This window comes from Mesorhizobium sp. ISC15, assembly GCF_037162615.1.
Lineage (GTDB): Bacteria > Pseudomonadota > Alphaproteobacteria > Rhizobiales > Rhizobiaceae > Mesorhizobium > Mesorhizobium mediterraneum.
Genome location: NZ_JAVSPX010000001.1, coordinates 4,726,144 through 4,782,447 on the forward strand (window position 1 = coordinate 4,726,144; position 56,304 = coordinate 4,782,447).

Annotated in this window: 53 protein-coding genes and 2 tRNA genes (2 of these 55 cut by a window edge); 18 read left to right on the forward strand and 37 right to left on the reverse strand. The window is 62.0% G+C overall.

The window, feature by feature from the left end:
- On the forward strand, positions 1-430 hold the end of the coding sequence (locus tag RPG13_RS22745; RefSeq protein WP_095485463.1) for an ATP-binding protein. 446 nt of this gene lie to the left of the window's left edge; only the last 430 of its 876 coding nucleotides appear in the window; the start codon falls outside the window, past its left edge; its stop codon occupies positions 428-430.
- Between the two features lie 356 nt (positions 431-786).
- Here the strand turns inward: RPG13_RS22745 and RPG13_RS22750 are convergent, their stop codons facing one another.
- From RPG13_RS22750 to RPG13_RS22810, 13 genes are all read right to left on the reverse strand, one after another.
- Entirely contained in the window at positions 787-2,286 is a 1,500-nt protein-coding gene (locus tag RPG13_RS22750) for a peptidoglycan DD-metalloendopeptidase family protein (protein WP_095485464.1), read from the reverse strand.
- A 408-nt stretch (positions 2,287-2,694) separates the two neighbouring features.
- Entirely contained in the window at positions 2,695-3,360 is a 666-nt protein-coding gene (locus tag RPG13_RS22755; RefSeq protein WP_292626568.1) for a protein-L-isoaspartate(D-aspartate) O-methyltransferase, read from the reverse strand.
- On the reverse strand, positions 3,357-4,115 hold the full coding sequence (surE, locus tag RPG13_RS22760) for a 5'/3'-nucleotidase SurE (RefSeq protein ID WP_126106222.1): 759 nt from the start codon (positions 4,113-4,115) through the stop codon (positions 3,357-3,359). Before surE ends, RPG13_RS22755 begins: the two co-directional genes overlap by 4 nt.
- Complete coding sequence (gene serS, locus RPG13_RS22765; RefSeq protein ID WP_292626571.1) at positions 4,115-5,419, reverse strand: serine--tRNA ligase; 1,305 nt, start codon at positions 5,417-5,419, stop codon at positions 4,115-4,117. The genes surE and serS overlap by 1 nt, the downstream gene beginning before the upstream one ends.
- A gap of 281 nt (positions 5,420-5,700) precedes the next feature.
- Complete coding sequence (gene tatC, locus RPG13_RS22770) at positions 5,701-6,510, reverse strand: twin-arginine translocase subunit TatC (RefSeq protein WP_292626591.1); 810 nt, start codon at positions 6,508-6,510, stop codon at positions 5,701-5,703.
- A gap of 44 nt (positions 6,511-6,554) precedes the next feature.
- A complete protein-coding gene (gene tatB, locus RPG13_RS22775) occupies positions 6,555-7,238 on the reverse strand; it encodes a Sec-independent protein translocase protein TatB (protein ID WP_337126048.1) in 684 nt (227 codons plus the stop codon).
- A gap of 29 nt (positions 7,239-7,267) precedes the next feature.
- Positions 7,268-7,489 carry a twin-arginine translocase TatA/TatE family subunit gene (locus RPG13_RS22780; protein WP_013895102.1) on the reverse strand — a complete coding sequence of 74 codons (222 nt, stop codon included), beginning with the start codon at positions 7,487-7,489 and terminating at the stop codon, positions 7,268-7,270.
- Between the two features lie 178 nt (positions 7,490-7,667).
- Complete coding sequence (scpB, locus tag RPG13_RS22785; RefSeq protein WP_095485468.1) at positions 7,668-8,447, reverse strand: SMC-Scp complex subunit ScpB; 780 nt, start codon at positions 8,445-8,447, stop codon at positions 7,668-7,670.
- Positions 8,444-9,244, reverse strand: coding sequence for a segregation and condensation protein A (locus tag RPG13_RS22790; protein WP_337127045.1), 801 nt, complete (start codon positions 9,242-9,244; stop codon positions 8,444-8,446). Before RPG13_RS22790 ends, scpB begins: the two co-directional genes overlap by 4 nt.
- A gap of 127 nt (positions 9,245-9,371) precedes the next feature.
- A complete protein-coding gene (gene nagZ, locus RPG13_RS22795) occupies positions 9,372-10,391 on the reverse strand; it encodes a beta-N-acetylhexosaminidase (protein WP_337126049.1) in 1,020 nt (339 codons plus the stop codon).
- Between the two features lie 180 nt (positions 10,392-10,571).
- Entirely contained in the window at positions 10,572-14,261 is a 3,690-nt protein-coding gene (locus tag RPG13_RS22800) for an SPOR domain-containing protein (protein WP_337126050.1), read from the reverse strand.
- Positions 14,262-14,364: 103 nt separating this feature from the next.
- On the reverse strand, positions 14,365-16,122 hold the full coding sequence (argS, locus tag RPG13_RS22805; RefSeq protein WP_292500150.1) for an arginine--tRNA ligase: 1,758 nt from the start codon (positions 16,120-16,122) through the stop codon (positions 14,365-14,367).
- 61 nt (positions 16,123-16,183) lie between these two features.
- A complete protein-coding gene (locus RPG13_RS22810) occupies positions 16,184-17,398 on the reverse strand; it encodes a deoxyguanosinetriphosphate triphosphohydrolase (RefSeq protein WP_337127046.1) in 1,215 nt (404 codons plus the stop codon).
- A 73-nt stretch (positions 17,399-17,471) separates the two neighbouring features.
- Between RPG13_RS22810 and erpA the strand changes: the two genes are divergently transcribed.
- The 4 genes from erpA (at position 17,472) to RPG13_RS22830 (ending at position 19,409) form a co-directional block, all read left to right on the forward strand.
- Positions 17,472-17,819, forward strand: a complete 348-nt coding sequence (gene erpA, locus RPG13_RS22815; RefSeq protein WP_337126051.1) for an iron-sulfur cluster insertion protein ErpA — start codon at positions 17,472-17,474, stop codon at positions 17,817-17,819.
- A 2-nt stretch (positions 17,820-17,821) separates the two neighbouring features.
- Positions 17,822-18,214, forward strand: coding sequence for a VOC family protein (locus RPG13_RS22820; protein ID WP_337126052.1), 393 nt, complete (start codon positions 17,822-17,824; stop codon positions 18,212-18,214).
- A 7-nt stretch (positions 18,215-18,221) separates the two neighbouring features.
- Positions 18,222-19,016, forward strand: a complete 795-nt coding sequence (xth, locus tag RPG13_RS22825) for an exodeoxyribonuclease III (protein WP_337126053.1) — start codon at positions 18,222-18,224, stop codon at positions 19,014-19,016.
- Between the two features lie 99 nt (positions 19,017-19,115).
- Complete coding sequence (locus RPG13_RS22830; protein ID WP_126106212.1) at positions 19,116-19,409, forward strand: hypothetical protein; 294 nt, start codon at positions 19,116-19,118, stop codon at positions 19,407-19,409.
- Positions 19,410-19,669: 260 nt separating this feature from the next.
- Here the strand turns inward: RPG13_RS22830 and RPG13_RS22835 are convergent, their stop codons facing one another.
- From RPG13_RS22835 to RPG13_RS22850, 4 genes are all read right to left on the reverse strand, one after another.
- Complete coding sequence (locus tag RPG13_RS22835) at positions 19,670-20,506, reverse strand: tetratricopeptide repeat protein (protein WP_126106211.1); 837 nt, start codon at positions 20,504-20,506, stop codon at positions 19,670-19,672.
- On the reverse strand, positions 20,493-22,217 hold the full coding sequence (gene ilvD, locus RPG13_RS22840; protein ID WP_337126054.1) for a dihydroxy-acid dehydratase: 1,725 nt from the start codon (positions 22,215-22,217) through the stop codon (positions 20,493-20,495). The genes RPG13_RS22835 and ilvD overlap by 14 nt, the downstream gene beginning before the upstream one ends.
- A gap of 282 nt (positions 22,218-22,499) precedes the next feature.
- Positions 22,500-23,720, reverse strand: a complete 1,221-nt coding sequence (locus RPG13_RS22845) for an OmpP1/FadL family transporter (protein WP_337126055.1) — start codon at positions 23,718-23,720, stop codon at positions 22,500-22,502.
- Between the two features lie 467 nt (positions 23,721-24,187).
- Positions 24,188-26,971, reverse strand: a complete 2,784-nt coding sequence (locus RPG13_RS22850; protein ID WP_128242599.1) for a valine--tRNA ligase — start codon at positions 26,969-26,971, stop codon at positions 24,188-24,190.
- A 277-nt stretch (positions 26,972-27,248) separates the two neighbouring features.
- Here RPG13_RS22850 and RPG13_RS22855 point away from each other — a divergent pair, with 277 nt between their 5' ends.
- Entirely contained in the window at positions 27,249-27,893 is a 645-nt protein-coding gene (locus RPG13_RS22855) for a bleomycin resistance protein (protein WP_337126056.1), read from the forward strand.
- 60 nt (positions 27,894-27,953) lie between these two features.
- Here RPG13_RS22855 and RPG13_RS22860 read toward each other — a convergent pair whose 3' ends face one another.
- The 5 genes from RPG13_RS22860 to RPG13_RS22880 form a co-directional block, all read right to left on the reverse strand.
- Positions 27,954-28,790, reverse strand: coding sequence for a PopZ family protein (locus tag RPG13_RS22860; protein WP_292723324.1), 837 nt, complete (start codon positions 28,788-28,790; stop codon positions 27,954-27,956).
- A 212-nt stretch (positions 28,791-29,002) separates the two neighbouring features.
- Complete coding sequence (locus RPG13_RS22865; RefSeq protein ID WP_127204445.1) at positions 29,003-30,415, reverse strand: TolC family outer membrane protein; 1,413 nt, start codon at positions 30,413-30,415, stop codon at positions 29,003-29,005.
- Between the two features lie 184 nt (positions 30,416-30,599).
- Positions 30,600-31,268 (reverse strand): protein-L-isoaspartate O-methyltransferase family protein, encoded by a 669-nt coding sequence (locus RPG13_RS22870; RefSeq protein ID WP_337126057.1) that lies wholly within the window; start codon positions 31,266-31,268, stop codon positions 30,600-30,602.
- Positions 31,269-31,375: 107 nt separating this feature from the next.
- Positions 31,376-31,449, reverse strand: a tRNA-Cys gene (locus RPG13_RS22875).
- A gap of 321 nt (positions 31,450-31,770) precedes the next feature.
- A complete protein-coding gene (locus RPG13_RS22880) occupies positions 31,771-32,031 on the reverse strand; it encodes a hypothetical protein (protein WP_029353198.1) in 261 nt (86 codons plus the stop codon).
- 221 nt (positions 32,032-32,252) lie between these two features.
- Here RPG13_RS22880 and RPG13_RS22885 point away from each other — a divergent pair.
- A tRNA-Asn gene (locus RPG13_RS22885) sits at positions 32,253-32,327 on the forward strand.
- Positions 32,328-32,464: 137 nt separating this feature from the next.
- Here the strand turns inward: RPG13_RS22885 and RPG13_RS22890 are convergent.
- Positions 32,465-32,920, reverse strand: coding sequence for a BA14K family protein (locus RPG13_RS22890; protein WP_292500135.1), 456 nt, complete (start codon positions 32,918-32,920; stop codon positions 32,465-32,467).
- Positions 32,921-33,841: 921 nt separating this feature from the next.
- Between RPG13_RS22890 and RPG13_RS22895 the strand changes: the two genes are divergently transcribed.
- A complete protein-coding gene (locus tag RPG13_RS22895; RefSeq protein ID WP_337126058.1) occupies positions 33,842-34,633 on the forward strand; it encodes a DUF1236 domain-containing protein in 792 nt (263 codons plus the stop codon).
- Between the two features lie 676 nt (positions 34,634-35,309).
- The gene (locus RPG13_RS22900; RefSeq protein ID WP_128285880.1) at positions 35,310-35,888 is read left to right on the forward strand and encodes a hypothetical protein; all 579 of its coding nucleotides are present in this window, start codon (positions 35,310-35,312) and stop codon (positions 35,886-35,888) included.
- A 34-nt stretch (positions 35,889-35,922) separates the two neighbouring features.
- Here the strand turns inward: RPG13_RS22900 and RPG13_RS22905 are convergent, their stop codons facing one another.
- The 3 genes from RPG13_RS22905 to RPG13_RS22915 all read right to left on the reverse strand — a co-directional run bounded on the left by RPG13_RS22905 (position 35,923) and on the right by RPG13_RS22915 (position 38,501).
- Positions 35,923-36,597 (reverse strand): LuxR C-terminal-related transcriptional regulator, encoded by a 675-nt coding sequence (locus tag RPG13_RS22905; RefSeq protein ID WP_095485519.1) that lies wholly within the window; start codon positions 36,595-36,597, stop codon positions 35,923-35,925.
- Positions 36,597-38,006 (reverse strand): sensor histidine kinase, encoded by a 1,410-nt coding sequence (locus RPG13_RS22910; protein WP_095485599.1) that lies wholly within the window; start codon positions 38,004-38,006, stop codon positions 36,597-36,599. The genes RPG13_RS22905 and RPG13_RS22910 overlap by 1 nt, the downstream gene beginning before the upstream one ends.
- Before the next feature lie 303 nt (positions 38,007-38,309).
- Positions 38,310-38,501 (reverse strand): DUF3606 domain-containing protein, encoded by a 192-nt coding sequence (locus tag RPG13_RS22915; protein WP_095485520.1) that lies wholly within the window; start codon positions 38,499-38,501, stop codon positions 38,310-38,312.
- Positions 38,502-38,808: 307 nt separating this feature from the next.
- Here RPG13_RS22915 and RPG13_RS22920 point away from each other — a divergent pair, with 307 nt between their 5' ends.
- Together RPG13_RS22920 and RPG13_RS22925 are read left to right on the forward strand one after the other, a co-directional pair.
- A complete protein-coding gene (locus RPG13_RS22920) occupies positions 38,809-39,108 on the forward strand; it encodes a DUF1236 domain-containing protein (RefSeq protein WP_337126059.1) in 300 nt (99 codons plus the stop codon).
- 72 nt (positions 39,109-39,180) lie between these two features.
- Complete coding sequence (locus RPG13_RS22925) at positions 39,181-39,615, forward strand: hypothetical protein (RefSeq protein ID WP_126106200.1); 435 nt, start codon at positions 39,181-39,183, stop codon at positions 39,613-39,615.
- Positions 39,616-39,696: 81 nt separating this feature from the next.
- Here RPG13_RS22925 and RPG13_RS22930 read toward each other — a convergent pair whose 3' ends face one another.
- The gene (locus RPG13_RS22930) at positions 39,697-40,869 is read right to left on the reverse strand and encodes an amidohydrolase (RefSeq protein ID WP_126106199.1); all 1,173 of its coding nucleotides are present in this window, start codon (positions 40,867-40,869) and stop codon (positions 39,697-39,699) included.
- 104 nt (positions 40,870-40,973) lie between these two features.
- Here RPG13_RS22930 and RPG13_RS22935 point away from each other — a divergent pair, with 104 nt between their 5' ends.
- Entirely contained in the window at positions 40,974-41,792 is an 819-nt protein-coding gene (locus RPG13_RS22935) for an AraC family transcriptional regulator (RefSeq protein ID WP_095485600.1), read from the forward strand.
- A 70-nt stretch (positions 41,793-41,862) separates the two neighbouring features.
- Positions 41,863-42,297, forward strand: coding sequence for a cupin domain-containing protein (locus tag RPG13_RS22940; RefSeq protein WP_126106197.1), 435 nt, complete (start codon positions 41,863-41,865; stop codon positions 42,295-42,297).
- Between the two features lie 55 nt (positions 42,298-42,352).
- On the opposite strand, the gene RPG13_RS22945 is transcribed toward RPG13_RS22940, so the two are convergent.
- The 4 genes from RPG13_RS22945 to RPG13_RS22960 form a co-directional block, all read right to left on the reverse strand.
- Positions 42,353-42,799 carry a nuclear transport factor 2 family protein gene (locus RPG13_RS22945; RefSeq protein ID WP_337126060.1) on the reverse strand — a complete coding sequence of 149 codons (447 nt, stop codon included), beginning with the start codon at positions 42,797-42,799 and terminating at the stop codon, positions 42,353-42,355.
- Positions 42,800-42,907: 108 nt separating this feature from the next.
- Complete coding sequence (locus tag RPG13_RS22950; RefSeq protein WP_337126061.1) at positions 42,908-43,468, reverse strand: nuclear transport factor 2 family protein; 561 nt, start codon at positions 43,466-43,468, stop codon at positions 42,908-42,910.
- Positions 43,465-44,451, reverse strand: a complete 987-nt coding sequence (locus tag RPG13_RS22955) for an alpha/beta hydrolase (protein WP_337126062.1) — start codon at positions 44,449-44,451, stop codon at positions 43,465-43,467. The genes RPG13_RS22950 and RPG13_RS22955 overlap by 4 nt, the downstream gene beginning before the upstream one ends.
- A gap of 57 nt (positions 44,452-44,508) precedes the next feature.
- Positions 44,509-45,012 (reverse strand): nuclear transport factor 2 family protein, encoded by a 504-nt coding sequence (locus RPG13_RS22960; protein WP_292672742.1) that lies wholly within the window; start codon positions 45,010-45,012, stop codon positions 44,509-44,511.
- A gap of 100 nt (positions 45,013-45,112) precedes the next feature.
- Between RPG13_RS22960 and RPG13_RS22965 the strand changes: the two genes are divergently transcribed.
- Complete coding sequence (locus tag RPG13_RS22965) at positions 45,113-46,021, forward strand: LysR family transcriptional regulator (RefSeq protein ID WP_337126063.1); 909 nt, start codon at positions 45,113-45,115, stop codon at positions 46,019-46,021.
- Positions 46,022-46,070: 49 nt separating this feature from the next.
- Here RPG13_RS22965 and RPG13_RS22970 read toward each other — a convergent pair whose 3' ends face one another.
- Positions 46,071-46,526, reverse strand: coding sequence for a carboxymuconolactone decarboxylase family protein (locus RPG13_RS22970; RefSeq protein WP_337126064.1), 456 nt, complete (start codon positions 46,524-46,526; stop codon positions 46,071-46,073).
- Positions 46,527-46,773: 247 nt separating this feature from the next.
- On the opposite strand from RPG13_RS22970, the gene RPG13_RS22975 reads away from it, so the two are divergent.
- The gene (locus RPG13_RS22975) at positions 46,774-47,538 is read left to right on the forward strand and encodes a copper homeostasis protein CutC (RefSeq protein ID WP_337126065.1); all 765 of its coding nucleotides are present in this window, start codon (positions 46,774-46,776) and stop codon (positions 47,536-47,538) included.
- A gap of 20 nt (positions 47,539-47,558) precedes the next feature.
- Positions 47,559-48,056 (forward strand): GNAT family N-acetyltransferase, encoded by a 498-nt coding sequence (locus RPG13_RS22980; RefSeq protein ID WP_337126066.1) that lies wholly within the window; start codon positions 47,559-47,561, stop codon positions 48,054-48,056.
- A gap of 10 nt (positions 48,057-48,066) precedes the next feature.
- On the opposite strand, the gene RPG13_RS22985 is transcribed toward RPG13_RS22980, so the two are convergent.
- From RPG13_RS22985 to RPG13_RS23005, 5 genes are all read right to left on the reverse strand, one after another.
- Positions 48,067-49,089 (reverse strand): acyltransferase family protein, encoded by a 1,023-nt coding sequence (locus RPG13_RS22985; RefSeq protein ID WP_337126067.1) that lies wholly within the window; start codon positions 49,087-49,089, stop codon positions 48,067-48,069.
- 229 nt (positions 49,090-49,318) lie between these two features.
- The gene (locus RPG13_RS22990; protein WP_337126068.1) at positions 49,319-50,116 is read right to left on the reverse strand and encodes an FAD binding domain-containing protein; all 798 of its coding nucleotides are present in this window, start codon (positions 50,114-50,116) and stop codon (positions 49,319-49,321) included.
- A 112-nt stretch (positions 50,117-50,228) separates the two neighbouring features.
- Complete coding sequence (locus RPG13_RS22995; RefSeq protein ID WP_337126069.1) at positions 50,229-52,577, reverse strand: xanthine dehydrogenase family protein molybdopterin-binding subunit; 2,349 nt, start codon at positions 52,575-52,577, stop codon at positions 50,229-50,231.
- A gap of 114 nt (positions 52,578-52,691) precedes the next feature.
- Entirely contained in the window at positions 52,692-53,186 is a 495-nt protein-coding gene (locus RPG13_RS23000; protein WP_127294174.1) for a (2Fe-2S)-binding protein, read from the reverse strand.
- A gap of 258 nt (positions 53,187-53,444) precedes the next feature.
- Entirely contained in the window at positions 53,445-53,876 is a 432-nt protein-coding gene (locus RPG13_RS23005; protein ID WP_337126070.1) for a DUF6841 family protein, read from the reverse strand.
- Between the two features lie 139 nt (positions 53,877-54,015).
- Here RPG13_RS23005 and RPG13_RS23010 point away from each other — a divergent pair, with 139 nt between their 5' ends.
- Both RPG13_RS23010 and RPG13_RS23015 read left to right on the forward strand, forming a co-directional pair.
- Positions 54,016-55,251, forward strand: a complete 1,236-nt coding sequence (locus RPG13_RS23010) for an FIST signal transduction protein (protein ID WP_101954494.1) — start codon at positions 54,016-54,018, stop codon at positions 55,249-55,251.
- A 9-nt stretch (positions 55,252-55,260) separates the two neighbouring features.
- Positions 55,261-56,304 carry the 5' portion of an ATP-binding response regulator gene (locus RPG13_RS23015; RefSeq protein ID WP_337126071.1) on the forward strand. Its footprint extends 297 nt past the window's final position, so the window shows 1,044 of its 1,341 coding nt (coding positions 1-1,044); it begins with the start codon at positions 55,261-55,263; its stop codon lies off the right edge, out of view.

The following is a 56,304-nucleotide window of genomic DNA, read 5'->3' on the forward strand; positions in this document are numbered from 1 at the left end:
TTGCGACGACCTGTCCTTCGACCATGATGACACGTCCTACAAATCGCTGAAAGCGGCGCTCGAAGGCGGCGTCGAGGGCCGCCCGGCCAATGTGATCTTCTATGCCACCTCGAACCGGCGACATCTATTGCCGCGCGACATGATCGACAATGAACGCTCGACCGCGATCAATCCGTCGGAGGCGGTCGAGGAAAAAGTTTCGCTGTCCGATCGCTTCGGCCTCTGGCTCGGCTTCCACAAATGCTCGCAGGACGAGTATCTCGACATGATCGACGGCTATATCAGCCATCACGGCCTTGCCATCGATCCCGAGACGCTGCGCGCCGAGGCGCTGGAATGGGCGACGACGCGCGGTAGCCGTTCAGGCCGCGTCGCCTGGCAGTTCACCCAGGATCTGGCAGGCCGGCTCGGCAAATCGCTCAAGGATTAATTTAGTTCCTCGGCGCAGAATTTTGACAGGTCGGACGCGCTTGCGTTGACGGACCGCCGCCAACAGGCATCCAACCCGTCAAATTCCCTGTGCCGCGTTACTAGAGCAATTCCAGGAAAAGTGCGCAGCGGTTTTCCGTCCGGAATTGCGTAAAAACAAATACTTAGAGCGGTTCGGCGATTCTATCAAAAGCTGAACCGGTCTAGCGTTCATCCAGAAAACTGAAAAAGCCCGCCCCTTGCGGAGCGGGCTGAGCCGGCGGGCCGGACTGGAGGTCAGGCGGCTCGCAATCGCTTTTCTTTTTCTATTCGAGATACGTCGAATTCTATTCGAGATAGGTCGAAGGATCGACTTCTTTATTCAAGATAGGTCGAAGGATCGACCGGTGCCGAGTTCTTGCGGACTTCGAAATGCAGTTTCGGCGAGTCGGTGGTGCCGCTCATGCCGGACTGCGCGATTTCCTGGCCGCGCTTGACCTTCTGGCCGCGCTGGACCTCGATCGAACGGGCGTGGCCATAGACCGTGACCAATCCGTTCTCGTGGCGCACCAGCACCGTATTGCCGAATTCCTTGAGACCATCGCCGGCATAGATGACGACGCCGTTCTCGGCCGCCTTGACCGGGGTTCCTTCCGGCACGGCGATGTCGACACCGTCCTTGCCGCCGCCAAAGCTGGAGATCACGCGGCCGCGCACCGGCCACCGCATCTTGCCGATGCCGGTGGCGTTGGGCGCCACCGCGTCATCGTCCTCGGCCTGCTGGATGACCTTCGCATCCTTCTTCGGCGGCGTGTAGGCGGCGAGCGTCTCCGAAGGCGTGGTCTTTGCCGCAGGCGGAGTGGTGGCTGTCGTTACCGGATCGACCTTTGCCGGCTTGGCGCTGGCAACCGTCGCGGTTCCGCCGGCCGGCACCTTCAGGGTCTGGCCGATTTTGAGCAGCCCGTCCTGCATGCCGTTCGCCTGCTTCAACGCAGCCACGCCGACGCCGGTTTTCCTGGCGATCGCCGACAGCGTATCGCCCTGCTGGACCGTGTAGCTGCCATCGGCACCAGCTGCCTTGGGCGCGGTTTTTCCGTCCTTCGGCTGGTTTGCTGCGGCCGATGCATCCATCTGCGCGGCGGACTTGCCCTCCTTGAGCTTCGGCTGCTGCGGCAGCACGGCCACCATCTCCGGCGCCTTGGCCGGCAAATCGCGCTTGGTGTCGTTCGCAGGCTTGGCGTCGGCAAGCTTCGGCGCCGGTTTCTTGCCCGAATAGGCATAGGCCGGGATGACGAGCTTCTGGCCGGTCTTCAGCCCGTTGGTCGCGCTCAGCCCATTGACCTTCATAAGGGCATCGGCGGGCACGCCGTAGCGCCGCGACAGGCCGGAAATAGTCTCGCCATCCCTGACGATGATCTCGGTGGCGCGCGCTTCGCCGCCTGCCGTCGCCATGCGCGGAGCGTCAGGCTGTGCGTCCTTGAACGGCTTTGCCACGGTCCCGGTTGAAGTCCGGTCAACCGGGACGGCGGCTGGCGCCAAAGCGGTGCGGGCCGGCGCCAACGCGGGGGCTGGCTGCGCCTGGCTGACCGGCGGCAATTGCTGTGTCGTAACCGGTTCGAGGCTTGAGCGGCTGACCGACTGGGTATGGCTGCCGTCGAGCGGCGCGGCCGAGACCGGGGCATCGCCGGGATAAGGCTGGGCGGCATCCTGCTTGTCGATGATGGTGCGCTGGTTGTTGGTCGAGGACGTGAAGACGTCATCGACGCTGTTGAACCGCGAGACCTGGGAACTGCATCCCGCCGCGGTGCCCGCAACCATAAGGACGGCGAAACCGCGCGCCAGGTTGCGTCCGTTTGCCTTCAAAATACTGAATTGCATCACATTTACCCGCAGATACCCGGTACAGACTGACCGTGATTAAAGCGCGTTAATGTTACCGGTCGGTTAAACCTCTAGAATCAGACGCAAATTTTCTTAAAATATTTAAGGCTGAACCTGGTCGGGTTGAGATTTCAGGTCAGCCGAGTCGGAGACGAAGAATTGGCCGAAGGCCCTCAGCTTCGTCATCCTAGGGCGGAGCAGGAGCGAAGCTCCGTCGCGGAGACCCTAGGATCCATTCCGTGACCTTAGCCGAATAATGCGGAGCAGCATTCTGCACTGTTGCAACGCCTTCATGGCGCGGCATGGATCCTAGGGTCTGCGCTGCGTCGCTTCGCTCCTTGCTGCGCCCGAGGATGGCGAAACACCAGGCTTTGGCTGCCCCAAGCGCGCGATGCTTCGGGATAATCAGATGACTGCGGCTACGCTGCGCAGGATCGGCTGCAGGCGGACGAGGCCAATGTCCTCGCGTTCGAAGCGGCTGCCGACCTTGGTCAGCTTGGCGAGCACCTGCTCGCCCTCCTCGGGTCCGATCGGGGCGATGACGATGCCGCCGCTCGACAATTGATCGAGCAGGAAGCGTGGCAGGCTGTCGAAAGCCGTCCATGCAACGATGCGGTCGAACGGCGCTTCATTGGCCAGTCCGTTGGAGCCGTCCGCCTGGCGCACGATGACATTGCCGATGCCGAGCGCCTCGAAGCGCTGTTTGGCCTGCTCGGCCAGCGTCTTGTAGCGGTCGATGGTGACGACCCGCGCGGCAAGCCGCGACATCACTGCCGCCGAGTAGCCCGACCCGGTGCCGATCTCGAGCACGCGGTTGCCCGGCTCGATCGCAAGTGCTGCGATCACCGCGGCTTGCAGGTCGGCGCCTTCGATCGCCTCGCCGCATTCGATCGGCAGCATGCGGTCCGACCAGGCGATCGGATGGAACTGCGCGGAAAGGAAGCCGCGCCGCGGCGTCGCCTCAAAAGCGGCGATCAGCGCCTTCGGCACGACGCCCTTGCCACGCAAGCGGAGCAGGAACGCAGCGAAGCCTTCCCGGTCGTCGAGCGTCGGACCGTGGTTCAGGTTCATGCGAGCGCCTTGGTCAGTTGATCTCGGATTTCATGAGCGGTGAGATCGAGCTGCAGCGGCGTCACCGACACCAGCCGGTTGCGCAAGGCATAGAGGTCGGTGCCTTGCTTGCCCTCGACCGGCTCGCGGCCGAAGCGCAGCCAATAATAGGGAAGTCCGCGGCCGTCGCGGCGCTCGTCGACCCACAGGCTGTGGACGAGCTTGCCTTGCGAGGTGACCACCGTGCCGGCGACCTCTTCTGGCGCGCAATTCGGAAAATTGACGTTGAGCAGCACGCCGTCCGGCAGCGGCATGGCGACAAGCTTTTTGAGCAGCGCCGGCGCCAGCGCCTCGGTTGTCTCGTAGGGAACGACGCGATCCTCACCGACATAGGAATAGGCCTGGCTGAGCGCGATCGAACGCACGCCGAGCAGCGCGCCTTCCATGGCGCCGGCGACGGTGCCCGAATAGGTGACGTCGTCGGCGATGTTGGCGCCGGAATTGACGCCGGACAGGATCAGGTCAGGTGCTGCGGGCAGGATCTTCTTCACGCCCATGATGACGCAATCGGTCGGCGTACCGCGCACGGCAAAGTGTTTTTCGCCGATCTTGCGCAGGCGCAGCGGCTCCGAGATCGACAGCGAATGCGCGTAGCCGGACTGGTCCTGCTCCGGCGCCACCACCCAGACATCATCCGACAGCGTGCGGGCGACGCGTTCAAGCGATGCAAGGCCTTCGGCATGGATGCCGTCATCATTGGTCAGGAGGATACGCATTATTTCGATTCGATCTTTTCCAGACCGCCCATGTAAGGCCGAAGCGCTTCAGGAATGGTTACGCTGCCATCCTCATTCTGATAGTTTTCGATGACAGCAATGAGAGCGCGACCGACGGCGGTGCCGGAACCGTTCAGCGTGTGGACGAAACGGTTGCCCTTGCCGTCCTTGTCCTTGTAGCGGGCGTCCATGCGCCGCGCCTGGAAATCGCCGCAGACCGAGCAGGACGAAATCTCGCGATAGGCGTTCTGGCCCGGCAGCCAGACTTCGATGTCGTAGGTCTTGCGCGCGCCAAAGCCCATGTCGCCGGTGCACAGCGTCATGGTGCGGAACGGCAGGCCGAGCCGCTTCAGCACTTCCTCGGCGCATTCGGTCATCCGCTCGTGCTCGGCGCTCGACGATTCCTGGTCGGTGATCGACACCAACTCGACCTTGTAGAACTGGTGCTGGCGCAGCATGCCGCGCGTGTCGCGCCCGGCCGAGCCCGCTTCCGAACGAAAGCAAGGCGTCAGCGCCGTATAGCGCAGCGGCAGTTTTTCATGCGCTGTGATTTCTTCGCGCACGAGGTTTGTCAGCGGCACTTCGGCGGTGGGGATGAGGCCAAGCCTGCCGTCTCCACGCGGGGCGAAGAACAGATCCTCTTCGAACTTCGGCAGTTGCCCCGTACCGAAAAGAACCTCGTCTTTCACCATCAGCGGCGGCTGGATCTCCTCATAGCCATGCTCGGTCGTGTGCAGATCCAGCATGAATTGGCCGAGCGCGCGTTCCATTCGCGCCAGCCCACCCTTCAGCACCGTGAAGCGCGAGCCGGACAGCTTCGCCGCCCGCTCGAAATCCATCATGCCGAGCGCTTCGCCGATCTCGAAATGCTCCTTCACCCAGTTCGGACGCGTTGGCACCTTGCCGACGATGCGCTTGACGACATTCTCGTCCTCGTTCTTGCCGACCGGCACGTCGTCGAGCGGCACATTGGGCAGCTCGGCCAATGCGTCATTCAGCGCCTTGTCGAGTTCGCGTTCGCGCGCCTCGCCGTTCTGGATGAAAGCCTTGATCTCGCCGACTTCGGCTTTGAGTTTTTCGGCAAGGGCGGCGTCGCCCGAACGCATGGCATTGCCGATCTCCTTCGAGGCGGCGTTGCGGCGCTCCTGCCTGGTCTGCAGCTCGGTGAGATGCTCGCGCCGCGCCTCGTCCCTGGCGATCAGATCATCGACCGTGGACTGCGCGTCATCGCTGGACCACGAGCGCTTCTTGAGCGCCTCGACGAGGACCTTCGGGTTGTCGCGAATCCATTTGATGTCGAGCATGGTTTGTTCGTCCTGAGTAAGGTCAGAGGGCGTAAACCGCATCCTTGATCGATGCAAGACGTCAAGGCCGAGTTCCTTCACGCCCCCCTCTGTCCTGCCGGACATCTCCCCCACGGGTGGGGAGATCGGCCGTCACTGCTGCTTTCGCCAATCTCTAGCGTTGAGAAAGTGAGCCGTCGGCGAAGCTGCCAATCTCCCTCCTTGTGGGGGAGATGTCCGGCAGGACAGAGGGGGCGCTGTCCCGCAAATTTTGAAGATAATGCTGACCCGCCTAAAGCAGCCTATGTCGAAGGTGCGTCCGCGGGCTTTTCGGCCACCTCTTCCGCGGCCTCCTGCTTCTCGCGCGCCAGACGTTCCCGTTCCTTGCTACGCTCGATCAGCCGGGCCGACCAGATTGAGACCTCGTAGAGAATGATCGTTGGGATGGCGAGGCCGATCTGGCTTATCGGGTCGGGCGGTGTCAGCACAGCCGCGACGACGAAGGCGATGACGATCGCCCATTTGCGCTTTTCGACCAGCGCCTGCGACGACAGCATGCCGACCCGCGCCATGAGGCTGGTCACCACCGGCAACTGGAACACCAGGCCGAAGGAAAAGATCAGCGTCATGATCAGGCTGAGATATTCCGACACTTTCGGCAGCAACGAAATCTGCACTTGGTCGTCAGTGCCGGCCTGCTGCATGGCGAGGAAGAACCACATCACCATCGGCGTGAAGAAGAAATAGACCAGCGACGCGCCCATCAGGAACAGGATCGGCGAAGCGATCAGGAACGGCAGGAAAGCGTTGCGTTCGTTCTTGTAGAGGCCGGGCGCGATGAATTTGTAGATCTGCGTGGCGATCAGCGGAAAGGCGATCACCATGCCGCCGAACATTGCCAGCTTCACCTGGGTGAAGAAGAATTCCTGCGGCGCCGTGTAGATCAGCTCAACCTTGTGCGGGTCGAGCCCTGCCCATTGGGTCGCCCATTTGAACGGCACGACCAACAGGTTGAACAGTTGCTTGGCGAAAAAGAAGCAGAACAGGAAGGCGACGAAGAACCCGCCGATCGACCACATCAGCCGCCGGCGCAATTCGATCAGATGCTCCATCAGCGGAGCGGCCGATTTATCGATCTCGTCCTTTTCCGAAACGCTCACTTGCTGGCTCCCGCCGTCTTTTTGGCGGCTGCAGTCGGCTTCTTCACCGGTGCAGGCTTCGGCTCGGCCTTTTTAGCTGCGGTCTTTTTCACGGCAGGTTTTGCTCCTGCCGCTGGCTTGGCTGCGGCCTTGGAGGCCGGCATCGTTTTCGCTGGCTCAGGCTTCTTCTTCGCTGGCGAGGCCTTTTGCGGTGCAGCCGGCGTCGCCGTCCCGACAGGCGACGGCACCACCGACTCATCGGTCATCACCGGAAAGATCGGCGCCGCCGGCGTCGCTTCCGGGGCACTGACGCCCGGCAGCACCGTCGCGCCATTCTTCAGCTCGGTATCCTGCTGCGTCGAAGCACTTGGCGTGACCGGGTCGACGGCCGGCTTCGGCTTCATCACCGCGTCGACGCCTGAACGGACATCGGCTGCCGCCTGCTCGAACGGATTGAGCTGCTTCCTGATCTCGGCGGCCGGATTGAGGCTTCTGAGTGAGTCGACCGACTTCTTGACGTCGTCGAGCTCGGCTTCCTTCAACGCATCGTTGAACTGTCTCTGGAAGTCGGCTGCCATGCCGCGCAGCTTTGTCGTCGTGCGCCCGAAGGTGCGCAGCATGTTGGGCAAATCCTTGGGCCCGACGACCACGATCATGACGATCGCGATCACCAGCATCTCGGTCCAGCCGATGTCGAACATGGCGATACGTTCCGACTAAGGTTTTGGGCTCAGCTCTTGCTGGCCTTTTCCTTCACCGCCGAAACGGTTTCGTCGGCACGATGTTCGACGGTGCGCTTGTCCTCGGCAACATCGTCGTCGGCCATGCCCTTCTTGAAGCTCTTGATGCCCTTGGCCATGTCACCCATCAGCTCGGGTATCTTGCCACGGCCAAACACCAGCAGCACGATCACCAGCACGATCATCCAGTGCCAAATCGAAAATGAACCCATAACAATCTCTCTCGAATGTTTTCTCTGACGATGATCTATGCGCTTTCGCGCCGGGATTCAAACACAACCGCGACAGAGTTTATAAATGAGTGGCCGAAGTCACGCACTTTCGGCGCCGTAGCCCGCTACCAATCGGCGCAGCCCCGAAAACCAACGGCTTTCGGCGCGTCGTTTGCGGTCAATCATCCTCGACACGCGGCGTCAACAGGCCGAGTTCCTCGAGGTCGATGTCGGTCAGCGGATCCTCGTCGTCGGTCAGCGCATCCGGATCGGCCGGCGGCAGCGGAATGGAGAAATTCGACGGCATGCGGCCCGAAAGCAGCCCGGCGCCCTTCAATTCCTCCATGCCGGGAAGATCGCGGATCTCCTCCAATGCGAAATGGTCGAGGAAAATGTCGGTGGTGCCGTAGGTGACGGGACGGCCGGGCGTGCGGCGCCGACCGCGCATCTTCACCCATTCGGTCTCCATCAGCGTGTCCAGCGTGCCCTTCGAGGTCTCGACGCCTCTGATGTCCTCGATCTCGGCGCGCGTCACCGGCTGGTGATAGGCGATGATCGCCAGCACTTCGAGCGCCGCGCGGGAAAGCTTCCTCTGCTGCACTGTGTCGCGGCTCATCAGGAAAGCGAGGTCGCCAGCAGTGCGGAACGCCCAGGCATCGGAGACGCGCACCAGATTGACGCCGCGCCGCGCATAAATCTGCTGCAGTTCGGCCATCGCCGCGGCAATGTTGATGCCATCGGGCAGGCGCGCGGCAAGCTGCTTTTCGCTGACCGGCTCGGCGCTGGCGAAAACGATCGCCTCGGCCATGCGCACGGCTTCCGCCATATGCAGCCGCTCGCCAGGATTCTGGGAAAAGTTCTGCGCCTGATTTTCTGCCGGAGTCTCGCCGAGCATGCCGTCTTCGGTCTCGTCGTCGACCTTGAACGGAATGACCGAAGCGTTGGCGCGTTCACTCATGATGCCACCTCGACTGCCCTGATGCCTTGCGCACGGCTGCGCAGATAAAGCGGCGCGAACACCTCGTCTTGCCGCATTTCCATTTTGCCTTCGCGCACCAGTTCCAGCGTGGCCGCAAACGAGCTGGCAATCGCGGTACGCCGCTCATCCGGGCCGGTCAGATATTCGACCAGGAAACTGTCCAGCGCTGTCCAATCGTGAAGCGAGCCGATCAGCCTGTTCAGGATATCGCGCGCGTCCTTGAGCGACCACACACCGCGCCTGGCGATGGTCACATTGGTGATCGCCTGTTTCTGGCGCTGCTGCGCATAGGCGGTCAGCAGATCGTAGAGCGAGGCCGAATAGGCGTTGCGTTTCTCGACGATGACCATTTCCGGCATGCCGCGGACGAACACGTCGCGTCCGAGCCGGTTGCGGTTGACCAGGCGTGCCGCAGCGTCGCGCATCGCTTCCAGCCGCTTCAACCGGAATTGCAGCACCGCTGCCAGCTCCTCGCCGCTTTCGCCGTCGTCTCCAGGTTGTTTGGGGATCAAAAGCTTCGACTTGAGAAACGCCAGCCACGCCGCCATCACCAGATAGTCGGCGGCAAGCTCCAGCCTGAGCGCCCTCACCTTCTCGACGAAGGCCAGATATTGCTCGGCCAGCGCCAGAATCGAGATGCGCGACAGATCGACCTTCTGGTTGCGGGCAAGATGCAGCAGAAGATCGAGCGGGCCTTCAAACCCGTCGACGTCAACGACCAACGCAGGATCGCCGGTCAGCCGCGAATCGTCGTTCTCGGCCCACAGACGGTCCATCGGTGCGGCCTTGCCGGCCTTACTGTCCAATGTTTCCGCCACCTACTGTCGCTTTCCTTTGCTTCTATCTTCTTGTTTGACCATGATCTGTTCCGAAAAACCGGCTCCCACTTTTCGGGATCATGGTCTAGGCCACCGCATCGAAATAGGTGGCGAATTCGGCGCGTATCTCGGTCTCATCAGCCCGATCGCGGTTCTTGATATAGGTCAGCGCCCGTTGCGCGCGGCGCAGCGACGTGCCTTCAAGCCCTGTTGTGCGCGACGCAATGCCGGCCATCTCCTCGAAAACGCCGTTGCAGTGAAGGACCAGATCGCAGCCCGCCGCAAGGATCGCGGCCGCCTTTGTCGGGAAATCCCCAGAAAGTGCCTTCATCGAGGTGTCGTCGCTCATCAACAGCCCGTCGAAGCCGATTTCGCCGCGGATGATCTCATCGATGACCTTGCCGGACGTCGTGGCCGGGTTCTTCGGGTCGATCGCGCTGTAGACGACATGCGCCGTCATCGCCATCGGCAAATGATTGAGCTCCCTGAACGGGGCGAAATCATGCCGCTGCAAGTCGCTCATCGAGGCATCGACGGTCGGCAGTTCGAAATGCGTGTCGGCAAAGGCCCGTCCATGCCCCGGAATATGCTTCATGACCGGCAGCACGCCGCCCGACATCAACCCTTCAGCCGCGGCGCGACCCAGTTCGATGACGGCACGAGGCTCCTTGCCATAGGCGCGCGCGCCGATGACGTCGCTGGCGCCCTCGATCGGCACGTCGAGCACCGGCAGGCAATCGGCTGTGATGCCATAGCGCGAGAGATCGAAGGCATGCAGCCGCGCCATCAGCCAGGCGGCGCGGTTGCCGGCGTCGTGGTCGTTGCGCCACAAGGCGCCGAGCGCACCACCGGCCGGATAGTTCGGCGCCAGCGGCGGCCGCAGGCGCTGCACCCGGCCGCCTTCCTGATCGATGAACACCGGGGCGTCCGGGCGCTCGATACAGTCGCGCATTGCGGCGACCAGATCGCGGATCTGCTCGGTCTCGCCGATGTTGCGCGCAAACAGGATGAATCCCCACGGGCATTCATTGCGATAGAATTTGATTTCGTCGCGTGTGAGCGATTTCCCGGCGCAGCCGAGGATCATGGATTTTGATTCGGTCATGGACAGGAGTTTAGAGCTTCACGCGAACAAAGGGAATCGCATCGAGCCACATGCGGTTGAGCCAGAATCCCTTCCCACAAAGATCTCCCTTCCACATAAAAAAACCGGCCACATAAAAAAACCGGCGCGGTCTGTGACCGCGCCGGCTCTTTCCGCCCAAGGGCGGGAGATTTGAAACGGCTAGCGCGACACGAAGCAGTTGCCGCCGGCAGCCTTGTAGCTGGTGCACAGGTTGATCGCATCGTTGCGCGACTGCGCCGGCACCCGGACGCGGTAGAACGTTCCCTTGCCGGCGATCTCGGCCTTGACGATGTTGGCGGTGCGGCCAGCCAGCACGCTGCCGTAGCGGCGCTGCAGGTCCGCATAGCTGGACTGGGCGCTTTCGACAGTCGGCTGCGAGGCGATCTGCATCGACCACGAGCCACCGCCGGTCGAGGCCGCCGCCGGATTGATGGACGCAACCTGGTCCGGCTTGACCTCGCCGACGACGTCGACAGGCTGGTCGGACGGACGTTGCGGCGCCACCGGAACCGTGGCCGGCGTATTGGCAGGCTGGCCGGTTTGGGCCTCGGCCTCAGCCTTGGGCGCGGCTGCCGGCTCGGCTGTTTCCGGCCTAGCGGTTTCGGTCTGGTCGCCACCCAGTTGGTCACCACCCAGTAAGTTACCACTTGCCTGGTCGGCAACAGGCGGGACCGTGCCGGTCTGCTCCGCTTCGCCGGCCTGACCCGCCGGGGCCACATGCTGCGGCGCCGGATCGACAGGGTCGACGGCAGCCACCTGCGCCACCGCAGGCGCCGGATCCTCCCGCGCAACCAGTGAGCCATCTGATTTGACGACCATGGTTCTCACCTTGCGCGGTGCGACGGCGACGACATCGGGGTCTATGCCTTTGTCAGCCTCTTGCAGAACCTGGGCAATACGATCCTCGGACTTGGGCGTCGGCGCGGCGGCGACGTCGGCATTTCCGGCCGCTTGCGTGCCGCCGGCCGCTTGCGTGCCGCCGGCCGCATCAACGCCTTCAGCCGCGTCGAAGTCGTCGGGCGAAAGATCGACCACACGGCTCTGCGGCGGCTCCTTGGCCGTGACGTCCACGGGCTCTTCGGCGTTGGTGACCAGTTTTTCCTGGACCGGTTCGGCAGGCTTCGCGCCACCCTTGGCCACGGCGTCATAAACCTTGTTTTCCTGGTTCGGCACGACGGTGCCGCCCGGATTTTCAGGCCTGATCTTGATCGGTGCGTTGTCCGCCTTGACGATGACCGGCGCGTCGTTGCCGCCGTTGCCACCGACAGACAGCGCGAAGGCGCCGAGACCGCCGGCGATCGCCACGGCGCCTACAACCGCGGCGACCAGCAGGCCGCGGCGCCGGGGCCTCGCGGTATCCTGCTCCAGGCCTGGAACCGACATGGCCTCATCCAGCTCGGGATCGTAGTCGAGTTCGTCTAAGCCAAAGTCGTCGGCCTGCGGAGCCGGCCGGCCGGAGGGCAAGTCGCCCAGATCGAAGCCGCTAGCGGCATCGGCATAAGCCGCACCGACGGGCGCTTCTGCGGGTCTCGCCGCATAGGTCCGCGTTTCAACGCGGTCGGGCTCATAGCCTGACTGGAACCCTGCCCCCGACTGAAACCCAGCCCCCGACTGAAACCCAGCCCCTGACTGGAATCCGGCATTGTAGGATTCGTCGTCATACGCCGCGCTGCGCGCCGGGGCGGCAGCGACGTCCACGGCATTCATTTCCGTGAGAAGGCTGGCGAACTCGGTGTCGAGATCGTCATAAGCAGGCGCCGCCGGTTCGTCTTCATTGAAGTCGAGGTCCGGAATATCGAGGTCGTCCGCCAGCGCCACGACGCGCTCGGGCACATCGACCGTCTCGACATCGGGCATCTCGTCATACGCCGAAGACTGTTCGCTTTGCGCTGGCGCAGATGCCGCATTGGCGGCATCGTCTTCGGCCGGCTCATCCTGATAGGCCAGGTCGTCCTGATAGGAGGGGGCCGCAGCCATTGGCGGTGTCGTTTCCGCGGTCTTCACCGAGGCCACTTCCGTGGTCCTCGCCGAGGCCGTCGGCTGGGCTGCAAAGGCAGGCTGCGACTGTGCGACCGGCGTTACGCGGCTCCACGAACGGGCCGGCGCCGGCGCAGCGGAGCTTGCCGCCATCCAGTTGAGCGAATCATCCGGATCTTCCTGGTGAGCGGCGGCCGCAACGTTATCGTCGTCGCCATGATCCAGACCGATGTCCTTGGCGAAGGCAGCATGCAATGTATCCTCGTCGAAATCGACATCGGCCGGCCCGGCGGCATCTTCAGCGCCGAAATCCTGGCCCTCGAGCTCATCGAAGAGAACGGTGTCGAGATCGGCATCGGCGGCTTGAACCGCGCCATCCTCCGGCTGCTCCGAAAGGTCTTGCTCGTCAAGGCTCCAGTCCAGTTCGTCGACAGTATCCGTTGGTTTGCCGGCGACCTTTTCAGCTGCGGCCACAGGCTGCTGAACCACGGGTGGCTCGTTGGCCGCGGACGCCGCCACGGGGGCAGTCCGTGTGCTCATGGTGCCCAACAGCGCGTTCAACTCGTCTTCGAGGCTCCGCTCATCAGCGATAGCGGTTGGCGCCGTCGGCTGGGCTGCAACGCCGGAGGCCGGCGCAACCGGCTCTTCGGCTTTCTCGGCAAGCGCGTCCTCGAAACTCAAATCGAAATCGGCGTCGAACGCGTCTTCCAGGGTCGTGGCGGACGGCTCGTCCTTGGCGGCGATAGCCTCCGGTCCGTCAATTTCGGGCGCGTCAATTTCGACTGGTTCATCCGTGCGAACGTCGAAATCCATATCGACATCGGCCATGGCGTCGTCGAAATGGCCGGCAAAGTCCTCCTCGGACTCTTCCGAAACGGCTCGAACAGGCGCAGCAGGAGTTTCAACAGCGGCCTGCTCTAACGGCATATGTTCGTCGAGCATCAACTCGTCTTCGAGCGAGCTTGCGACGGCATTGTCGAATTCGTCGTCGAAGGCGGGCTCGGCGGCCGGCGCGGAGATTTCGGCGGCTTCGGCAGCGGCGGCGTGCTCCGTCGGAACATATTCGTCGAGCGTCAGCTCGTCTTCGAGCGAGCTTGCGACGGCATTGTCGAACTCATCGTCGAAGGCGGGTTCGGCGGCCGGTGTGGAGACTTCGGCAACGGCCGCCTGCTCCATCGGCACGTGCTCGTCCAGCATCAGCTCGTCTTCGAGCGAGCTTGCGACAGCGTTGTCGAATTCTTCATCGAAGGCGGGTTCGACCGGCGCGGAAACGGCGGCAGTATTCTGTTCAGCCTCGTCCGTTGCATCGTCGTCGAGCAGGAAATCCGGTTCGAGCGAGGCGGTAAGCTCGTCGTCCCCGAGCTCGACGTCCCCAATCTTGTCGTCCATCGCCAAATCGTCTTCGAATGGCGACACATCTTCGAGCGAGCTGGCGAGTGCATCGTCGAAATCGTCATCGAAAGCAGCTTCAACAGCCGGCGCGGATGCTTCGGCAACACCAGAACGCATGTCGTCGGCAGCAACGGCATGGGCAGCCTCATCCGCCGCTTCGTCGTCCAGCAGGAAATCCTGTTCGAGCGACGCGGCAAGCTCGTCGTCCCCAAGCTCGTCGTCCACCGCGTCAGTGGCATCGAAAACCGGCTCGCGAACCTCGGCGGCGCTGTCATTATCGTCGGCGCCGAATTCGCCCATCAACTCCTTCTCGAGGTCGATGTCGAAATCGCCGTCGTCCACCGGCTGGGTGACGGGAGCCGCCTTCGGCTTGACCGGCTGGCGCGGGTCGAACCCCATGATCCTGGTCAGTTCCGCGAAGGGATCATCGTCGGCGATATCGTTTTGGGCGGCTGCTCTCAGCTGGGTTCTGTCTGCCATTATTGTTCCCGAACTCGCACTCATTCGGACGCCATGGACGTCGCGTAGGGTTGGCCCTTACCAGCGCAATGTGGGCAAAAGGTGACAGGTTTTTTAGTCAAACCTAACGCATTTCGGTGGGCGCATCGGCTCCGATCAGCGTCAGGCCGGACGTCAAAACGTCCGAAACAGCCTGCACCAGCCCTAGTCTGGCATGCGTCAATTGTCGGTCGTTAACCTTAACAAAACGTAAGTCCGGATTTTCGGTGCCGCGGTTCCAATGTCCGTGGAAGCTGGAGGCGAGATCGTAGAGGTAGAATGCCAGCCGGTGCGGCTCGAGCGCAAGGGCCGCGGATTCGATCAGCCGCGGATATTCCGCAAGCTTCCTGATCAGGCCGATCTCGCCTTCGTCGGTCAGCAAGGCGGTGGCGGCGGCCAGCCGACTGCGGTCGAAATTGGCCTCGCCCAACTGCTCGCTCGCTTGCCGGAACACCGAATGGCAGCGCGCCGAGGCGTACTGCACGTAGAACACCGGATTGTCCTTCGATTGCTCGGTCACCTTGGCGAAGTCGAAATCGAGCGGCGCATCGTTCTTGCGGTAGAGCATCATGAAGCGGATCGGATCGCGGCCGACTTCCTCCACCACTTCGCGCAGCGTCACGAATTCACCCGACCGCTTCGACATGCGCACTGGCTCGCCTTCGCGAAAAAGCCTCACCAGCTGGCAAAGCAGCACGGTAAGTTTCACCTCGTCGCCGGCGATCGCCCGGGCGAGCGCTTCCAGGCGCTTCACATAGCCGCCATGATCTGCGCCGAGCACATAGATCAACTCGACGAAACCGCGATCGACCTTGTCCTTCAAATAGGCGACGTCCGCCGCGAAATAGGTGAAGGTGCCGTCAGACTTGACGAGCGCCCGGTCCATGTCGTCGCCGACCGCTGTCGAGCGGAACAGCGTCTGCTCGCGATCCTCCCAATCGTCCGGCTTCTCGCCCTTGGGTGGCGGCAGCTTGCCTTTGTAGATATGGCCCTTGAGCGTCAGGTCGTTGATCGCCGAGCGGATTTTCCGGGCGTTGTCCGCATGCAGCGTGCGCTCCGAGAAAAAGACGTCGTGATGCACGTTGAGCAGCGCCAGATCCTCACGGATCATCGCCATCATCGCATCGATCGTCCTGTCCTTGACGATGGCAAGCGCTTCCTCGTCCGGCATCTGCAACAAGGAGCGGCCAAATTCGCCTGCCAGAGCCTGGCCGACCGGTACAAGATAATCGCCCGGATAAAGCCCGGCCGGAATCTCGCCGATCTCGTCGCCAAGCGCCTCGCGGTAGCGCAGCATGACCGAGCGGCCAAGCACGTCGATCTGCGAACCAGCGTCGTTGATGACATACTCCTTGGTCACGTCATAACCGGCGAAAGCCATCAGATTGGCGAGCGCATCACCAACCACGGCGCCGCGGCAATGGCCGACATGCATCGGTCCGGTCGGGTTGGCCGAGACATATTCGACATTGGCCTTCCTGCCGCCGCCAACCGTCGAGCGGCCGTAGTTGCGGCCTTCGCCGAGCAGCGCGGTCAGATGCACCTGCCAGAACGCATCCTTCAGCCTGAGGTTGACGAAGCCCGGACCGGCAATTTCGGCGGCGGCAATGTCGGTGTCGGCGCGCAGCGCCTGCGCCAACCTTTCAGCCAGAGCACGTGGCGACTGGCCGGTCGGCTTGGCCAGCACCATTGCCGCATTGGTCGCCAAGTCGCCATGGCTGGCGTCGCGCGGCGGCTCGACGGCGATGCGCGATAGGTCCAGCGTACCGCCGTCCTTGTCTTTCAAATCAAGCGCTTCGACAGCTCTGGTGATTCGCGCGTTGAAATCGGCGAAGATGTTCATTGGTGTGGCTCTGGCGGCTTTGCAGGGATCCGGCTCATTGGCCGGCAAAATCGAGCCCGCCCTAGCTCAATTCAGGCGTATGGTCAAACAAACGGCGGTGTTCTTTCAAAGCGTAGGTATCCGTCATGCCCGCCAGGAAATCGGCAACGCTGCGCGCCTTGATGCGATCGTCGGCCCGGTCGAGCCCTTCGCGCCAGCCATCGGGCATGGCGCGCGGATCGGCGAAATAGACCTCGAACAGGTCCTTGACGATCTGCTCGGCCTCGGTGCGCACGCGCATGACCTCTCTGTGCCGGTAGAGATGCTTGTAGAGAAAGGCCTTCAATTCCTTTTCCGACGCGGCCATTTCGGCGGAAAAGGTCACCATCGTCTCGCCTGCCGCCCTCACCGCGTCGGCGCTCTCCGGCTTGATGCGCGCAAGGTTCGCGGTTGTCGACACGATGACATCCTCGACCATCATCGTGATCTGCCGTCGCATCAGTTCGTGCCCTGTCCTCACATCGTCCAGCGCCGGATAGCGCTGGCGCACGCCTTCGAGGATCGATCCCGGCAAAGAGATCTTTTCCAGCATGTCCAGTGTCAGGAGGCCTGATCTCAGGCCGTCGTCGATGTCATGGGTGTTGTAGGCGATGTCGTCGGCGATCGCCGCGCATTGCGCCTCGATGCCGGCGAAGCGGTCGAGTTCGAGGTCGTGCAACTCCGAATAGTCGCGGATCGCTTGCGGCACCGGCCCCTTCAGGCCCTTTCCCCTGGCGTCGGTCAGCGGTCCGTTGTGCTTGACCAATCCCTCCAGCGTTTCCCAGGTAAGGTTAAGCCCGTCGAACTCGGCGTAGCGGCTCTCCAGCCGCGTCACCACGCGCAGCGATTGCGCATTGTGGTCGAAGCCGCCCCATCCGGCCATCTTCTCGTTCAGCGCGTCCTCGCCGGTGTGGCCGAAGGGCGTGTGGCCGAAATCGTGCACCAGCGCCACCGCCTCGGCCAGATCCTCATCGCCGCGCAGCGCCCGCGCCAAGGCGCGCGCAATCTGCGCGACCTCGATCGAATGGGTCAGCCGGGTGCGGTAATGGTCACCCTCATGCGCGACGAACACCTGCGTCTTGTGCTTTAGCCGGCGGAACGCCGTCGAATGGATGATGCGGTCGCGGTCGCGCTGGAACGGCGTGCGGGTCGGGCTCTCCACCTCGTCGAACAGGCGCCCGCGCGACTTCGCCGGATCGCAGGCATAGGCTGCGCGCGGCCGATAGCCGAACCCGATGTCGCCCAACTCGTTGGTCATCGCCGATACCGCAGTTGACTTGCCCACTCGCGCTTCATACCTATCATGTGAAACCGAAAGCAAGGTGACGCCCATGGGCGCTGATGCCAAGACTGCCATGAAAGTCGAGATGACCGACGCCGCCGCCAGGCGGATCGCCAAGATTGTATCTGGCGAAGCCGGCAAGAAGGCGCTGCGCGTTTCGGTCGAGGGCGGCGGCTGCTCCGGCTTTTCCTACAAGTTCGATCTGGTCGATACGCGCAACGATGACGACGTCGCGATTGAGAAAGGCGGCGCCACCGTGCTGATCGACGACCTCTCGCTGGTCTATATGGGCGGCTCGGTGATCGATTTCGTCGACGATCTGATGGGTCAGTCGTTCCAGATCAGGAACCCGAATGCGGTCGCCTCGTGCGGCTGCGGCACCAGCTTCAGTATTTAGAAATGCCTGCCATCGGCGCGGTCCGTCAGGTCGCGCTTTCAGCCGGACGCGATCTCGATGCAACGCTGGCGTTCTGGCACGACGTGCTCGGCATGGCGGTCCACGTGCGCTTCGATCCGCCCGGCATCGCCTTCATCATGGCCGGCGACGTGCGGCTGCTGTTCACCGATGGCCTGCCGGCCGGCACCGTCTATCTCGATATATCAGACCTCGACGATTTCCACGCCTCGGCAAAAGCCGCCGGTGTCCCCTTCACTGCGCCGCCGATGCTCGTCTATCGCGATACCGAAGGCCTGTTCGGGCCGGCGGGGGAAAGCGAATGGATGGCCTTCCTAAAGGACCCGGCAGGCAATACGATCGGCCTCGTCGAACGTCATCCGCCGGAACAGCAATGAGGCCGCCATGAAAATCGTCACCTGGAACATCAACGGCGTTCGGGCCCGCATCGGCAATCTGACCCATTGGCTGACGGAGAGCGCGCCTGATATCGCCTGCCTGCAGGAGATCAAGACGGTCGACGAGCAGTTTCCGCGCGCCGAGATCGAGGCGCTTGGCTACAACGTCGAAACCCATGGCCAAAAGGGCTTTAACGGTGTCGCCATCCTGTCGAAGCTGCGCTTCGACGAGGTTATCAGAGGCCTGCCTGGCGACGATGCCGACGAGCAGGCGCGTTTCATCGAGGGCGTGTTCTCAACCGACAAGGGCGCGTTGCGCGTTGCCTCGCTCTATTTGCCGAACGGCAACCCAATCGATGACGAGAACAAGTTCTCCTACAAACTGTCCTGGATGGCGCGGCTGGAGCGCTGGGCCGAGGAACGGCTCTCGCTCGAAGAGGCGCTGGTGCTGGCCGGGGACTACAATGTCATCCCCGAATTCATCGACGCGAAATTCCCGGAGAACTGGCTGGGCGATGCGCTGTTCCAGCCGCAGACGAGGCAGGCGTTCCGGCGGCTGAAGAATCTCGGCTTCACCGAAGCCGTGCGCGCGGTCACCGACGCGCCGGACACCTACACATTCTGGGACTATCAGGCCGGCGCGTGGCAGAAGAACAACGGCATCCGGATCGATCACTTGCTGCTTTCGCCCGAAGCCGCCAACCGCTTTTCCTCAGCCTCGATCGAAAAGCACGTGCGCGCCTGGGAAAAACCCTCCGACCACGTGCCGGTGGCCGTCGAGCTGGCTTTTGCGCCAATCTGATCATTTCGAGGTTCGGATCGCCCGGATTCCCGGCCGATAGACCGTCATATCGCCACAATCCGGGGTTCCGCTGCAATTCGGGTTCGGCTGGGATTCAGGATGACGATCAGGTTTGCGCTTTGCCCATGTGCTGCGGCGCTCGCCCTCGCGGCGAACCCGGCTTTTGCCGACGCGGAATGCCTGGCCAACGGAAAATCATTCCAGATCGGCCAGGTCGCCTGCCTGACGCTTTCCGGCCAGAGCCACCTCGCCCGTTGCGACATGGTTCTCAACAACACGTCGTGGACAAAGATTCGGGACGATTGTCCGGAAAATACGACGCCGCGTCCGCACGCCACGCCAATCTCGACACCGGCGCCAAGCCCGGTGCCGGCGGAGCCCATCGAGAACTGATTTTTACGCGGCCGGCGCCGCCCCTCATTGCCCTGCCGGGCATTTCTCCCCGTATAGTGACGGGGAGAAAGACGCTGTCATCACTGATTTCGCCAATCACCAGCATTGCAGAAAGTGCGCCAAGGCTGCAGCAAGCGCCCTTCTCCCCGTCACTATACGGGGAGAAGCTGCCGGCAGGCGGATGAGGGGCGGCGCAAAGCTTCGAAAGCTGAATTCGCCACTCTAAAGAGTTCCAGTTCAGTCCTCAGCGAGCGCCAATCCTATTGGTCGCTGCCGCCCTTGGTGAGGATGTCATCGGCCAGCGAAATCGCAGTACGGCGGTCGGCCTCGCCCGCCGCAGCGAACGCCTCTTCCTGCATGCCGCGTATCCATGGCTGGTCGGAAGGTGAGGCCCGTTCAAGTGCCGCGGTCATCATTGCCAGTCCCCGAACGATCTTGCCGCTCTGGAAGAGCAGGTTGCCGAGCGTCGCCTGCGCACCGGCATGGCCCTTTTCCGCAGCGAGCTGGAACCAGCGTCCGGCCTGCTTGATGCTGGCCTTGACGCCGCCCTTGCCGTTCAGAAAGATCTGGCCCATCTCGAACTGCGCATTCGGGTTGCGGTAGTTGGCGGCGGCACGCATGTAATATTCCTGGGCCGCCACCTCGTTCTCTGTGATGGGGCTGCCGGGGATGCCCTTCCTCAAATAATCGCCGAGCGCCACGAGCGCATCCGATACATAGCTCTCTTCCGGCGAGCCGGGCTCAACGTCCTGGTCAACGATCTCTGAGAAGAACTTGAATGCCGCGTAATCGTCGCGCTCCACGCCGTCACCCTCGGCATACATGCGCGCAAGCTTCCAGGTGGCGCCGATCTGGCCATTTTCGGCCGCGTATTTGTAAGCTTCCGCGGCCTGCTCCTTGCGGCCGTTCTTGTAGGCAGAGAAGCCGAACTGGAACACCGCCCACGGGCTCGACTGCGGCTTCACGCCGGTCTTGTCGTCGAACACCTTATCATCGAAGGCCACGGCCTGGCCCGCGGCGCCCAAGGTCGCGCCAAAAGTGGCGATCGCGACCAGTGCCGAAAAGACAGACGACCTCAGCAACTCAGATATCCGCATAACAATGTGTTTCTTTCGCACCACCGGGATGGGTGACCGCGCCGTCGCGGGCTGGCCCAACCGTTTGTGCATATTTCCAGATCGCGCCCGACTGATAGTCGGTCGCGCGCGCCTTCCATGCCTTTGCCCTTGCCGCCAATTCGGTATCGGACAGATCAACCTCGATCGTGCCGTTCACCGCGTCGATCGAGATCAAATCGCCATCCCTGAGCAGCCCGATCGGACCACCCACGGCAGCTTCCGGCCCGACATGGCCGATGCAGAAACCGCGTGTCGCGCCCGAAAAGCGTCCATCGGTGATGAGAGCCACCTTGCCGCCCATGCCCTGGCCATAGAGAGCAGCCGTCGTCGATAGCATTTCCCGCATGCCCGGACCGCCGCGCGGCCCCTCGTAGCGGATGACGAGAACCTCGCCCTCGCTGTAGCTGCGATCCGTAACCGCCTGGAAACATTCCTCTTCCGAATCGAAGCAGCGCGCCGGACCAGAGAATTTCAGCTCCGACATGCCCGCGACCTTCACGATCGCGCCTTCGGGGGCAAGGTTTCCCTTCAAGCCCACGACACCACCCGTTTGGGTGATTGGTCGGTTGGCGGGACGGACCACATCCTGGCTATCATTCCAGGCTACATGCTCCATATTTTCGGCTAAAGTGCGGCCGGTCACCGTCAGGCAGTCGCCATGCAGATAGCCGTGGTCGAGCAACGTCTTCATCAAGAGCGGAATACCGCCGGCCTCGAACATGTCCTTGGCTACATATTTGCCACCCGGCTTCAGGTCGGCGATGTAGGGCGTCTTCTCGAAGATCCTGGCCACGTCGAAGAGGTCGAACTTAATCCCCGCCTCATGCGCGATCGCCGGCAAATGCAGCGCTGCGTTGGTCGAGCCGCCGGTGGCCGAAACCACAGTTGCCGCATTCTCCAGCGCCTTCAGCGTGACGATGTCGCGCGGGCGGATATTCTTTGCGATCAGCTCCATGATCTTTTCGCCGGAGGCAAAATTGAAGCGGTCGCGCATCTCGTAGGGCGCCGGCGCCCCGCAGGAATAGGGCAGCGCCAGGCCGATGGCCTCGGCGACGGTGGCCATGGTGTTGGCGGTGAATTGGGCACCGCAAGAGCCGGCCGACGGACAAGCGGCCTGTTCGATTTCGAGGAGTTCGGCGTCATCGATGGTGCCGACCGAGTGCTGGCCGACGGCCTCGAACACGTCCTGGATAGTGATTTGCCGGCCCTTGTAGGAACCGGGCAGGATCGAGCCGCCATAGATGAAGATCGACGGCACGTTGAGCCGCACCATGGCCATCATCATGCCGGGCAGCGACTTGTCGCAGCCGGCAAGGCCGACCAGAGCGTCGTAGCAATGGCCGCGCATGGTGAGTTCCACCGAATCGGCGATGACCTCGCGCGATACCAGCGACGATTTCATGCCCTGATGGCCCATGGCGATGCCGTCGGTGACGGTGATGGTGCAGAATTCGCGCGGCGTGCCGTTAGCCGCGGCGACGCCCTTCTTGACCACCTGCGCCTGGCGCATCAGCGAGATGTTGCAGGGGGCCGCCTCATTCCAGCAGCTCGCGACGCCGACCAGCGGCTGCGCAATCTCGGCCGCCGACAACCCCATCGCATAGAGATAGGAGCGGTGCGGCGCACGCGCCGGACCGACGGTCACATGGCGGCTGGGCAGCTTGGCCTTGGAGATGACTCTGTCGTCCATACTCGTCCTTGCCGCGGGCGATGCGGCCCTGCCCCATTGCCGAGCCTGTTGGCACGTGTCCCGAGACAAATCCGAGGTGCGCCGGGTTTATGGCGGGAAATGGGCAATGTCCCCGGGCGCCCTTGCGGCGCGAGGGTTGCCCAGAAACTGTTGCCAAAACGTCACAATAGCAGGAGGCATAGGAACGCGGCGTATTTGCGACGCCGCTTGGATGTCGGGAAGGCCACTCAAACAAAAAAAGCCGGGCATTTCCCCGGCTCTTTTGCTATAGAAAACTTATACTTAGAACTTGACCTTAACCGAAGCTGAGCCTGCAAGGAGGAGATCGTCGCCGTAGGTGTAGGTAATGGCATTTGCCGTGTCGCCAACACCGGTGAAGGTAGACGACCCACCGGTCAGAACACCGATCGAGCCACCAAGTCTGACTTCGATCTTGTCGTTGGGCGAGTAAGAGATGCCGCTGGCCACGGACCAGGTGTCCGACTGATAGCCGGAGGTCGTCGAGGTTCCACGATCCCAGGTCAGCGAAACCGCGCCCGACAATTGGTCGGTGAACTTGTGAGCTATGCCGCCCGTGACCGTCCAGCCATCGCGATACAGCAGGTCGAAGGAAACGGGCGACGGAGCACCGGTCACAGGACTACGCACGCCATTGATGGGAATGATGCCAAGCCTGCTCCATTCTTGCCAGCGGATAGAGCCAAAGGCCAGCCAGCCAGGAGCTATGCCGCTCTGCAGCTTGAGTTCCACAGCTTGGGGTATCTCGGCCGAGGCGGAGACAGGAAACACCCCGGTAGAGCCTGGAATCAGATCCGCTGGAAAGGCGCCCCTAAAACCGGTCGAGTCGACGGTTCCCGACAGTCCATCATATTTGTAGCTCGAAGAGTATATCAGGCTTGCGCGCAAGGCGATCTCGGGAATTTCATAGGCGGTGCCCACGCGCCACCCCCATGCCTCATCGGAAAGCTTGAATTTTCCGAGCCCGGTATTGCCGAAGGCCAACAGTGTCTGGCGGGACAGAAACGCATCGACCTCCTGGTAGGAGACGCCGCCGATGAACCGGATGGCGCCCTTGCCGAGATTTACCTTGTAGGAGCAGGTAAGGCCGAAATCATTTGTTTTGACGTAGTATTTGACCGCTGTTGGCGAATAGGCGTTGTTCATTCCGAAGTCTGCCTCCGCACCGTACGGTTCCGTATACGTCGCAAGACAATCCAGTGGTTCGAAGATGTTGGCCTTGAAGCCGACGCGCGGCACCGCGTAGTCGCCACCAACGTCTATTTCCGACGTCGACATTCCCGAGCCATCCAGGCGCTGCACATTCTTCAGTGTGCGCTGCGGCGAAACATAGGTGATGCCGGCATCGAACGAATACGGTGCGGCATCAAATAACTGGTCGATGTTGACACCGCCGCGGTCGAAGCCGCCGGCATTCGCAACGCCCGAAATCAATAGCGAAAAGCACCCCGCCCCCAGCAGCGCTTTCAGACGCAAATTGTTCATGAAACTCCTCCCCGAACATTAGTGGGGTCAAGCTAGAACCAATTCAGGTTAACGGCGCAACAACGAATTCTCGATGCGTACACGTACGCCTGCGACGACCGCATTTTAGACAAAGTGACAGCTTCACCGCAGAGCCGGAAAACGGCCTATTGGGTTGCAAATCGACGAAAAAATTGAGAAAAATCGCATGAAACGACGCAAAAACAGCCCGTTTTGCAAAAATAAGCCCCCAAAAACAGCCCGTTTTGCAAAAATAAGCCCCATTGTTACATTACGGCAACAATAGGGCCAAAACATTCCGTTTACGTCAGGATTTACGCTGCGGAATGCCTATTTTCGTGGCAGGAAGCCCATCCGAAAAGCGGGTTCGGAGACTCGGGAATCCAGAGCATCGGACCCAAAAACGGAACGCCGGTTTTGGAACGATTCGATGCCCGACAGTCCGATGCTCAAACACCAAAGATAGGTTAACCGGCCTCGCGCACCCGCGTCAGCGCCACCGAAAGCTTTTCTTGCGCCTCGCGATACTCGGCGAGTTTTTCGCGCTCGGCTTCCACGACATCTTCCGGCGCGTTGGCGACGAATTTCTCGTTGGACAGCTTCTTGTGCAGGCGGGCGATCTCCTCGGTCACCTTGACCAGTTCCTTCTGCAGCCGCGCCGCCTCGGCGGTAAGGTCGATCAGGCTGCCGAGCGGCAGGCAGATGGTCGCCTCGTTGAGCACGATCTGGGCGGAGCCCCTGGGCGCCGTATCGACCAGCGAGATGTCGCCGACCCGCGCCAGCCGCTTGATGGCCGATGCCTGGCGCTCAAGCCTTTCGCGGGTCGTGGCATTGGCGCCGATCACCATCAGCGGCGCGATCGCGGCCGGCGGCACGTTCATCTCCGAGCGCACGGAGCGGATACCTGAGACGAGATCGACCAGCCAGTTGATGTCGGCGGCCGCTGCCTCATCCTCGAAGTCGGGCGACGGCCAGGCGGCATGGCAAAGCAGCGACGGCCGTTCCTTGCCCTCGCCTGATGTCTCAGCCCACAGTTCTTCGGTCATGAACGGCATCATCGGATGCAGCAGCTTATAGATCTCATCGAGCACGAAGGCGACGCAGGCCCGGCTCTCGGCCTTGGCAGCCTCGTCAGTGCCCATGAACACCGGCTTCAGCAGTTCCAGATACCAGTCGCAGAACAGGTTCCAGACGAAGCGATAGGCCGCACCCGCCGCCTCGTTGAAGCGGTATGAGGTGATGCCATCGGTGATTTCGCGCGCGGCGCGCGTCAGTTCGGTCAGGATCCAGCGGTTGACCGCCAGCTTGGCGTCGTTCAGCCAGAAATCGTCGTTCCTTGCGACGTCATTCATCTCGGCAAAACGCGTCGCGTTCCACAGCTTGGTGCCGAAGTTGCGGTAGCCGGCGATGCGAGCCGGATCGAGCTTCACGTCGCGTCCTTGCGCCGCCATCACCGTCAGCGTGAAGCGCAGGGCGTCAGCGCCGTATTCGTCGATGAGATCGAGCGGGTCGATGACGTTGCCTTTCGACTTCGACATCTTCTGCCCGTTCTTGTCGCGCACTAGCGCGTGCATATAGACGGTATGGAACGGCTCCTCGTCCATGAAATGCAGGCCCATCATCATCATGCGAGCGACCCAGAAGAAGATCAGGTCGAAACCGGTCACCAGCACGTCGGTCTGATAGTAGGTCTTCAGTTCCGGCGTCTTTTCCGGCCAGCCAAGCGTCGAGAACGGCCACAGCGCCGAAGAGAACCATGTGTCGAGCACGTCCTCGTCGCGGGTCAGTATCTCGCCCGGCTTGAAGTTCTCGAGCTTGTCCTCGACCCAGGCCTTCCATGGCCCTTCCAGCGCCAGATAATATTCGACGGCGGCTGCGAGCGCCTCCTCTTCGGTCTTCTCGACGAAGACACGCCCGTCCGGCCCGTACCAGGCCGGGATCTGGTGCCCCCACCAGAGTTGGCGCGAGATGCACCAGGGTTCAATGTTTTCCATCCACTGGAAGTAAGTCTTCTCCCAACTGCCGGGTATGATCTTGGTGCGGCCTTCGCGCACGGACGCGATCGCCGGCTTGGCGAGTTCGGCCGCATTGACGTACCACTGGTCGGTCAGGAACGGTTCGATCGGCACGCCGCCGCGATCGCCATGCGGCACGGCATGGCGGTGCGGCTCGACCTTTTCGAGGAAACCGCCCGCCTCCATCAACTCGACGACCCTTTTGCGCGCGGCGAAACGATCGAGGCCGTTGAGCTCATCCCAGACGGACTCGCGCTCGGGGGTAACTTCAAGCCCGGCGAGAAAATCTTCATTGTCCGTGAGGGTCACCGCCGCCTCGACGGTGAGGATGTTGATCGCCGGCAGCCTGTGGCGCTTGCCGACCTCGAAGTCGTTGAAATCATGCGCCGGCGTGATCTTGACCGCGCCGCTGCCCTTTTCCGGATCGGAATATTCGTCCGCCACCACCGGGATCTTGCGGCCGACGATCGGCAGGACGAGGTTTTTGCCAACCAGGTGCCGAAAACGCTCGTCGTCCGGATGCACCGCGACCGCCGTATCGCCCAGCATCGTCTCGGGGCGCGTCGTCGCCACGGTGATGAAGGTTTTTGGATTTTCCGGATCGAAGATCTCGCCTTCGACCGGGTAGCGGAAGTGCCAGAGGTTGCCGTTGACCTCCTGCTGCTCGACCTCAAGATCGGAAATCGCTGTCAGCAGCTTCGGGTCCCAGTTCACAAGCCGCTTGTCCTTGTAGATCAGCCCTTCCTTGTAGAGCGTCACGAACACTTCGAGCACCGCCTTGGACAGGCCCTCGTCCATGGTGAAGCGCTCTCTGCTCCAGTCGGCCGACGCCCCCAGCCGCTTCAGCTGGTTGAGGATCGCGCCGCCGGATTCGGCCTTCCACTCCCATACTTTCTCGATGAACTCATCGCGCGTCAGGTCGCGGCGGTGGATCTGCTTCTCCATGAGTCGGCGCTCGACCACCATCTGCGTGGCGATGCCGGCATGGTCCATGCCCGGCTGCCACAGCACGTTCTTGCCGCGCATGCGCTCGAAGCGCACCAATATGTCCTGCAGCGTGTTGTTGAGCGCGTGGCCCATATGCAGCGAGCCGGTGACGTTCGGCGGCGGGATGACGATGGTGAAGGCTTCGGCACCCTCCTCGGCCCCTGCGCCGGCACGAAACGCGTCGGCCTCTTCCCAGATTTTAGCGATCTTCGGCTCGACGGTTTTGGCGTCGTAGGTTTTTTCGAGCATGGAAAGGCGTCCGAGCTGTCGGGATTGTTGGGTTTGGTGTAAATCGGAAGGCAGTTGGCAAGTCAACCAGCCGCAGATGGCATGGCCAATAGATAGGGGCCTCATAGTTCGAGGCAATTCGCATAAGCGATCCTCCATGCAGCCACGCCTCTTGACCGGCGATCGCGAACCGCAATACCTTGCCAACGCTGCTGTAGGGCGCATCGGCTTCCCGCCGGAGGGGCATTGTCCGCCTACGACACCTTAACCCTCACCGCGCCCTAGCCGAATTTCGAACATGTCGAATTTCGAAAACTTCAGGAAGCAGGCCAAGCTCCACCTGCGCTGGCATCGCGAGCGGCACTATCCCGTCGCGGCCGCGATCGGGTCGATACTGCCGCGTTTCCGCCATCTGACCGATCGCCAGATCCTGGATCACAGTTTCAAGCTTGCCGACGCCCAGGAGCTGGTTGCCAAGAAGGCTGGTTTCGAAAGCTGGCAGGCGCTGAAGAAAGGCCTTCAAACCATGACCGACAGCACGACATCCGATGCCGAAAAACCCTTCCTTGCCTTGGCCGAGCCGCAGCTTTTTGTCTGCGACATCGCTGCCGCCCGGGCGTTCTATGAACAGAAGCTCGGCTTCACGACACGCTTCACCTATGGCGAACCGCCCTTCTATGCCCAGGTCTTTCGCGACGGCACGCGGTTGGATCTGCGCCATGTCGACAAGCCTCTGTTCGACAACGGCTTAAGAGCAAGAGAGAACTTGCTGTCGGCAACCATCGCGGTCGACGCCATCAAGCCGCTGTTCCTGGAGTACCAGGCGGCTGGGGCCAGCTTTCATCAGACGTTGCGGACCGAACCGTGGAGCGCCCGCACCTTCATCGTGGCAGATCCCGACGGAAACCTGATCGCCTTTGCCACATCGGTTGAGAGCGGTTGAGCTCCCAGGCCAACGAAACCGCCGCCGCAGTGGTGGTGGTTTCATCCGCTGTCGGAATTGTTACTGCGCGCCGCGCGCCACGCGTTCGATTTCCTCGCGCACCAGCCGCTCGACCAGCGTCGGCAGATTGTTGTCCAGCCAGTCTTGCAGCATGGGCCTGAGCATCTCTTCGGCCATCTCGTCGAAGGTTTTCTTGCTGCGGCTGGCGAACGCATCGGAAAGCTCGCCGAAGGCGGCGGCGACCTGCCGGCCCGTATGTTCGGAAAGGATCGCCGGACGAGCCGACGATGCCTCGTTTGTCGCCGGGCGCGCCAATCCGCTTTGCGGCGGAGCCGGCTCGAAAGCAGGTTCGGCCGCGTCCTCGAAAACCTCGGCCTTCGGTTCGGCATCCGGCGCCAGTCGCACTTCAGCCCTGTCCGGCTTGGCCGCGGTCATCGCTTCGCCGACTGCGGCGATCTCACGCCGCCAGTCGGCAACGATGCTGTCGGTCGTTTCCGCAACCGTTGCCGTCGCATCCGGCTTGGCGGCCGGGGCCGGCTCGCCAGCGACCCCGGCAAGCGTCACGGGAGCTTTGAGCGGAGACGGATCGGAACGCACCGGCGGCTCCATGCGCGCGACGACGGGCTCGGCGGCCGACGGAGGCCTCTGCACCTCGGCCAGCGGGGCCGGCCTTCTGGCGTCAAATCCCGGACGCAATTCGGCGCGAAACGCACCCACCTCCGGCGGCGTCCCGCCTGCCGCCGGTGCCGGCACAGTCACCGACGCCAAATCCTGCAGCAGGTCGTTCTCTTCCTCCGGCTGCTTGCGACCGGTATCATTGTCCTCGATGATCCTCCTGATGGAAGCCAGTATCTCTTCCATGGAAGGTTCGCGTTGCACGCTGCTTGCCGTCGCCATCGTCACATCCGCCGCCCTTGTGACTCGTTGCAGATTTCCAGTCCGGCCAAGCCGGATTCGAATCATGGCAACAGCGTAACCGACGGATCGCCTTACGAGAATCCCCAATCTGAGGGTGTGTTGGATTTCAACAGATTAGAGCCCGCGCATTCTTTTGAAGGCACGGGCTCTAATATTTTGAAACTGGACGAGATTTGAAACTGGTGGAACGATTAGCGGCCGTCTGGCGTGCGCAGGCCGATCCACTTGTCCTTGACCGCATTATAATGTTCTTCAGGTCTGTATTTCGTCACCTGAAGGGCGAGGCGATCGACCGAAAGGCGACCGACCGCCGAGAGAATGGCATAGCTCGCCACCACCAAATCGCGTTCGGAACTGGCTTGGTTGATCTTGGCGGTGATCAGGGTGGCTTGGGCATTGAGAACGTCGAGCGTGGTGCGCTGGCCGACATTGCGCTCCTCGATGACGCCGCTCAAGGCAAGCTGCGCGGCGGCGATCACCTGCCTGTTGGCCACCACGGTTTGCTGGGCGGCAGTGTATTGCGTCCACGCCGAGGTCACGGCTTGCCGCACGGTGTCGCGGCTGACATCGACCTCGATCCGCGCCTGGCTGAGTGATTCCTTATTCTGGCGCACCGTCGCCGAGTTCCGGCCGCCCGAATAGATCGGTATAGTCAGCGTGGCGCCGATGCTGGCCGAATTGGTTGTGCCATCCCGCCCCTGCCCGGGATCGAAGCGCGGCACGGTGTTTTGATAGGCGCTGGAAACGCCGGCGGAGGCCGAGAGCTGCGGCAGCAGCGCGCCTTCGGCCGATTTCACCGAAAATGCCGCCGCGTCGACCAGATGCTGGGTGGCGAGGATGGCGGGGTGCTCAATGGATGCAATCGCGATTGCCGCGTCGAGGTTCGACGGCAACAGCTTCGACAGCGGCGAAGCGGCCCTGAGCCTGCCTGGCTCATCGCCGACGATCTGGCGATAGGTCGCAGCGCTTGCCAGCGCCTGGGCGCGGGCGGCGGCCAGTTCCGCCACGGCGGACGAGCGCTCGGCATCGGCCTGCGCGACGTCGGTGCGGGTGCCTTCGCCGACTTCGAAGCGCGAGCGCGCCGCGCGCGCCTGCTCGGTCAGGAATTGCAGGTTCTGCTCCGTCAGCACCGCCACTTGCCGATCGCGAATCACGTCCATGTAGGCGCTTGCCGCGTTGAACAAGATATTCTCTTCGGTGTTGCGCAGGCTCTCGACCGAGGCGCGGACTCGCGATTCAGCGGCGGCGACATTGTTCTTGGTCTGAAAGCCGTCGAACAGGGTCTGGTCGATCTGGACGCCAAAGTTACCCGTGGTCAAACGCGTGCTTTGGTTCACGCCGGGTACATTGCCGCGGGCATTGAAATGGCTGCTGGAGTAGTCGATGCTCGCGGAGCCGGTGATGGTCGGGCGCCACCCCGACTTGGCGATGGCGACGCCCTCGTCGGTGACGCGGACGCCGGCACGAGCCGAATTGAGCGAGGAATTGTTCTGGTAGGCCTTTGAAAGTGCACCAAGGATGGTTTCCGCCGAGGCGGCCACCGGAGAAAGCGCGGTCGCGGAAACAAGGACGGCGGCAAAAAGACTCTTGCGTAAAGACGGCACGTTATTCCCTCATTCGTTTTGCATGGGAACCGCACCGCGCCGGCTTCTCTCATTCGAGCAGCCGGCGCGGTGTGTTTCAGGTTCCCTGCTGTCAGCCCCCAAGAGTACCCCAGTCATGCGGATCAGCAACGATTGTTCAAGCGCAAGCGAACATGACAACGCCTCTGCTGCAAGCCAAAATCATTCAGAACTCAAACGCACGGATACGTTCAAACCCAGGTAGTGGCTTAATTGCCGCATTAAATGCGCCTCTTCCGGTTACAACCCCCCCTGTCTTAAAGAATAATCGGGCCACACCCGAATTCCCCTGCCCTTCGACGGCGACGAGACGGCCGCCTTCCGCAAGCTGGTCGAGCAGCGAATCCGGCACTTTCTCCACACTGCCGCCGATGAAAATAACATCGTAGGGCGCCTCCGCGGCATGGCCTTCCGGCAGCGATCCCTTGACCACGCTGACGTTGTCGCAGCCCAGCGCCGAAAGCGTCAACATGGCGGTCTCGGCCAATGCCGGATCGCTTTCCAGCGCGACGACCGACTTTGCCAGCCGCGACAGGATCGCCGTCGCATAGCCGGTGCCGCAGCCGACATCGAGCACCGAATCGCCAGGATCGATCTCGGCCAATTGCATCAGCTTGGCCAGCGGCGAAGGCTCCATGAGATAGCGTGGGCCATCCACTCCATTGGCAATGCGGATGTCCTCGTCGATATAGGCTAGATCGCGCTGGCCGGGGGCGACAAAGGCCTCGCGCGGCACGACGAGCATTGCGTCGAGCAGCGGCGCGCTGGTCACGTCGGTGGTGCGGATCTGGCCATCGACCATTTTCACCCGGCGTTCGGCAAAATCAGCGCTCATGTCCCAACCAATCTGCCCAAAACCAATCTGCTCGCCGCGCCGGGACCGCGGCTCATTTCGACCGGAACTCGAGCCCCCTGGCGCTGGTGCGCGGGAGCTTGGGCAATTGGAGGCCTCGCCCGGAATCGAACCGGGGTGCAAGGATTTGCAGTCCTCTGCGTAACCACTCCGCCACGAGGCCTCATTGCTCCCGGCGTTCCACCCGGTTCCAATAGGTTGCGGCGAAAATGCCGTCAAGCGGCCATGGTGCATTCCGGACGGTTTCCTCTGGGCCATGATGCCACGTGTCGAATCGTCGACACGCATGCTGCAATTAATACATTAGCTAACCGTTAAGTATCGAATATGGCAAAGAGAAGCCCAGGGCCTGGACTTACGTCGGGTAAGCAAAAGGCTTCGCCATTCTGAAGGAGAATTGCGAGGGCCGGGAAAGCGCTCCGGGCATTAGCCGGGTCGAGTCGGGCTGGAAAGACGCCCCCCCTCACAGAGGCTTGCCACGTCGTCAGTTCGGCCGCCGCCGCCGCTCCCACCACACGACGAGCCGGCGCCGATGGCGGCGCACCAAGGCAAACTCGTAGGAGAGCACCAGCAATCCGATCGGAATCATCCAGAAGCCCAGGATCGGCAGGAAGCCGAGAATGCCGCCGAAGATCAGCACGACGCCGATCGCAATCCTGAGGCCGCGCGAGCGCGGCATGGTGAATTGACGGCCGAAGACCGATATTTTCCGTGCCGGTGGATGGTTGTGGCTTGCTGCGCTCATGTCTGGTTGGTGGTCCGTTCGGGCAAAGTAAAAGCACCAGCTGACGAATGCCGCAACCACCTTTTCGGTTGCGCGCAGCCCGTCAGACGGCTCATATGAGGACGCGCGCACATGATTGCGAGAAGTCGTCGCGCGAAAAAGCGCCGAAAAATACGAAATGCTTCTTTGCAAAGCCGAAACGGGTTTGCTATAGGCTGCGCCACTCACATGAGAGCGTCTGTTCCCCGGTAGCTCAGTGGTAGAGCAACCGGCTGTTAACCGGTTGGTCGCTGGTTCGAATCCGGCCCGGGGAGCCAAATTCCACGCATACCCATTGAAGCTATCAGGAAATGGCAGCCTCCTCGCCGAAGCGGGGTGCGGTGATGCGGTCAGTCGGCATAAAAAGCCCGCGCCGTCGCCGGCACGGGCTCTGTCAACATCTCAGCTCGCCGAATCAGTAGGGCGAATTGCACTGCTGTCGAGGTCCGTAGTTGGGCTGGAACGTATTGTCGGACGCGCGGTAACTGCGGTACCGGTCGTAACACCACTCGACATGGGCGTCGCCACGATTAACACGGTTCTGGTTGTTGTTGATGATCGCACTGCCGATCACCGCGCCGGCGGCGAAGGCAGCCAGCGGGAACCAGTAGTCGCCATGACGGCGATGGCCGCGACGGTACTCACGATAACCGCGATGGCCGTTCCAGTGGGAGCCATCGTGGCGCGAAAATTTGCGGTTTTTGCGGTTGTGGCGCTTCCCCCACGGATTATGGTCAACCGTCTGCACATCAGTCGAAACGGACGGCGCTTGCGGCAGGAATACCTGAGCTGCGTCAGCAGGCACTGCTATGGTGGTCGCGAACGATACCGATAACGCGGCCGCTAGCAAACCCGACATGATCTTGTTCATGATCTCTCCTTAAACGAAAGTTGAGGCTCAGTTCCCTAAAGCGAATGTTACAGGACACCTTACTATTTCGCCGCCTTTTATCAAAGACAAAAACCGTGAAACCGGGCTAGTCTTGACAAAGCGGCGAAGTATGGTCAACCGCAATTTAATCCAGTCTAATATAGCCGTCGCAAAACACGAAACTCGCCCGGCATTACAGCCGAGCCGCCAGCTCGTCAGCTATCGACCTATCTGAGACCGGCCACGACTCACCGGACAGTCACCGCAAACATCACGGCATATTGGAGCAGCACGGGCGTTCTGCGCCTGATGTACGCGGCCGGAGCCCCTGATGCCCACCGCGGGACGGTATCGGAAGCATCGAGGTGCACCTGCTATGGATAGACCCGGCGAACTTCCGCGATCGCGCTATAATCAATCCGGCGAATTTTGCTACTCTTTCTTCGTGGCGAACCCCAACGCCGCTTGGCTGGCGCCAACCTAGGCAACGCCACCTTCCCCCGCCCCTGCGGCGCCGGCCATCTTTCACTAGGTTCTTCGTCGTCACGCCGTCACGCCGGTTCAAGGGCATAGACACGTCCTCGAGGAGCGCGCTGGCAAGCTCGGGCGCCGTAACGGCCCTGGCAACAGCAGAAAGCCCGCGCCCTCCGGGAGAGGACGCGGGCTGATCGGGGCCACCGATCTCGCAGCATTTGTATGAGGGGACAATACGATGCTGCTGGCGTTTAAACTTTCGTCGCAGGACAGTGTTCCATCCTCAAAGGAAAAAACCGCAGGCTCATGTTCGGAGGTTGGCGCTATGGAATTCCTCCCGACGAAGGAACGCGTACACCGCTTCCGCCCGGTCAATTCGCCTGGAACAAAATTTCTTGGAGGTGGTTTCCCCCCTGAAGGGACAGACTTTTCGACGGAGATTATCTCATGAAAAAAGTTCTGATCACCAGTATGCTGGCCATCGGCGTTGGCTGTGGAGCAGCACTCGCTCAGGAACAGCAGCCGGCCGAAAGCCAATCGGGCGCCGGCACCAGTTGCGCACCCGGCTCGGCCGATTGCCCTAGTGGTTCGACGACGGGTAAACAGACCCAGGGCGAGACCGGTACCGCCACCGAGGAGCAGGCTCAAGGCAAGGCGAAGATCCAGACCGATGAGCAGGCTCAGGGCAAGGCCGGCGCAACCACCGACCAGCAGGCGCAAGACAAGATGAAGGTCAAGCCCGAGGATCAGGCTGAAGGCAAGGCCGGCGCAACCACCGAGCAACAGGCGCAGGACAAGGGCAAGGTCCAGACCGAGCAGCAGACCCAAGGCGAGGCTGGCGCCACAACCGATCAACAGGCGCAGGACAAGGCCAAGGTCCAGACCGAGCAGCAGTCCCAGGGCGAGGCCGGTACCACCACCGAGCAGCAAACCCAAGGCAAGACCTCCACTCAGCAGGATGAGACTTCGACCGGCTCGATCGAGAATGTGACCGTTGAACAGAAAACGGAGATTACCCAGGTCCTGAAGGAGGAGAAGGTCGAACCGGTTTCCGACGTCGATTTTGACATTTCCGTGGGCATCGAGGTCCCGCGGCAGAAGATCAGATTGCATCGTCTGCCACCGCGAATCGTCGAGATCGTCCCGGCTTACGAATCCTACGAGTATTTCGTGTTGGCTGATGGCCGAATCGTCATCGTCGATCCGGATACGCTCAAGATCGTCCTCATTCTGACCTAACACCCCTGTTCGGCGTACAGGGGTCCGCCGCACCCGCGGCGGACCCTCCCACCATCCATCGATTGAAATTAGAGAGCAGTCTCATCGGACGGCGACAGCCATTTACGTCGCCAATACACCCCGCTGTTCAAGCGGGCGGGGCATTTTGCGTGTCGAGGACCCTTCCGGCCGAACCCTCATCGATCATCCCTCGACGGTGCCTTCATCAACCCCGGGCAGGACTTCAGTCTACCGGCTGGCAGACCATGGGCTGGCACAGGCAGTGCTTTGGTCCGGGGCTGCTATCGCAAAAGCCCCCAATAGGGGAGTTTCAGGAACCGGGCTCCGGCAGGCGTCGTTGCGATGCCGACCCCCCTGACAGGAGGCTGCAATGGACCACAGCATTCAGCAGGCACGTTGGCTGCTTTTCCCGGTATTTGGCTTGGTGTTCGGGGTTGCAGCCGTTGGGCTTATTATCGGCTGATGGGACCCGATCGATGAAGGCAACACGCTTGCGCAGCAATGAGTCCCTTCCTGCGCTAGCGAGACCCACCGGTTTCTCCCCTGAGACCGGTGGGCCTTGACATCGCCTTGTGATGGCGGAAGCGTGACAAGTCGGTGCAGCGCACAGAGGATTGGCTCGGAAACAATAGGCATAATGCAGCGCAGACCGTAACGGTTAGAGGATATTTCTAACGTGACATTGGCAAATTTATTGATGACGCCTGTCGTGCGGCGACGAAGGCTTCGCGTCGCCATTTGCCTCGCTGCATCGACCTTGGTTCTCGTCATGAGCCCCTACCGTGTGGGACAAGACCGCCTATCCCTGACGCTCAGCCCGCAGGTCGCCTGGGCACAGAATGGTGGCAACGGGAATTCCGGAAACGCTGGAAATTCTGGAAACGCCGGAAACTCCGGGAATGCTGGAAATTCTGGGAACGCTGGAAATTCTGGGAACGCTGGAAATTCTGGAACCCCCGGGAATTCAAACTCCAACGGCGCGGGCAAGGGCAAATCAAAATCACCGAAAGACAATCCCCCCGAAGATGCGGTCACCGCGGTAAACCCCGGCAACAAGCCAAAACTATATATCAATGCGGCCACTGGAGACCGGATCGAAGTGCACGGGCCAAGTGTGGGTGTGGTGCATTCCAACGGGCTCAGCGAGCGCATCGACGGTCGCCATTATGAAATGCGGGATGCCATGGGCCGCACCATCATTCGGCGGCAGGCAACGAACTCCGATCGGGCAAGACTGCTCGCCATGATCGAGTGATGACCAGTTCACGGGCCGCAAGGCCCCATTTGCTTCAGGCAGAATGGGGAACAGGCGAATGCTGACGCTCGGTGGCGTCGCGCAACGTCATCGCAGCTTCGGTCCGGTTGCTCACGTTGAGCTTGGAAAGAATGCGCGTCATGTGGTGCTTTATGGTTTTCTCGTGCAGGTTCAGCTGAAGACCGATCCGTTTGTTGCTCAATCCCGCGGCAACGAGCGTCAGGATCTCTCTTTCGCGACTGGTGAGTTCGGCCAGCACGTCGGCTTTCGCCGTCGTGGTTGATCGGGTAGACAAGTCGACCAGCACACGCGCCGACAATTGCGGGCAAACATATCTTTCGCCTAGCGCCACCGTGCGCAGTATGGCGGCCAGGGTTCTCGACCCGACACCCTTCAGGACATAGCCTCGTGCCCCGCTCTGCAAGGCGGTCACGACGTCCTGGTTCTCCTCCGAAACCGTCAGCATCACAATTTTCAGATCCGGGTGTCGCTGCAGAGCCGGCTCGATCGCACTCAGGCCCCCTCCAGGCACCGAGATGTCCATCAGGAGAATATCGAGCTGCTGGTCTTCCGATATCCGCAGGGCGTCATCTCTGCTGCTGCCTTGCGCAATAATCTCGAAGCCGCCGATCTGCTCGAGAGTGCGCACGACGCCTTCCCTGAACAGCGGGTGGTCATCGATGACGGCGAGTTTTATGGCTGCTGGCATCACGCCTGTCCCATTTCAACTGTATTGAGAACCATTTTCACCATCGTGCCATTTTGTGAAGATGTTACGGCAAACTGGCCACCGAGGCTTTCTACCCGCTCACGCAACCCGACGAGCCCCAGCCCTTCAGGGTGGACGATCTTCGGGTCAAAACCGGGGCCGGTATCGGAAACCTCGATAAAAACGCGCTCCCCGTCGAAATGTTTCGCGACCGATTGGCCGGCACCTCCGGCGTGGCGGAAACCGTTGTTCAGCGCCTCCTGGATGAAGCGAAAGAGGCAGATCTTGGCCGCTGGCGACAAGGATGTGTGCCCCCCGGTCATGGACAGCATCACTTTGACGCCGGTCCGCTCTTCGTGCGCTCGCACGGCAAGCTCGAGTATTTCGGTCAGCTCGGCATTCTCGACATGCGGCAGCACAAGGCCCTTGCTGACGTTCCTGATTTCTCGCATCGCGTCGTCCAAATTGGCCTTGATGGCCTGCAATTCGCGTGCACGCGCCGCAGCCGGCGTGGCGGGATCGGCAAGCACGGGACTGTCAATGCCCAGTGCAGCGAGGGCAACCAGTTGCGCCGGCCCGTCATGCAGGTCCGCGCCGATCCGCCTGAGGTAACGTTCGTTAAGCGCCGTGGCGCGCTGCGAAGCACGCTGCACCCGCAATCTCAACATCCGGTTTTGAGCAAGCAGATCGGAAAGTTCGGCAATGCGCTGCTTCAATGACCGGCTCTGGGAACGAATCGTGCGGCTGCCGCGAAAGACGATCGCCGAAAGCCCGAGGAAAAAAATTGCGGTGACGGCAGCGACATCGAGCCAGGTTCGGACGAGTGCCTGCCGGAGGTTCGTTTCAAAATCGGTGGCGATCTCATAAAATTCCAAAACAGCCACGACTTCGCCCGACCACGGCTGAAGTACCGGATTATAGATTTCAAGAAGATGCAAGCCGCTGTCCCGCTCAGCCTGGCTATCCAGGTCATCGAGTTTGTCGAATTCAGCGACCATGTCGCCTGCGAATGCGGCCCGGAGATTGTCGCTGGGTGGAAAGCGCTTCCCGACCAAATCTTTGTTGGTCGAATAGAGGATGGTTCCGTCGCGGCGCCAGAGCTTGAAGGATTGGAGCCTTTTGCCGAGCGCGCCTTGCCCCAGCGTTTCATCCAGCGCATGAGCAACGCTCTCCTCCAGCACTTCGCTCCTGCGCATGTCGGGGAGCAGCGGCGCGATAACGCTGTCGACGTAGAGAGCTGTCGCAGAAGCCGAGTTCCGGGTGACCGCGGCTTCTATCTGGCTTGTCACGGAAATTCCCACCACGATCATCGCCGACAGCGAGAATAGTCCGCCCGCGAGCAGAAACTGAGTGGCCAGCGACAGTGCGTTCCATCGATCGATCAGTCCTGTCGCTCTGTATGGCGCCATATCCCCAACGGCCCAGTCGGCGGCGCGTCGCGCCAGCGGCGCGATTCGAGAGAACCGGCCAATCTGTTGTCGAACGACGCTAAGCGACGCCATCTTTGATCTGCAACTGATCAATCCCTAGGGAACTTAGGGCTTTACAGACTGGACGGAAACCACACCCGGCGGTTTTTTCGCATAAGCTCCACTGCCCTCGTTGAGCGAGGCAGCAAAGCCATGAAGCGCCAGTTCCGATGCTTTCGATCTCCCCGGCACAGATGGTGCAACGCCTGATCGCCAATCGCGGCGGAAGGTGCGGCGTATTTTTCACTTCTGGTCGCGCAATGCTCTCACCGCTTGAGTGAGCGTCATCCGATCGTTACCGTTCTTTTTGATCAGCCTACTGACTTGGCTCGGCGAAACGCCATTTTCTCGCGCGAAATGTTCCACCTCGTAGTACTCGTCGACCGACAGGCGCCTGCGGTCGAGGAAGTCTTGGTTGCTTTTCTCGTCGGCCATTTCCTTTCTCCTGGCGAGTTTGACACGGGTGAGAAATGTCGGTCGGAAGCGGGCTGCCGAATGAGGGTGGCGGCCACCCCTCTCCATGAACTCGTCCCGTAAATTTGCGCCGAACGAGTCCGGGCAATCGCGGTTCCGGACCGCTCGACATCCGGCCCCATTGCGCGCAGCAGATCAGACTTAAGTCCAACGGCAGGGCCTCACGGATCGGACCGAAGCCCAGCCAAGGAACGTTTGCAGCGGTCTCATGTTTGAGGGAGTCTAGCGCGAAGAATGATGCCAAGAGAGCTCACATAAGGAGGCAACCATGAAAATGCGTCTTTCCACTGCAGCCGCCGGATTTCTGCTACTGGCAGGTGTAGGCGCCGCGGCCGCTCAGGACGTGATCATCGCGCCTGAGCAGGAGACCGTCATTAGGGAATATGTGGAAAAGCAGCCGCTCGCATCGGTGGAGCTCCCCGGGGTGGAACTCAATATCGGCTCAACGCTACCCGATACGGTCGAGCTTCATGAAGTTCCCGACGTCGAATACCGGTACGTTGTCGTGGACAATCGGACCGTTGTCGTTGATCCAGGCACACGCAAGATCGTCAAAATCATTCAGTGACCTGAACGAGAGGGAGGAGACGCCCGCCGCTTCTAAACGAGCGGCGGGCGACTATGTTATGGGCAGCGTCAAATGAGAACAATCAGCAGACTCTTCGATTCCCGCGACCAGGCAGCGCGTGCCGTTGCCGCGCTTCAGGCGGCAGGAGTTTCTCACGAACAGATCAGCGTCATCGGACCCTACGACGACGAAATCGGCGCTGTCCTGCGCGGTCCGGGCGGTGCCGCCCTTGGCGCGGCAGCTGGTCTGTTAATCGGCCTGTGGACTTTTGGAACCACCGGCATTGATCCTGTCGGAGCGGCGGCTGGCCTGACTCTCGTCGGAGGAGCCTGCGGCGGCTTTGCTGGTGGGCTTCTCCAGACACTCGCCAAAAAACCGGGTGAGCCCAACCTTGTTCAAGGAGTTATTCTGGTGATGGCGCATGTCGACGAAATCCAGGCCGATACGGCGCAGGCGGCGCTCGGAAGTCCCGTTCCCGTAGAGCAACTCGAGGCCACGGCCGGGTGAAATGCGCCGGGTTGGCGCGCTGACGACGAAGCGCGTTCAGATCGGCAGTTCTCGCTGGACCATCAATTCCCCTCTGACGGTTCACGAGACGGCAAGCGTTTGCTCAACCAGATTGACGTAATAGCGCATCACAGTCGGCACGATTTCGTCGTTGAAGACATAGCGATCGCCGTGCAGGCCCTCGCCGGGGCCGACATCGCCGGCGCCGATCCACACGTAGCAGCCGCCGGCCTCGCGGATCATGAAGGCGAAATCCTCGCAGCCCAGGCTCGGGCTGAACTCGGTCGAGACGTTATCCCTCCCGACGGTTGCGGCGGCCGCCTTGACGGCGCGAGCTGTCGCGTGGGCGGTGTTGATGAGCGGCGGATAGCCCTTCTTGTAATCGAGCGTGGCCTTGAGCGAATGGGCCGCGGCAATGCCCCGGGCGATCTCGTCGATCAGCTTCTCGCAGTGATCGGAATGATCGGGTTCGAAAAACCGGCAAGTGCCTTGCAGCCAGACCCTGCCCGGCACGATGTTGCCGACATTGCCGCCATGGATCTGTGTCAGGCTGACGACCAGCGCGCTTTGCGGGTCGACCGAGCGGCTGACGATGCGCTGAACGGCCTGGACGAACGCGCCCGCGGCCAGGATCGGGTCGTCGCCGAGCTGTGGCATGGCGGCATGTGCGCCAAGACCTTCGAAAGTCAGCTCGAAATTGTCGACCGCCGCCATCTGAGGTCCAACGCGAGCCGCGATCGTGCCTAGCCTGACGCCCGGCCAGTTGTGGACGGCATACATCGCCTCGACCGGAAAGCGCTCGAACAGGCCGTCCTCGATCATGCGCATGCTGCCGCCTTCGTTTTCCTCGGCTGGCTGGAAGACGAAATAGACGGTGCCGTCGAAGGCGCGGAATTGGCTGAGCAGTCTGGCGGCGCCGAGCAGCATGGCTGTGTGGCCGTCATGGCCACAGGCGTGCATCACGCCCGCATTTCTGGAGGCATAGGGCAAGCCGGTCTTCTCCAGGACCGGAAGCGCGTCCAACTCGGCGCGAAGACCGATGGCGCGTGCGCCGGTGCCGCCGCGCAGGACGCCGACAACCCCGGTGCCGCCGATCCCCTCATGAACCTCGTCAAAGCCGAAGGCGCGCAGTTTCTCAGCGACGAAGCGTGCCGTTTCGTGCTCGTTGAATCCGAGTTCTGGATTGGAATGGATGTGGCGGCGCCAGGCTACGACCTCTGGCGTCAAGGCGGCGATGGGGTCATTGTGCAGCACGATGCTCTCCTTCTACGCCGGCAAAGGGCGGTTTGGTCCGGGATAGATTAGAAGGTCGCGCAAGAGGCGTCTTGAACCAGATTGACCGCAGCAGGGACAAAAACGTGCACGCGAACGAAACCAGTAAATACTGGCGTCATCCCTGCTTCCCTGACCTTGGCCTGTTCAAGGCGCGCTTCACGAAGCATCGTTACGAGTTGCACACGCATCCGACCTATGTGATCGCGCTGATTACTTCCGGCTGCGAACGCATTCGCATCGGACGCCACAGCGTTGTCGCTCCGGCAGGCACTATTGCCGTCGTCAATCCCGAGGAGTGGCATGACGGGGAACAAGGCGCGGATGAAGGCTGGGCCTACCGGACCTTTTATCCCTCGGTTCCGCTGATGACGGCGGTCGCCCGCGAGTTGGGCTGGGATGGCGCTCCGGTTTTCTCGCACGCGATCATCGAGGACGGCGGTCTCGCAGCAGCGTTGGCGGCGGCGCATGAAGGCTCGACGTCTCAGGACGCGACGCAGGCCGAGGCGTCGCTGCTCGTCGCCTTGAGGCATCTCATCGTTCGGCATGGCGATTGGGACGGGCTGGCAGAGGAGGTCGAAAGCTCGGGATCGCGACAGCGGTTCTCGCTCTACCAGAACCTTGTTGAAAGCGAGCTTGGCTCGCAACTCGACCTGCAGCGGCTTGCCGACGCCGCGCGCGTCACCCGGTTCCAGGTCATCCGGGATTTCAAGAAGCTGATCGGCCTGACGCCCGCAGCCTATATCCGCGACCGGAGACGGCGTCGCGCCAGCACCTTGATCGAACAGGGGCTCGGCCTCGCCGAAGCCGCTATTGCGGCAGGGTTCGCCGACCAGAGCCATCTTTCCCGCACGTTTCGGGTTGCGCATGGCATGACGCCAGGCATGTTCAGGAGAGGCGGCTAAGCCTCCCGAAAGGAGACGCTTGCGCGCGGATATTTGCTGCGCGATGGTGAAGCTGGGCTTGGGAGGAATCATGCGAAAAATCCTGGTATCGACGACGCTGCTGCTCGCGGCCGCGCTATTTGCGAATGCCGCTCAAGCGCTGGACAGCAGCGGGACGCCGGTTGTCGTGTCTCCACTTGCGTCACGCACGCAAACCGCATCCGGCCAGCCGATAACACTGCCGCAGAAAAACGTGCAGGTTCTGGTTTCGTCCTTTGAGATAGCGCCGGGCGCGACCTTGCCGGTCCACAAGCACCCGTTTCCCCGTTATGCCTATGTCCAAGGCGGAACGCTTCAAGTCACCAATGTCGAGACCGGCAAGAGCAACACATACAAGTCAGGCGATTTCATCATCGAAATGATCGGGCAGTGGCATCAGGCCACCAATGTCGGCGCCGATCCGGTGAAGCTGCTGGTTATCGATCAGGTCGAAGAAGGCACCAAAAACACGGTGTTGCGCCAGTAGCTGGCATTTCTGAACACAGCGTCCGTGGCGGACCCCTCAGAGGGCGTCACTGAGGTCAGAAGGTGAACCCCTCCGGCAAATTGTGAGTCCAATACCCTTCCTCGACGAGTTCACTGATGCGCCAGCCCTCGGGCGTGCGCACGACGCGGTCGCGATACCAGAGCCCCTGGAAGAAGACCTGCCTTTTGCCGTCGCCGAGGTCGACCACCATTGGGCATGAACAATGCACGCGCGCGCTGGCCTCGTCCCCTCGGACTTCAAGAAGAATTGTCGAAATGGCATGCTGCGAGATCAATATCTTCGACAGGGCGCCTTTCATGAAAGCAACATGCTCATCCACGCCGCTCCTGATTCCGCCTGTCACAGTGTCGTCAAGCACGGCATCGGGTGTGAATACGTTCCGATAGGCTTCCCAGTCGCGATCGTCCACGGCGTAGCAATAACGAACAAGCAGCTGTTCGATCTCAAGCCGATCCGAAATCTCCTGCGGTGAAAGGGTCATGTCTTGCCTCCGCAGTTCGCGGCACTGATACCGCATGCGCCAAGCCTACCCCGACATGTCGATCAATATTCCCATTGATGACGCTCCGAGCAACCTCGAATCGGCTGCTCAATTCGCCGCCGCGTTCACCCGATCCGCCGCGGCGGCCAGAACGGCGCGGTTCCCCTCTTCGTACAAGCGGCGGATGGAGATGGCGCTGACGCGCCAGCCTTCTGGTGTCCGCACCAGTCGGTGGAGATAGCTGGCGCCGACCGTCCAGAACCGGGTGTCGATCCAGTGGGTCGCGCGAACATGGCTGCGCGCAACGGCATCGTTGCCCGCGCCTTCGACAACGATGTTGGTGATGAGGTGCTGGGTAGCGTCGAAGCCCGGCAGCAGGTCTTGCCACTGGGCAATCAGCGCGTCGCGGTCGCTGGTCGCGACCTCGCCACCGAAAAGGCTCGTATAGTCGGTCGTGACGCGGGCCGCGAAATACGATTTGACCTGGTTCCATTCGCGCAAATCGGCATATAGGCCGATCCCCGCCACTGCCTCGGCAATGGCGATCCTGTCTTTGACCGTCAGCGCAGCTGCGGACCGCGTAGTGCTCAAGGCCGGCGCACGGGTGGCGGCAAGCGTCGCGACGAAGACTGCCGAGGCCAAGACGTGCCGGCGGCTGACGGGGCTCATTGTCCCGCCTTCCCTGCACTGCCCAGCGTGGTGCGGAAGTGCGCGTCGACAGCGTCGCTCGCCGCCTTCACCGGCGCGGCGCGGTCGTAGAAGTCGAACTGGGTAACGTCGTCGAGCCACAGCTCCCGCTTGGGCTCGGAGTTGGTCAGCCGCGTGTAAAATTTGTGCGCGCCCTGCGGGATAGCAGCCGCCTCGCTATGCACCATCAGAAAGGGCTGGTGCAGGCGCGGAGCAGCCTGGATCGCATCGAATGTCAGCCACCCTCGCCAGAAGGCCGGATCGGTCTCGTTGCGCCAGGCCGGGATCATGCCGCGATCGGGCTCGGTGTAATAAGGCACCTTGAACATGATCGCGCGATCGTCGGTCAGGCTGGCGGCGGGCAGGAAGGCCTGTTTGCCGGTGCTGCGATACGCGGCCTCGGCCGCATCGCCCGCGGCTTCAAGCTTGGCGACGCCGTCTTTGCCGCCATAGGTCTGTTCGGCCACATCGGCGTCGTGCAGCCAGGGTGCGACGAGAGCGACCGACTTGATCGCCGTATTTTTAGCGGCGGCAGTGACCATGTAGCCGGAGCTGGCGCAAATGCCGAGCCCGCCGATGCGGTCCTTGTCGGTCTCGGGCCGGGCCGCGAGATAGGCGACCGCCGCCTCGATATCGGCGATCTTGGCGCTGGGATCCTCGTATTGGCGACGTGCGCCGCCGCTTTCGCCCCAACCGCGAAAATCGAAGGTCAAGGCGACGAAGCCGCGGTCGGCCATCTCGCGGGCGTAGCGGGCCGACATCTGTTCCTTCACCGTCATCCAGGCGCCGGTCACGACCAGTGCGGGCCGAGCTTCCATCGCGTCTAGATCCTCGGGCAGATAGAGGTCGCCGACGATCTGCTCGCCATGCGAGGCGAAAGTGACGCGCTCGACGCACTGTGCGGCGAAGGCAGTGGAGGCGAGCGCGACGGCGGTTGCCGCGGCTAGTGTCAGGGTTTTCAGCATCGCAAGTCTCCTTTGGTTTGGAGCGAGAAGCGCGGCAAGTTGAGGAAAGCCACCGTCTCAGCGATCATCCGTCAGTCGGCCAGGCAGTGGCTTCAGCGGGTAGTGCGCCCAGTAGAAGGCGTCCGACTGGTACATGTCGGTCAAAAAATTCTGTGCTTCAGTGATCTTGCCATCCTTGATCCGGAACATCAGCGTGTAGAGCTGGTCGACCTCGGGACCTGAGCCGACGTTCGACCAGCCGCGATGGATGTCGACGACGAGATCGCCTTGCGCCTGGAAGAAGATCGGCTCGGCCTTGAACTTGCCGTCGGCCAGGCCACGGAAGAAGGCGACCACTTCCTCCGGCCCGCGCTTGTCGCCGGCGAGCGGATGATGGCCGGGAATGCGCCACACGATGTCGGGCGCGAGGAAGGGCCGGACCGCCTCCGGATTCCCGGTCGCGTAAGCAGCGTAATAGTCCTTGATGAGCTGGATGTTGCGGTCTTCCTGCGGACCGCTGTTCGCGGGGGCGGTAGACACCGCCAGGAGAGCGCCGGCGGCAAGCGAAGCAAGCCTGGTCATCGGTCCTGTTTCCTTGCTGTTTCGTCGGACCCAACATGACGCTTTTTGTTCACCGGAAAAACCCGTATAGTTCGACAAGGCTATTTGGAATTTCCTCACAATGCGCCTCGACCAGTTCAGCGGGATTGTCGCCTTCGTGAAGGTCGCGCAGGTCAAGAGCTTCACCCGCGCCGCCGCCGAACTCGGCGTCGCTCCGGCCTCGTTGGGCGAGGCCGTCAAGGGGCTCGAGGAGCGTCTGGGGGTGCGGCTCCTCAACCGCACGACCCGCAGCGTCGGTTTGACCGAAGCCGGCGCCCACTACCTCGACCACGTGCGCCCAGCGGCCGAGGAGATCTGGGCAGCTGGCGCGGCGCTGCGCGAGACCCGCGATCGCCCCGCCGGCACGCTGCGCCTGAGCCTGCCGTGGATCGCCGCGCCGCTGCTTATCGAGCCGCTGATGGGGCCGTTCATGGACGCTTACCCGGAAGTGCGGCTTAGCGTGATCTTCGACGACAATTTCGTCGATATCGCCGCTCAGGGCTTCGATGCCGGTCTGCGGATCGGCGAGCTTCTCGAGAAGGATATGATCGGCGCGCGTCTGGGCGGGCCGCTGCAGACGGTCGTGTTGGGGAGCCCGGACTATCTGGCGAGGAACGGCACGCCGACGCGGCTGGCCGACCTCGCCGCCCACCGCTGCATCGCCTTCGCCTTCACCCGCACCCGCGCAATCTCGCCCTGGGAGTTCGTCGTCGATGAACGCCATATCGAGTTCACGCCGGACGCACGCCTGATCGTGAACACACTTCCGCTCTGCATTACCGCCGCCGCGCAAGGGCTTGGCCTTGCCTTCGCCGTCGAAGGCCTCGCTGCGCCACTTCTCGCCTCAGGCGCGCTGGTCAAGGTGCTGGAGCCTTTCTGTCCCAGCTACGAACCGCTCCACCTCTATTATCCCAGCCGCCGCCTCGTCCCGCCCAAGCTGCGGGCCTTCATCGACTTCGTGCGCGCGAACGCGCACAATTTGCGGATCTGACGCGCCGCCGCGAAACCAGCCACGGCGCAGATCGGCGAGCCGCTCCGGCTCACCCCCAGGCGCCGACCATCTGTCTGGTGGCGGCGTTGAGGCGATTGAAGGCGTTGATCAGGGCAATCTGGACGACCAGGGCGGCAAGCGCCTTCTCGTCATAGTGCCGGGCGGCCTCGTCCCAGATCGCGTCCGGCACCGGGTCCGGCTGGTCGCAGAGCCGGGTTGTTGCCTCGGCAAGCGCAAGAGCCGCGCGTTCGGCGTCTGTGAAGTACGGCGTCTCCCGCCAGGCGGATACGGTGAAGACGCGTTCGTCCTTTTCGCCGGCCTTCTTCAATTCGCGCGCATGCATGTCGATACAGACGCTGCATCCATTGATCTGGCTGGCGCGCAAATGGACGAGCTTGCGTGTCACATAGGGCAGGTCAGCCGTTTCCGTCGACTTGTCCAGCGCGAGCAGCGCCTGCAGCGCGCCGGGAATGAGAAGCACAGGGTTTTTCAGTCTTGCTTGCATGGTGGTCTCCTTCAAACGTGTTTTGTGCGAGTGCGTTCTGCCGAGCCGGATGTCGCGCCGTCTATGCAAAACAATAACTGATTGGTTATGAATTTACACATAACTCAAGAGTTATGAATGTCAAGTGAGGAATTGGCGGCAATGCAAACGGCAACGACCTGTCGCGCGTTGAGCCAATAGTTCCGGCTTTCACGGCAAGGAGCCCGATGCTAGGGCTGCACGTCTTGAATCAGCAACGGATTCCCCCGTGACCGACACCGAACGCCCTCGCCTGCCGCTGATCGAAATCTGCGTCGAAGGCATAGATGGCCTGCTCGCCGCCCAGGCCGCCGGCGCCGACCGGGTCGAGCTGTGCGCCAGCCTCGTCGAGGGCGGCATCACGCCGAGTTTTGGCACCGTGCGCGCCGCGCTTGAGCTGGCGACGATCCCATTCCACGTCATCGTGCGGCCCCGCGGCGGCGATTTTCTCTACAGCGATGCCGAATACAGCTCGATGCTCGCCGATGTGCGCGCGCTGCGCGAACTTGGCGTGGCCGGTGTCGTCGTCGGCTGCCTGAGCGCCGACGGCACCATCGACGAAAAGCGCATGAGCGAATTGGCACAGGCGGCAGGGTCCTTGAACGTGACCTGCCACCGTGCCTTCGACATGACGCGCGATCCGGCAGAAGCGCTGGAAGCGCTGATCCGCAGCAAGGTCGGCCGCGTGCTGACCAGCGGCCAGCGCGACACCGCATTGGAAGGCATAGCCCTGCTGGCGGACCTCGTCCGGCAGGCGGGGAAGCGCATCATCATTCTCGGCTGCGGCGGGCTTGACCCGAGGAATATCGCCGAGGTGCGGGAAAAAACCGGAATGACGGAAATGCACTTCGCCGCACTCAAGGACGTGCCGAGCGCCATGCGCTACCGCAATCCCCAGGTTGGCATGGGCGGCACCGACCTCGACCGCGAGTACCGCAACACGGTGACCGACGCGGCGCTGGTGGCGGCGACGATTGCGGCGGCGAGAGCATGATCCCGGAAGGAAGAAAACACGTGACGCGAGCACGCTTGCCGATCGAAAAAGTCTCGCCGCAGGACGAGCCCGCCGTCCTCGCCCTCAACAACGAGCACGCGGCCGAGTTGTCGTGGCTTGAGCCAGAGCGCCTGTCCTTCCTGCTCGCCGAGGCGTTTTATGCGCGTCGCATCGGTGCGCTCGAAGCCTTCATCATGACCTTCGACCAGCAGGCCCGCTACGACAGCCCGAACTTCCTGTGGTTTCGCGAGCGCTATCCGCGCTTCGTCTATGTCGACCGTGTCGTCGTCGCGGGAGAAGCGCGTGGCCGCGGCCATGCCCGCAGGCTCTATAAGGACCTGTTCGACCATGCCCTGCGTGCCGGCCAGACCATCGTCACTTGCGAGGTGAATGCTGAGCCGCCCAACCCGGCTTCGGATGCCTTTCACGCAGCGCTCGGCTTTGTGGAGGTCGGCGACGCGGTGATCCACGGCGGCAAGAAGGCGGTGCGCTACTATTCCAGGCAGATCACCGGCTGAGGCGACAGTTCTACCAGTTGCGGTTCAGCCAAGCGCGAGCCGGCTTTTCGACGATGTAATAACTGCACAGGGCGCAAGCGAACGCCCCGGCCAGCATCAGCAGCGGCGCACTGCCTTGCGAATAGACGAATTTGTAGAACGGCTGCTGCCACAGATAGAGCGAATACGACCACAGCCCCAGCGTCGCCATCGGCCAGCAGGACAAAAATCCGGTCAGGTAACGAGCGCTGAAGTCGAGCGAATTGACGGCAAGCGCCAACAGCGGCACCGCGATCAGATAGTGGATTGGCGTCGGCACCATGTCCATGAACAGAAGAACCGCCCCGACGGACGCCGCAACCGCGACATGCGGCCCCTTGAACAAGGCCGGCAGCCTGTCGTCGGCCTTGAGCAGGCATATCACCGCCGACAGCAGGATCGAGGCGATGTGCACGTCGGTTCGCCAATAGGTGGATTCGTAGTCCATGCCGAAGACCCAGTACGAAATCGCGCCGTTCGCCATGGCCAGCACCGACAGCGCACTGAGCAGCACTACGACGCGGGCACGCCCCGAAACAACAAAGCTGATCAGCGCCAGGATGACATAGGCATGTTCTTCGACGCACAGCGACCAGATATGGTCGAGCGCGCCGGCGCGGCTGACGAGAATTCCGGCATAATTGTAGGTGAATGTCAGCGCCGTCAGCGCCGCCTTCCATTTGAAGGCGACAAAGGTGCCGGACAAGGCAACCATCGAAGCGACGACGAAAACCAGCAGCGCCGGATAAATGCGGGAGAACCGGCGCTTGAAGAACGCCTTGAGCGGATAGCGTTCGATAAAGAGAATCTCGGCCATCAGCCGGCCGCTGAGCACGAAAAAGAACTCGACGCCCATGACACCGAGGTTGATTCCGGGAACGGGAAAGAAGTGGCCGATCAGCACCAGTGCGATCGACAGGCCGCGCCATCCGTCGAGATAGGCCAGCCTTGTTCGTGACGATGTGTCGGCGGCGGACCGAGACACGACAAGCTGCGTCGCGGAGATATCCGTCATGCCGGTCCCTTCGCATTTGAATGATGCGAAAGGGCTGCAGACTATGACTGTGCGCTCCGAGCCCCGGCTCGCATTTCCTCCAGGCATATTGCAGTGCAATAGAATGTTGTGCAAGTGCGAGATGGCAACACTCTGGCATGTCCGGCCATCTGACCCGAGAGCGACGAAAAAGGGGCCGCGAAGGCCCCTTTCCCAAAGCTGGCAATCCCAGGGCCGGCAATCGATATCTTCAGCCGTTGGCGGCAGCCACGGCGCGCTTGGCCATCACCGCGATCAGATTGGCCCGATAATCGGCCGAGGCGTGGATGTCGCTCATCAAATTCTTCGCCGAAATCTTCATGCCGTCGAGGGCGGCGGCCGTGAAACTCTTGGTCAGCGCCGCCTCGATTTCCTTCGAACGGAAGACGCCGTCGTCGCCGGCCCCGGTGACGGCGACCCTGACGCCGTCCTTGCCCTTGGCCACGAAAACCCCGACTATCGCATAGCGCGAGGCCGGATTGCGGAACTTTTCATAGGCCGCCTTGGCCGGCGCGGTGAAGGTCACGGCAGTGATGATCTCGCCGTCTTTCAGCACCGTCTCGAACAGGCCCGTGAAGAACTTGCCGGCCGCGATCTCGCGCTTATTGGTGACGATGGTGGCGTCGAGCGCCAGAAGTGCTGCCGGATAGTCGGCCGCCGGATCGTTGTTGGCGATCGAGCCGCCGATCGTGCCCTTGTAGCGCACCGCCGGGTCGCCGATCCGGGACGCCATATGGGCGAGCGCCGGACACGCCCTCTTCAGCTTTTCGTCGCTGGCGACATCGTGATGCGTGGTGGCCGCGCCGATGGTGACGGTCTTGCCCGACACCTTGACGCCTTGCAGGTCCTTGATCCGCGACAGGTCGACCAAGTCGGAAGGCGCGGCAAGCCGTGTCTTCATCGCGGGGATCAACGTCATGCCGCCCGACAAAAGCTTTGCATCGCCGCTCTTGAGCAGCTTGGCGGCATCGGCGACGGAGGCGGCGCGGTGATAGTTGACTGAGTACATTTGTCTTTCTCCCTTCGGGGAAAGAGCGAATAGAAAGTAGCGAGTAGGGATTTTTACCCCGACGCATCGCTCTATCTTTCCTATTCGCTACTCCCTATTCGCTATTCGTTTGTCAGTGTTTCGTCGCCCGGATCGCTGCCCAGACCGTGGACGGCGATGCCGGCATGGCGATATCGGTGATGCCGATCGCGTCGGTGATGGCGTTGATCACCGCCGGCGGTGAGCCGATGGCGCCGGCCTCGCCGCAGCCCTTGATGCCGAGCGGATTGCCCGGGCACGGCGTGTTCGAGGTCGAGACCTTGAACGACGGCAAATCGTCGGCGCGCGGCATGGCGTAGTCCATATAGCTCGCCGTCAAAAGCTGCCCGCTGGCGTCGTAGCGGGTGCCTTCCAGCAAGGCCTGGCCGATGCCTTGGGCGACGCCGCCATGCACCTGGCCTTCGACGATCATCGGGTTGATGATGTTGCCGAAATCGTCGGCGGCGACGAACTGGACGATCTCGGTCACGCCGGTTTCCGGATCGATCTCCACCTCGCAGACATAGCAGCCAGCCGGGAAGGTGAAGTTCGACGGATCGTAGAACGACGTCTCCTTCAGCCCCGGCTCCATGCCGCCGGGCAGGTTGTGGGCCGTGTAGGCGGCAAGCGCCATCTGGAACCACGGCACGCTCTTATCGGTGCCTGTGACCTTCAACGCGCCGTTTTCGATGACGATGTCGCCCTCGTCGGCCTCAAGCAGATGCGCGGCGATCTTCTTGGCCTTGGCCTCGACCTTGTCGAGCGCCTTGGCGACGGCCGACATGCCGACGGCGCCCGAGCGCGAACCATAGGTGCCCATGCCCATCTGCACTTTGTCGGTATCGCCATGGACTATCGAGACGCTGTCTATCGGCACGCCGAAGCGCTGGTTGACCAGTTGCGCGAAGGTCGTCTCGTGGCCCTGGCCGTGGCTGTGCGAGCCGGTCAGCACCTCGATCGTGCCGGCGGCATTGACGCGCACCTCGGCACTTTCCCAGAGGCCGACACCCGCTCCAAGACTGCCGACCGCCGCCGACGGCGCCAGGCCGCAGGCCTCGATATAGTTGCTCAAGCCGATGCCACGCAGCTTGCCTCTCTTGGCGGCGGCGGCCTTGCGCGCGGCAAAGCCGGCATAGTCGGATGCCGCCATCGCAGCGTCGAGCGAAGCTGCATAATCACCGGCGTCATAGTTCATGATGACCGGCGTCTGGTGCGGGAACGAGGTGATGAAGTTCTTTCGGCGAAGCTCCGCCGGCGACACGCCCAGCTCGCGAGCGGCGGTCTCCATGGTGCGTTCGAGCAGATAGGTGGCCTCCGGCCGCCCTGCCCCGCGATAGGCGTCGACCGGCGCGGTGTTGGTGTAGACGGCGCGCACATTGGCGTGGATCGCCGGAATATCGTACTGGCCCGACAACAGCGTCGCGTAGAGATAGGTCGGCACACAGGACGAGAACAGCGACATGTAGGCACCGAGATTGGCGATGGTGTCGACCTTCAGTCCGGTGATCCTGTTGTCCTTGTCGAAGGCCATTTCCACTGTCGAGACATGGTCACGGCCATGGGCGTCGGTGAGAAAACTCTCGGTGCGGTCGGCCACCCATTTGACCGGCACGCCGGTCTTCTTCGAGGCCCACAGGCAGATGATTTCTTCCGGATAGATGTAGATCTTCGAGCCGAAGCCGCCGCCGACATCCGGCGCGATGACGCGCAGCTTGTTTTCCGGCGCGACATTGTAGAAGGCGCTCATCACCAGGCGCGCGAGATGCGGGTTCTGCGAGGTCGTCCAGCACGTGTAGTGGTCCTCGGCCTTGTTGTAATAGCCTAGTGCCGCACGCGGCTCCATGGCGTTGGGCACCAGCCGGTTGTTGACGATCTTCATGCGGGTGACGTGGGCAGCGGCCTTGATCGCCGCGTTGGTCGCCGTGCTGTCGCCGAGCTCCCAGTCGAAAATCAGGTTGCCGTCGGCTTCCGGATGGATCTGTGGTGCGCTCCTTTCGAGCGCCTTCGGAGCATCGACGACTGCTTTCAATTCCTTATAGGTGATATCGACCGCTTCGGCCGCGTCGCGCGCCTGGCCCTTGGTTTCGGCGACCACGACCACCACCGCGTCGCCGACGTAGCGGACCCTGTCGAAGGCCAGCGGCGACCACGCCCCCATCTTCATCGGCGAGCCGTCCTTGGAATGGATCATCCAGCCGCAGATGAGATTGCCGATGCCGTCGGCCTTGAGTTCCTTGCCGGTCAGCACACCGATGACGCCCGGCATGGCTTTCGCCTTTTTGACATCGATCTTCTTGATCTGCGCATGCGCATGCGGGCTGCGCACGAAGGCCGCATGCTTCATGCCGGGAACCACCATGTCGTCGACATAGCGGCCGGCGCCGGTAATGAACCGCTTGTCTTCCTTGCGCGCTACACGAGCGCCAACACCTTCAATGCCCATCGCAGAAATTCCTCCCGAATTGCTGAACTAGGTGAGTAGGGCAGTAGGGCAGTAAGGCAGTAGGGATTTGAGCCAATTTCCCTACTGCCTTACTGCCCTACTCCCTTACTGCCCTTATGCTGCTTGCTTGGCCTTGCCCTTCGAAGACATCGTCTCCGATGCGGCGAGGATCGCCTTCACGATGTTGTGGTAGCCGGTGCAGCGGCAGATGTTGCCTTCGAGCTCGGCGCGCACCGTGGCCTCGTCGAGGCCTTCGGGGTGACGGTTGATCATGTCGGTCGCCGCCATGATCATGCCCGGCGTGCAGAAACCGCACTGCAGGCCATGGTGCTCCTTGAACGCCGCCTGCACCGGATGCAGGTCGGCGCCGTCCGCCAATCCTTCAATCGTCAAGATGTTCGACCCGGAGGCTTGCACCGCAAGCATCGTGCAGGATTTTACCGCCTTGCCATCGACATGGATCACACAGGCGCCGCATTGCGAGGTGTCGCAGCCGACATGCGTCCCGGTCAGGCCGAGATTCTCCCTCAAGAAATGAACCAGAAGCGTACGGTCTTCGGCAGCGCCGCTTACCCGCTTTCCGTTGACCGTCAACGATACGTCCGACATGAAACCTCCCTGGGTGCTACCTTGGTCGTTCTGGCGTCGGTGTTGCCCGAGCCCTCCATCTGTCCGCTGTTCTTATACCGCATAAAGCACGGGGAAAAAGTGCCGCGGAATGCCGAGATTGCGAGAATGCAGTTCGTCCGAAAATCCGCCTATTGTACTTTCGGTCATGCAAAGACAGGGCATGGCTCAACGAGGCGAAACACGATCGCCGTGCGATGCCGCCTTCGGCCATCAGCGGCCGGGGCTGGCCAAGCCGATTCAGCCGATGCCGTGTTTTCTAAGAACCTCCCGCTCGTCGCCTGACACCCAGCCAAATACTTTGGGCTCTCCGTCCAGCTTCTGCACGAGGTAGTGGACGTCGAAGTCTATCGTGACGTCCGGTCGGTCTTTTCGGGCATAGATCGACATCCAGGCGACGTGGGCAACGCAATGATGCTCGTCTATCGGCGAGATGCGAACATCCCGTATTCGCATTTCCTTCGTGCCGATCGCCCGATAATGAGCATAGCCTTGCTCCATAGCCTGCTTGAACTGGTCGTCGTTGTTCCCGACCATGACGCCGGCAGGCGACGCCGCGATGAAGGCGGAGGCGTAGACCGATGCGACTTCGTCCATGTCGGCATCGCCTGCGAGGGATTTCCGGAAAAGCTGCTCATACCTTTCGAACAGCTTCCTGATCTGGGCGTCCATGGATCACGCTCCCTTCCAGTGTAGTTCTGGCCAGTGTGGTTCTGGATTTGAAGTTTCTGAACGCTGACGCCGTCAAAAATAGCAGAAAATTCAAATCCGTCATGTTGGCTCATTGCCAAAGTGGCGCTTGAAGACAACAATGCCCTCGACGCCGGCGCGCCAGACGCGCACAAAAAGCGCGTCGGAGGAATGGAGGAGGAAGCCGCTGGCCAGTTCACGCACGCGCTATGCATGCGGCCTATCGGTGCTCACTACCGACGAACCCGACGCGGATGCGTTCGCCCGGGCGGTGGCGGTGGAAGCCGCAGCCGTCGATGCCGGCTTCGCCCTGCTGTTTTTCTCGCAGAGCCTCGTCGAGGCAGTCGCCCTTTCGGAAGCGCTGAAAGCCCAAGCGCCGGCGCTCCTCTATGCCGGCTGCTCGACGGCCGGCGAGATTACGCCCAAAGGCCTGGAGGACGGCCAGGTCCTGGCCATGCTGCTTCCCTCCGCAACGTTTTCGGCAGCCAGCACCATGGTCGAAAATCTGTCCTCATCGGGCATGGACGGGATCACCGGCGAAGTCGAGGCGCTGAGGCGTTCGTTACGCGGGCGCGTCGGGCACGAGCGAGCTGACACCACTTTCGCGCTCTGCTTCATCGACGGGCTGTCCTATGCCGAAGAAGCCGTGACCTCCGCCATCCATTGGGGACTCGACGACATTCCGCTGATCGGCGGGTCGGCGGGCGATGATCTGAAATTCGAGACGACGCGGCTGATCTCGAACGGCAAGGTTGCCTCCGACAGCGCCATCATCGTGCTGATCACCACGGAAATTCCTTTCCACGTGTTCAAGACCGACAATTTCGTCCCCACCGACGAGAAGCTGGTGGTGACCGCATCCGATCCCGATCACCGCACCGTGCGCGAATTCAACGCCACCAATGCCGCCGAGGAATATGCCGCCTCGGTCGGCGTCATCCCGCAGATGCTGACGCCGCTGAGTTTCGCTTCGCACCCGGTGGTGTTGAAAGTGGGCGGCGAATTTTACTGCCGCTCGATCCAGAAGATGCACGCGGACGGCTCGTTGTCGTTCTTCTGCGCCATCGACGATGGCGTCGTCCTTTCCATCGCCCAGCCCAAGAACATGGTCGAATCGACGCGGGCCGCCCTTAGGGATGTCGAGGAAAGGCTTGGCGGCATCGACATGATCCTCGGTTTCGACTGCGTGCTGCGCAGGCTCGACGCGCGCAACCGGCAGGTCTTTCGAGAGATTTCGGAACTCTACAAGGTCAACAACGTCATCGGCTTCGGCACCTATGGCGAACAGTACCGGTCGATGCATCTGAACCAGACTTTCACCGGCATCGCCTTCGGAGAGCGGCAGGCGGCGGAGTAGGAGGTTCTTATGCCGCTCAGGAACATCAACGACCTGGAGAAGCTGAAGAAGATCAACGCAGCCCTCGTCAGCCGCGTCGAGCGCTCTATGGAACAGCAGGGCAACGCGTTCTCGCTGTTCCAGACCGCGATTTCGCTCGAGAATCGAGTGCGTACGCGCACCGAGGAACTGCACTCGACACTGCGTAGATTGGAACAGTCCAACATCGATCTCAGCGCGGCCAAGGAAAACGCCGAGCTGGCGAACCTGTCCAAGACCAGGTTCCTGGCAGCGGCCAGCCACGACGTGCTGCAACCGCTGAACGCCGCCCATCTCTCCGTCTCGGCGCTGGCCGAAGTGCAGACCAGCGACGAAGGCAAAAAACTGGTCCGGCAGGTCGAGCGGTCGCTGGAGACGATGGAGGATCTGCTCCGCACCCTGCTCGACATTTCCAAGCTCGACGCCGGTGTCGTGCAGCCCGATATCGGCGACGTCAGCCTGGAGATGCTGTTTTCGTCGCTGCGCTCGGATTTCCTGCCGGTCGCCGAAATGAAGGGCCTGACACTGAAATTCCGGCCGGTCAACGCCGTCGTGCGTTCGGACCGCACCTTGCTGCGCCGCATCCTGCAGAACATCCTTTCCAACGCGCTGCGCTACACCCGCTCCGGCGGCGTGCTGGTCGGCACCAGGCATCGCGGCGACACGATCCGCATCGATGTCGCCGACACCGGCTGCGGTATTCCCGACGACCAGCGCGAGGCCGTGTTCGAGGAATTCCACCGCGGCACGATCCCGACCGATGCCGGGCTTGCCGGCGGCGGGCTGGGATTGGGCCTGGCCATCGTGCGCCGCATCGCCGCCGCACTCGGCCATCCCGTGACGTTTTCGTCGAAGGTCGGACACGGCACGATTTTCCATATCGACGTTCCGGTCGGGATCGGCGCCACAGCCGATACCATTGTCAACACCGCCGACATGGAGCGGCCGCGCGGCTACGGTCTGTTCGGCACAAAGGTGCTGCTGGTCGAGAACGACATCGAGGTGCTACAGGCGATGACGTCGCTGCTCGAGCGC

Excerpts from the sequence above, each read along its gene's own strand:
- RPG13_RS22985 (WP_337126067.1), bottom strand. The coding sequence starts at position 49,089 with ATGACGGATATCTCCGCGACGCAGCTTGTCGTGTCTCGGTCCGCCGCC.
- RPG13_RS22755 (WP_292626568.1), bottom strand. The coding sequence starts at position 3,360 with ATGAACCTGAACCACGGTCCGACGCTCGACGACCGGGAAGGCTTCGCT.
- RPG13_RS22945 (WP_337126060.1), bottom strand. The coding sequence starts at position 42,799 with ATGACCCTTTCACCGCAGGAGATTTCGGATCGGCTTGAGATCGAACAG.
- RPG13_RS23005 (WP_337126070.1), bottom strand. The coding sequence starts at position 53,876 with ATGGACGCCCAGATCAGGAAGCTGTTCGAAAGGTATGAGCAGCTTTTC.
- RPG13_RS22995 (WP_337126069.1), bottom strand. The coding sequence starts at position 52,577 with ATGGGCATTGAAGGTGTTGGCGCTCGTGTAGCGCGCAAGGAAGACAAG.
- RPG13_RS22850 (WP_128242599.1), bottom strand. The coding sequence starts at position 26,971 with ATGCTCGAAAAAACCTACGACGCCAAAACCGTCGAGCCGAAGATCGCT.
- scpB (WP_095485468.1), bottom strand. The coding sequence starts at position 8,447 with ATGAGTGAACGCGCCAACGCTTCGGTCATTCCGTTCAAGGTCGACGAC.
- argS (WP_292500150.1), bottom strand. The coding sequence starts at position 16,122 with ATGAACATCTTCGCCGATTTCAACGCGCGAATCACCAGAGCTGTCGAA.
- RPG13_RS22990 (WP_337126068.1), bottom strand. The coding sequence starts at position 50,116 with ATGTACTCAGTCAACTATCACCGCGCCGCCTCCGTCGCCGATGCCGCC.
- RPG13_RS23010 (WP_101954494.1), top strand. The coding sequence starts at position 54,016 with ATGCCCTCGACGCCGGCGCGCCAGACGCGCACAAAAAGCGCGTCGGAG.
- RPG13_RS22835 (WP_126106211.1), bottom strand. The coding sequence starts at position 20,506 with ATGCGGATATCTGAGTTGCTGAGGTCGTCTGTCTTTTCGGCACTGGTC.
- RPG13_RS22820 (WP_337126052.1), top strand. The coding sequence starts at position 17,822 with ATGCCTGCCATCGGCGCGGTCCGTCAGGTCGCGCTTTCAGCCGGACGC.
- serS (WP_292626571.1), bottom strand. The coding sequence starts at position 5,419 with ATGCTCGACATCAAATGGATTCGCGACAACCCGAAGGTCCTCGTCGAG.
- RPG13_RS22895 (WP_337126058.1), top strand. The coding sequence starts at position 33,842 with ATGAAAAAAGTTCTGATCACCAGTATGCTGGCCATCGGCGTTGGCTGT.
- RPG13_RS22870 (WP_337126057.1), bottom strand. The coding sequence starts at position 31,268 with ATGAGCGCTGATTTTGCCGAACGCCGGGTGAAAATGGTCGATGGCCAG.
- RPG13_RS22970 (WP_337126064.1), bottom strand. The coding sequence starts at position 46,526 with ATGCAAGCAAGACTGAAAAACCCTGTGCTTCTCATTCCCGGCGCGCTG.
- RPG13_RS22790 (WP_337127045.1), bottom strand. The coding sequence starts at position 9,244 with ATGGACCGTCTGTGGGCCGAGAACGACGATTCGCGGCTGACCGGCGAT.
- RPG13_RS22810 (WP_337127046.1), bottom strand. The coding sequence starts at position 17,398 with ATGACCAACGAGTTGGGCGACATCGGGTTCGGCTATCGGCCGCGCGCA.
- RPG13_RS22880 (WP_029353198.1), bottom strand. The coding sequence starts at position 32,031 with ATGAGCGCAGCAAGCCACAACCATCCACCGGCACGGAAAATATCGGTC.
- surE (WP_126106222.1), bottom strand. The coding sequence starts at position 4,115 with ATGCGTATCCTCCTGACCAATGATGACGGCATCCATGCCGAAGGCCTT.
- RPG13_RS22750 (WP_095485464.1), bottom strand. The coding sequence starts at position 2,286 with ATGCAATTCAGTATTTTGAAGGCAAACGGACGCAACCTGGCGCGCGGT.
- RPG13_RS22940 (WP_126106197.1), top strand. The coding sequence starts at position 41,863 with ATGCGAAAAATCCTGGTATCGACGACGCTGCTGCTCGCGGCCGCGCTA.
- RPG13_RS22855 (WP_337126056.1), top strand. The coding sequence starts at position 27,249 with ATGTCGAATTTCGAAAACTTCAGGAAGCAGGCCAAGCTCCACCTGCGC.
- RPG13_RS22860 (WP_292723324.1), bottom strand. The coding sequence starts at position 28,790 with ATGGCGACGGCAAGCAGCGTGCAACGCGAACCTTCCATGGAAGAGATA.
- RPG13_RS22915 (WP_095485520.1), bottom strand. The coding sequence starts at position 38,501 with ATGGCCGACGAGAAAAGCAACCAAGACTTCCTCGACCGCAGGCGCCTG.
- ilvD (WP_337126054.1), bottom strand. The coding sequence starts at position 22,217 with ATGGACGACAGAGTCATCTCCAAGGCCAAGCTGCCCAGCCGCCATGTG.
- RPG13_RS22960 (WP_292672742.1), bottom strand. The coding sequence starts at position 45,012 with ATGACCAGGCTTGCTTCGCTTGCCGCCGGCGCTCTCCTGGCGGTGTCT.
- nagZ (WP_337126049.1), bottom strand. The coding sequence starts at position 10,391 with ATGACCGAATCAAAATCCATGATCCTCGGCTGCGCCGGGAAATCGCTC.
- RPG13_RS22890 (WP_292500135.1), bottom strand. The coding sequence starts at position 32,920 with ATGAACAAGATCATGTCGGGTTTGCTAGCGGCCGCGTTATCGGTATCG.
- RPG13_RS22925 (WP_126106200.1), top strand. The coding sequence starts at position 39,181 with ATGAGAACAATCAGCAGACTCTTCGATTCCCGCGACCAGGCAGCGCGT.
- erpA (WP_337126051.1), top strand. The coding sequence starts at position 17,472 with ATGGGCGCTGATGCCAAGACTGCCATGAAAGTCGAGATGACCGACGCC.
- tatB (WP_337126048.1), bottom strand. The coding sequence starts at position 7,238 with ATGTTCGACATCGGCTGGACCGAGATGCTGGTGATCGCGATCGTCATG.
- RPG13_RS22845 (WP_337126055.1), bottom strand. The coding sequence starts at position 23,720 with ATGAACAATTTGCGTCTGAAAGCGCTGCTGGGGGCGGGGTGCTTTTCG.
- xth (WP_337126053.1), top strand. The coding sequence starts at position 18,222 with ATGAAAATCGTCACCTGGAACATCAACGGCGTTCGGGCCCGCATCGGC.
- RPG13_RS22950 (WP_337126061.1), bottom strand. The coding sequence starts at position 43,468 with ATGAGCCCCGTCAGCCGCCGGCACGTCTTGGCCTCGGCAGTCTTCGTC.
- RPG13_RS22965 (WP_337126063.1), top strand. The coding sequence starts at position 45,113 with ATGCGCCTCGACCAGTTCAGCGGGATTGTCGCCTTCGTGAAGGTCGCG.
- RPG13_RS22905 (WP_095485519.1), bottom strand. The coding sequence starts at position 36,597 with ATGCCAGCAGCCATAAAACTCGCCGTCATCGATGACCACCCGCTGTTC.
- RPG13_RS22830 (WP_126106212.1), top strand. The coding sequence starts at position 19,116 with ATGACGATCAGGTTTGCGCTTTGCCCATGTGCTGCGGCGCTCGCCCTC.
- RPG13_RS22955 (WP_337126062.1), bottom strand. The coding sequence starts at position 44,451 with ATGCTGAAAACCCTGACACTAGCCGCGGCAACCGCCGTCGCGCTCGCC.
- RPG13_RS22910 (WP_095485599.1), bottom strand. The coding sequence starts at position 38,006 with ATGGCGCCATACAGAGCGACAGGACTGATCGATCGATGGAACGCACTG.
- RPG13_RS22920 (WP_337126059.1), top strand. The coding sequence starts at position 38,809 with ATGAAAATGCGTCTTTCCACTGCAGCCGCCGGATTTCTGCTACTGGCA.
- RPG13_RS23000 (WP_127294174.1), bottom strand. The coding sequence starts at position 53,186 with ATGTCGGACGTATCGTTGACGGTCAACGGAAAGCGGGTAAGCGGCGCT.
- RPG13_RS22780 (WP_013895102.1), bottom strand. The coding sequence starts at position 7,489 with ATGGGTTCATTTTCGATTTGGCACTGGATGATCGTGCTGGTGATCGTG.
- RPG13_RS22800 (WP_337126050.1), bottom strand. The coding sequence starts at position 14,261 with ATGGCAGACAGAACCCAGCTGAGAGCAGCCGCCCAAAACGATATCGCC.
- tatC (WP_292626591.1), bottom strand. The coding sequence starts at position 6,510 with ATGGAGCATCTGATCGAATTGCGCCGGCGGCTGATGTGGTCGATCGGC.